Genomic DNA, 55068 nt, shown 5'->3' with positions numbered 1-55068 from the left:
GTTTTTTTAGAAACAGACGACCGGATGGTTGCCTCGTTGCCGAAGGTGCGTGACCGTCCGGCGTGATAGACGAACACGCCTACACCGTTTCGCGCGAACGTCAAAGCCCAATGCGCGGCCGCACGGCAACAAGGCGTGGACGGAACACGGCAACGCGGAAGGACACGCCGTCAACCGCCCCGCCGGTCATGTCGAGGACGCCGCGCCGACAGGACGGCGCGGCGCGCACGGCCTCTTAGGGGCTCCCGGGCTTAGTGGTGACGGCTTCCATCACGCGGTCCAGATTGAAGCTGCCGGGCTTCTGCCGCGGCGGAAATTCACGGAAGCTCTGCAGCCAGTTGCCGACATACGCAGCCGCGGGCGCGATGGCGAACATGTGCTCCAGGTACCAGCGCTGGAAGCCCATGGCGTTTTCCTGGAAGGCCCGCTCGAAGGGATCCATGCGGAGGTTCGTCAGCAGCGGCGAGCGGAGTTCCTCGAACGGATGTATCCACACCCGCACGCCTTCCTCGGGCTGTTCGAGGAAGGTGAGTTTCCAATCGTTGTAGCGAAGCGCGGCCACGCTGCCGTCGTCGGTCCAGTAGATGAACTCCTGGCGGGGCCACTCGCCCTCGCCCTTGAGCGCCGGACCGATGTCGTAGCCGTCGAGATGAACCTTGTAGTCCCGTTCGCCGATCTTCCGGCCCTTGAGCAGGTCGTCCTTGGCCGTCGCGTCGCCCGCCACTGCGGCGAGCGTCGGCAGCATGTCCTCATGCGCGGCCGGTTGGTTGACGATGGTTCCGGGCTTGATCACGCCCGGCCATCTGATGACCGTGGGAACGCGATAGCCGCCCTCCCAATTGGTGTTCTTCTCGCCGCGGAACATGGTGGTGCCGCCGTCGGGCCACGTAAAGGTCTCGGCGCCGTTGTCGGTCGAGTACATGACGATGGTGTTGTCGGCGATGCCGAGCTCGTCCAGCTTGTCGAGCAGCCGGCCGACATGGGCGTCGTGCTCGACCATGCCGTCCGCATAGACGCCGTAGCCGGTCTTGCCTTGGGCCTCGTCGCGCAGATGCGTGAAGATGTGCATGCGCGTGGAATTCCACCACAGGAAGAACGGCTTCCCTTCCTTGTGCGTGCGCTCCATGAACTCCAGCGCGGCGTCCGTGACCTCGTAGTCGACCGTCTCCATGCGCTTCTTGGTGAGCGGACCGGTGTCCTCGATGTTCTGCGTGCCGTCTTCGTTGGCCGAGGACCGGATCACGCCGCGCGGCCCGAACTTCTCCTTGAAGGCGGGATCCTTCGGGTAGTCGGGGTTTTCCGGCTCCTCCTCCGCATTGAGGTGGTAGAGATTTCCGAAGAACTCTTCGAAGCCGTGATTGGTGGGCAACATCTCGTCGCGGTCGCCGAGGTGATTCTTGCCGAACTGCCCCGTCGCGTATCCTTGCGCCTTGAGAAGCGTGGCGATGGTCGGATCGAGTTCCTTCATGCCTTCGGGGGCGCCCGGCAACCCGACCTTGGTCAACCCGGTGCGGATCGGGCGATTGCCCCGTGATGAGGCCGCCCGGCCGGCCGTGCAGCTTTGCTGTCCGTACCAGTCCGTGAACAAGGCGCCTTCCTTGGCGATCCGGTCGATGTTCGGCGTGCGGTAGCCCATCATGCCTTGGTTGTAGGCACTGATATTGAACTGGCCGATATCGTCACCCCAAAGGATGAGGATGTTCGGCTTCGGCGCTTCTTGCGCGGCCGCCTGGCCGGCCGCGACGAAAGCAAAGGCCGCGAGCCCGAGACCCGCGAGCGCCTTCAACGGTGACAGTTTGGACATTGTTCCTCCTTGGCCGGCCTCGTTCGTGCCGAGACGTCGCCGCCTCGGTTCGTGCGGCCGAACGTGCGGCCACGTTCCCCGGATACAGTCGGGCAGCGTACGGTCCCAGCGGCAGGCATTCGGCGTCTTGCGTGACAAGGCGGGGGAGGCATCAAGCCCCATTGCGCCTGAATCGCGCAAACCGTAAAAAGCCGTGTTACTCTCTGCTTGTCATATTGCGTCAGCGCGGCAGCACTTCCGGTGTCAATTTCACCACAGCACTCAGTCGTTCCGATCACGCGGGCATCCGGATTTGGCCCGTTGCCGCAACTCGTTACCGAGTGGGGAAGCGAGCGCGCCCTGCAGAAAGCCTTCGACGCCGAAGGCCTCTCCCTCTCGGCGGTCGAGGATCCGAGCCTATTCGTTCCCCAGCCGGCCATGATCGGCGTATTCGAGCGCGCGGCCAGAAGCGTCGGCTCCAGGGACTTCGGTCTCCGCGTGGGCGAGCGGATGCACTGTCACACCTTCGGTCTGTGGGTTCAGTACTGCATCCAGGCACCGAACCTGAGCGACGGCATGGAGCGGGCTCGCAAGACCCTCCACTTCCATCAAAACTCCGCACGGTTCTCGCTGGAGCGGGAAGGCGCCTATGCCGTCTGGCGCTACCGCCCCAAGCAGTTGGACCTAACAAACATTCAGCATACGGACCATATTGTCTTCCCGATGCTGCAATCGGTTCAGGCGTTCTTGGGCGCCACGTGGCAACCGGACTGGTTCGAACTGACCTATCCCCGTGACAATGACGCCCATATCATCGAGAAGGCGCTTCCCGCGCCGATCCGCTTCGGCCGGGACGCCGTCGGCGTCGCGATGCCCCTTGCGTGCCTGTCGCAAAAGGGGCGCGCCGCGACGCCGAGCCCGATCACGTTCCTCGATGTGGCGGCAACCGAAACCCTCCCCTATCTGCACGATCCGGTGCGGACGATCATGGCGATGGCCATTCTGCGCCTCATGGATGGGAAATCCGATATCGACGGGATCGCCAGCATGGCCGGTATAGGTGTACGCACCCTGCAGCGATATCTCAGTACGGACGGCATGAGCTATCGAGACCTCCTGGCCTACGTGCGCTCGAAACGGGCGATGGAGCTCTTGCGCAACACGGACATGACGATCACGCAGATTGCCCTGGCGCTCGGCTATTCCGAACACGCCAACTTCACACGCGCCTTCACTCGCTGGACCGGCCAGGCGCCCTTGGCATACCGCCGCCACATCAAATGGAACACGCCGTTCACGGCAGAGCCGACCTAACCAACGGGCGACGCCGCGCTCGCGACGGAATCTCCGACATTGAGCCGGGACACTGCGTCGCCGTGGCAAAACTCCGCCCATTGGATTACAAGCAACAGTTCGGCCAGGCGTAGCGCTGCGGGATGCGCAAACGGGGAAACATGGTACGACGCAAACTAGTGCCGGTGACCCGGACGACCGGGCTCGGTCCATTGCCGAAAATGGTCATCGACGCCGTCGGGGAGCTCGTCTTGCAGCGCGCCTTCCAGGCGCATGACATCGGATTTGGCGCTGCCGAGAAGACCAACCTCTTCGTCCCGCACACCGCCATGCTCGGTATCTTCGAACGTACCGCAAGGCATGTAGGCGCCCGGGATTTCGGACTGAGGGTTGGCGAGCGCATGCCTTATCCCAGCTACGGCCCATGGGCCCAGTATTGCGGCTCCGCGCCGACGCTGGGCGAAGCCATCAATCGCATGTGCGACGCGGTGCATTTCCAGCAGGCCGGCGCCGTCGTGACATTGGAGCGCGAGGGCGGCCACGCGGTCCTGCGGCACTACGCCCACACGCTCAACGTTCCTCACCGCCAACACTCGGACCACCTGCTTTTTCCCCTGTTGCACTTCGCTCGGCTCTACCTCGGCACCGAGTGGCGGCCGGCGTGGTTCGAGCTGAACTACCCGCGCGACGCCGACGCCGGCGAGATCGAATCGCGCTTGCCGGCGCCCGTCCGCTTCGGCACCCGCGCCATCGGCATCGCGATGCCGGCAACGGCGCTCACCGCGCCGCGGATCGCGCCCGATCGAGCCGTGACGTTCGCCGAAATCAAATCGGAGGACCCGGTCCAATTCTTCAACGAACCGCTCCGGTCCATCGCCGCGCTCGCGATGCTGCGGCTCATGGAGGGCAAGACCGATATCGACGGAACCGCCCAACTGGCCGGGATCAGCGCCAGAACGCTCCAGCGCAGCCTCAGCGACGAAGGACTCAGCTATCGCGCCTTGCTCGATCACATCCGCACGCGGCGCGCCAAACAGCTTCTCGATCAGCCGGGCCTGACCGTCACGCAAGTCGCGCTCGCGCTCGGCTATTCCGAACACGCCAACTTCACCCGCGCCTTCACCCGCTGGACGGGGCAATCGCCGCTTCATTCCGGCTGCAAAACGCCGCGCCGCGGCCATGGCGGACCGGATACCCGCTAGAGCGAAATTTCGTGCACCTGCGCGGACTTGAGCAAGACGCGACCGATACCCGTTGCTTCGGACGCGCCGCGTGCCTAAAGTTTTTTCGCTTGTCTTTTTACGCCACCGAGTAGGCCAAGTCCGCGGCGCCGCAATTGAAACGACCCCTGACACCGCTCACGCGTCCAACGGGTTTCGGTCCGTTGCGCACGTTGCTGGTCGATTGGGAGGGCGAACGTGCGTTCCAAAAGACATTTCATGCGGAGGGCCTTCCTCTCGTCACGGCGGATCGCGACGACCTGTTCGTTCCCATGGCAGCGCTGGTGCGCGTCTTCGAACGTGCGGCGAAGGCCACGGCCCGGCGCGACTTCGGCTTGCGCGTCGGGGAACGCTTGCAACCTCAGTCCTACGGCCTGTGGATGCAGTATTGCGCGCAAGCCCCGACCTTGGGAGAGGCCCTGCGGCGCATCGGCGACGTGCTCCACTTCCATCAAAGCGGCTCGCGTAGCCGCCTCGTGGCCGAAGGCGCCTTCGTCATTTGGCGATACGAGCGGAGTCAACCGAACAAGACGCACACACAACATTCGGACCACGCGGTTCCCGCCATGCTCAGTCTGATCCGGCTGTACGTGGGAGCGGAGTGGGCACCGTCTTGGATTGAGCTCGACTATCCGCGCGATGCGGATGCGGGCATCGTGGAGCCGCTTATGCCTGGGCCTGTCCGTTTCGGGCAGCCCGCCGTGGGAATCGCCGTTCCCATCGCACTCATCTCCAAGCAGCGTCCGCAACGGATCGGCAAACGGATCACCCCCCTCGATCTCGAGATCCAAGACGTTCTTCCCGTCACCGACGAGCCGCTGCGATCGATCTTTGCGATCAGCGTTCTTCGACTCATGGACGGCAGGACGGACATCGACGGCACCGCGGCCATGGCAGGGATCAGCGTTCGCACGCTTCAACGCCATCTCAATCGCGAGGGCCTCAGCTATCGCAGCCTCTTGGAGCGCGTTCGTCTGACTCGCGCTCGAGCCCTGCTGGAGCATACCGATCTTACGATCACCGAAGTAGCCTTGACGCTCGGCTATTCGGAGCACGCCAACTTCACCCGCGCCTTCAGCCGAGCCGCCGGGCTATCGCCTGTCCAATTCCGGCATCACATGCGCTGGATCAACGGCAACAAGGACCCGTCATAGACACCACGTCCGACCTCACGGAACGGAACACACGCGGGTTCGTGCATGCGCAACCCCGCTGATAGTCTCACGCGTTCACTCGCACCGCCGCTTGGGCGCCGGGCGCCTCTGCGATAGTCTTCAGCATACGGAAGCCACCCCGAGACATGCGATCATGAATGCCACCGACATCACAAAGACACTTGGCGCCACTCTGGTGACCGCAGCCGCGCTACTGCCTCTTCCCGCGTCCGCCGAGATCGAAGGGACCTGCAGCAAGGCCGTCGGCACGTATCTCACCAAGAACGACCTGGACAATAACGGCCGGACCGGCACGAGCCGGAGCCTCCTGGTTCTGACCAATGGCGGCCATGCGCTGCTGTTCGACTCGGACCAGGCAGGCGCCGCAATGGACAGCCGTCCCTTTGGCGACAGCGCCGGCACGTGGCGCTGCGACGGCGTCGACACGGACGGGACCGTGCGCCTGACGGCCGCGACGCTCGACTTCGCCTATCCCGACGCGGAAGGCGACGCAGGCCAGCTTGCGCGGATCGACGCGACCGGAACCTATGATCCGGAGACGGAAACCATGGAACTGACAGGCACGCTCGGCTTCCTGCCCTTGAACGCCGATGCGCAAAGCGCCGATGCGCTGTCGAAGGCACCCAGCACCATCGCCGTGTCATTGACCGGCCGGCGGATCGAGCTGCCCGAAGCACCTCCACCGAAGGCTCCGTGAGCCGAAACGCCCTGGCTCGGCCGACGGCGCAGAGGCCACATGGGGACGATTGCGAACCGGGAAGCCGGAGCAAACATCAGGGCCGCCTGGAGAACGGTTCCTGCTGTGGAATCTCGCCACATCAGGATTTTGTGATCATCGATGACGCCTCTGCCGCGCCCCGCAGCCTTTGCTATAGTGGACCAGCTCAGGCTCAGGCTGCGGAACAACCATGCCGTTACGACTTGCACGCTACGCGGCGTTTGCGCTGCTCGTAGGTCTTGGAAGCCAAACCGTGGCAAGCCGCATGGCGGCGACGGCGGAAGAGGCCGCGGCTCCAAATGCGACGGCCGACGACGAGGCCCGGCCGTACTGCACCGAAGATGCGATGATCGTCTTCGATGCCTCTGGCTCCATGGCGGGCAACACGGTCCAGGGCCTGTTCAGCGACAAGTCCCGCATCGGCGAGGTGCGCGCGGCCCTCGCCGAAGTCCTCCCCGGCGTCACGCGGTTCCGCAAGATCGGTCTCATCACCTACGGCCCAGGGCCCTATCAGCAATGCAATGTGCGGCTGAACTTCCCGCCCGAACCGAACGCAGGACAGCGCATCTTGCGGGTCGTCAACGCCATCAACCCCGCCGGAAAGACGCCGCTCGTCACCGCGGTGGTGGCGGCTGCGAAGGTTCTCGACTACAAATCCACCGCTGGAACGATCGTGCTCTTGACGGACGGCGAGGAAACCTGCGGCGGCGAGCCGTGCAAACTCGGCAAGCTCCTCAAGGAAAAGAGCCGGCAGCTCACCGTTCATGTGATTGGCTATCAGCTCCGGAGCTTCCGCTGGACCGGCGCACAAAGCTTCCTCGACACGAAATGCCTCGCCGAGGAAACCGGCGGTCTCTACATCACGGCCAACAACCGCCAGGACCTCATCGAAGCGTTTCGCAAGACGCTTGGCTGTCCCATGATGTCGGCCGCGCCCGGTAGCGCGTTACGTTAATTCCGTGCCGCGGTCCCGGCGGCCGGTCGCAGCGTCTTCCCGCTGACAAACAACCGAGAGATACTCAGGGATCCCCGCATGAACGAGCCCCCTCTGGCTGAACAAACCGACGCGTAAGCGGAGCGGTGCGTAGGTCGTTTGCTAGCAGTACTTTTTGTCCAGGCTACACGCCTTTGTCCGATCCGCCTTGATTTGGTCGGCGTCTCCGCCCGCCTTCGACCGGGCCAAGGCGCGGTAGTGGTAGACGATACCATCAATATCAGGATTGATTTCAATCGCCTTGCTGAAATCGGCGACGGCACGTTCGTAGTCGCTGCTACGCGCATAGGCAAACCCACGCGAGAAGTACCAGTTCGCCTTCCCGGTTGGGTCCGGCTCGCCGCTTTCCAGCAGTGGAGTCGCCTCTCTGATCAGATTGGTGCAGCCCTCGATGGTCTTGGCGTTGTCCTCCCCGAACTTGGCCCCGGTGCAGTACAGCACCGACTGCCCGGGATCGAGCGCCAAGACGCCGGTTGTCATGGACACGAGCGAGAGCAACACGATTGCCGTGCGCAGAGCCGAACCGGGCATAGCCCCTCCAACAAAGAGAGCGTTTCAACGGCGCTGGTCAAACATACTACCACGACTGACCTCGGACATTGTGACAAGACCCTGGCAGAATCCGTTGCACCGAGGACCTTTCCATATACCTGCCGATCAGACCTCCACGCCGCGCTTGGCGTAGTAGGCCTTGATGGCGGATCCTTCATCACCCGCTGAAAGTGATCGACCAGTTCCGGCGCGACCCGGTCCGGCAGGTCCGTCGGAAGGTGATCCAGAATGCCGGATCGCAACTGCCGGATCAGCATGGCGACCTTCAGATCGGCGATGGTGAGGCGATCGTCCGCGAAATAGCGCCCGCCATGGGCGGTGAGATTCTGGCCGAGCCGTTTGAGGTAGAGGGGGATCATGCCCTCGGCGAGCGCCTCGCGCCGCGCCTTCTTCTCCTCGTCCGGCATGAACATCGTCCGCACGATCTCGTTGGTGACGTCCTCCACCGCATCCATCGCCTCGTCGCACAACGCTGCCTGCCAGAAATCGGACGGATAAAGCCCGGTGAGCTTGGCGACGTAGCGATTGATCGCGTTCGACTGCGCCAAAACCTTTCCATCGGCCACGAGCACCGGCATGGCGCCGAAGGGCATGCTGCCCTTGCGCTCCGGCCAGTCCGCGAACGCGACCCGGTCGTCTTCGAAGGGAACGCCGCCCATGGATAGGGCAAGCCGCGCCGGCTCGCCGCGCCCGCCATGAAAGTCGAAATAGGTCAACTTCAAATCGCTCATCGGTGTTTCCTCGCTGAAGCCCGGCGCCGATCCCGCGCGACTTCCTTTGTGCCCTTCTTATATTTCCACCACCACGCGGCCGCGGACTTTACCCGCCAGAATATCGCGGGCGACCGGAATGATCTCATCACAAGCGATTGTTCGGGTCATCGACGCGAGCTTCTCGCGGTCGAGCTCTTGGGCCAGCCGGGACCAGGCTTCGATGCGTCGTGCTTTCGGTGCGTAGACGGAATCGATGCCGAGCAGCGCGACCGCGCGCAAGATGAACGGCATGACCGAGCCGGGCAGATCCATGCCGCCGGCCAGACCGCAAGCGGCAACGGCGCCCCCATAGGCGGTCATGGACAGGGCGTTGGCCAGCGTGGTCGACCCGACAGTATCGACGGTGGCGGCCCAACGCTCCTTCCCCAGCGGCTTGGCCGGGCCGCTGAGCTCCGAGCGGTCCATGATCTCGTTCGCGCCAAGCGACATGAGGTAGTCGGCCTCCTCGACCCGCCCCGTCGAGGCGATCACCCGCCAGCCCCGGTCCGACAGGAGCGACACGGCCACCGATCCCACGCCGCCCGCGGCGCCGGTCACGAGCGCCGGTCCCCGATCGGGCGTCACCCCGTAACGCTCGAGGGCCATCACGCACAGCATCGCCGTATAGCCGGCCGTCCCGATCGCCATCGCCTGCGCCGGCGAAAGACCTTGCGGCAACGCCACGAGCCAGTCGCCTTTGACGCGCGCCAATTCCGCGTAGCCGCCGAGATGGGTCTCTCCGAGGCCCCAACCGTTCAAGACCACCGGATCGCCCGGTTTGAAGTCCGGATGGTGCGATGTCTCCACCACGCCGGCGAAATCTATCCCGCCGATCATGGGAAAATGGCGCACCACAGGTGCCTTTCCCGTGATCGCAAGGCCGTCTTTGTAGTTGACCGTGGAATGGGTCACCCGGACGGTGACGTCGCCTTCCATGAGATCGTCTTCCGGAAAATCCCCAAGCCGGGCAACGGTTCCGCCCTCGCCCTTTTCGATGATGATCGCGCGCATCTTTGATCCCTTCGAACACGGTTCGATCAGTATACGTGACTTTTCCCGACGCAGAACGGCTGCGCCTGTGCGCCTCCGCTCAAGCCGGCCTCCACGGGAGGCGGATCTCTCCCATGCCCGGTTCGGATACTGTCCTACGGCGGATTTGGAAGTCTTGCCCTTGATAAAGAGTCGGAAGAAGGCCCCCGTTGTAGGGTCGCTGAAAAGTGGCGGTGGAGACGGCCGCCTGCGCTGAGCGACGGCATTAAACGGTAGTCAACAAATACTAGGGAGAAAACGCAATGTCCAAATTTTGGCTTGCTCTCGTTGCGCTTGTTCTGCTTGCGGGAACGCCTGCAGTCGCCGCCAGCTGGTCTGACGGTTTCAAGGCCTGTGACGCTGACGGCAGCGGCACGGTCAGCCGCTCGGAGTGGACCTCGTGCGAGTCCAAGGTTGGCGATCCGACGATGAACCCGACCTTCACGATGATGGACAAGGACACGAACAACAGTATCGACGCGGAAGAATGGGCCGGCGGCGAGCGGCAGAAGACGGCCATCGGCAACAACTGCCAGAAGGCGGAAGGCTCTTGGTGCCCTTGCCAGAACAATCCCGACGATCCGGCGTGTCAGAAGAATTAGCACCCGACTCGGCTCGCTTGGTTTCAAAGGCGCCTGGCGATCAGCCAGGCGCCTTTGTTGCTTAAGGTGCATGCGCGGCGCGAGACGGTCGCGGAAAGACCGCGAAGCCTCGCACGCGCCACCGAGACTATGCGAAGGCCTTTTCCCAATAGGGTAAGCCGTCGGCGTGATGGGCGATCATCTTCCAGGCGCCATTCTCTTTGCGGAACACGCTCGACTCCCGGACATTGGTCTCGTTGATCCGCCCGTCGGGCTGCCGCACCTGGCCGCGCGTGTAATGCTGTGCCGCCGCCAGGTTGCCGCTGACGACGACATGGACCCCCGCGGCCTCGACCTGTCCACCGGTGCTGTTCTCAGCCTGGGCCTTCCAATCCGCACAGGTCGCGTCCCAACCGATCTGGAAGGTGCCTTCGGCGCCCATATAAGTGACGTCGTCCGCGTGGGAATAGAGATCCTCGAGTGGCTTCGGATCGCCGTTCAGCATGGCATTCAAGACCACGACCCACCGATCGACGGCAGCACGCACCGCTACTTCGTCATTCGACATCTCCGTCATCGAAAGACCTCCCATCACATGTGCCGCAGAGACACGTGTTGGCGGCATTGAAACCCCTCCCGGCCGCGCGGCTTCTCATGCAACGCTATCACGGTTTCACACCGTCCGTCGGCACGCTCCACCTGGACTGCGCAAGGAGCAAGGATCGACGGCCCTGCTTCGAGAGCCGACAGTTGACCGAATCGGGACTTCGGACCGAGGATGACGGACGCTGCAACGCTGTGGCCGCTGGACGGGTGCAGAAACGGAGACGCAGGTGTCGGACACGATGAAGGACGCGGCCGGGGTCGTCCCCACGCGCCGGCTCGATGCTTTGACCGATGCGGTGTTCGCCTTCGCCATGACACTGCTCGTGCTCAACATCGAGCTGCCTGAGGACTTCGACCCGAAGACGACCCAAGACTTTCTGCAAGGGCTCGCGAGGCTGTCCGACACCTTCATCGCCTATCTCATCACCTTCCTCGTGCTCGTCGCCTTCTGGTTCGGCCGCGCGAAGCAGACGAACGAACCTGAGATGGCGAGCACGGCTTACGCGCGGGCCACGCTGTTCCATCTGCTCTGGGTCACGGTGCTGCCCTTCTCGATGCTGGCGGTGAGCCGCTACGACGTAGCCGGTGCCGTCTGGCTCTACGGCGCCAACATGATCCTTCTCGCCGTGACGGGGATTCTCATCTCGCGCGCCGCCAAGCGCGACAGCGGCCACGACGACCCGGCCGACGGGCGCGTCGAGTTCGGCCTCCTGATCGCCTCGGCCGTGCTGTCCATGGTCATCAGCCTGGTCTCGCCCGGCTACGCCATGCTGGCCTATCTGCTCAATCTCGCCGCGCCGTTCGTATCCCGGCGCGTGTATGGGGCGTAGCGCGGCAATGGGCGCACGGAAGCGTCCCGGCGTCGACATCTCTCCCCTCATCACCTCGTAGCTTGACCCATCCAGGGTGACCTGATCGCCAAAAAGGCGCTATGGTGAGAGCAAAGAAGACGTGGGTCAGGGCATGGAAGCACCCAGGGCAGTTTCGCTCCCGTACGAGTTCGACGGGGCATCGGTCGGCGCGCTCGCGCATCTGTATCGCGGCGAGGTCTACCGCAGCACGATCTGGCGAACCCGCCTCGACAACACGACGAACTGGGCCGTGGTCACGCTCGGGATCGCGCTCTCGATCACCTTCTCGAGCCGCGAGGCCTCGCCGCTCCCGCTCCTGCTCGCGGGCATTCTCTGCATCGTCTTCCTGATTTTCGAAGCGCGGCGCTACCGTTACTTCAACGTCTGGCGCGCCCGCGCGCGCTGGATGGAGAACAATTTCTATGCGCCCATGTTGGACAGCGACCACATGAAACCGGTCGCCGACTGGCGCGAAGTCCTCGCCCGCGACTATCGCGAGCCGCATCACCACATCTCCTTCGCGCGGGCGATCGGCCGGCGCTTGCGCCGCAACTATATCTGGATCCTCAGCATCCAGACGATCGCCTATTACGGCAAGATCACGATCGACCCCACGCCCGTCACGAGCTTTTCGGAGCTCGTACAGCGCGCGAGCCTCGGACCTATCCCCGGCGAGTTCATCCTGCTCGGCGGCCTGATCTTCAGCGGTGGCTGGATCGCCTTCGCCTTATGGAGCCTCTACATGGACCGCGCCAAACACGGCAAGGCCGCCGTGCGCGTCGCCATGGGGTGACACGGGGCGGCACGCCCTACTTCCGCGCCGCCTCGTGACACTGCACATGGGCCGGCGGGTAGGAGCGCTCCAGCTGGATTTGCGACCAGGCGAGCATATCCGCCTCCTCGCCGATGCCAGCCATGCATTGGCAGTAGGCGCGGACGACCTTTTCCGGCAATTGCTCCGGCGCCAGGTTCCGCGCGCAATGCGCCATCCACTCTTCGCTTGGAGGCCCGTCTTGCGCCTGCGCGGCTGCGCCGAGCGTCACGATCACGAGGCTAATGGCAAGGGCGCCTACGGCTCTCGCAGTATCGAAGGTGTGTAAGCGCATTGAGCCTCACTCCTCCACATCGACCTCGCCGCGCTCCGCCGTGCCTCACGTCATACCGGCGCAAGCCGGTATCCAGGGGGCAAAGCGCCGTGCCTAGCATACCTGGATTCCGGCTTTCGCCGGAATGACACCAAGTGGCAACGCCACCACAAAGCTCTCTCCGTGTCATCGCCCGGCTTGACCGGGCGATCCAGTAACCCCTCTGGATGCCCGCCTGCGCGGGTATGACACCGGAGTGTGCCGCTCCATCCACGCCAAAGCGCCCCGTTGCCGCGTCGGCACGAGGGTATTCGAAGGAAACGCGTCCCGAAAAGGACGTGCGGGGCACCGAAAGCCCGTCCGTTGCGCAAAAAAAGTATGGGCAGCCTCCCGGCGCCCCGCATGGCGTCTCGAAGTGCGAACACCCCTGAACGCTGCAGCGATATTTTAGAGCCTCATGCCGCCGCTTACCTCAGTGGCTCAGGCATGCGCATAGGGATCGCATGCCTCACCCGAAGGCCCACGCGTTCCATCGCAGGCAGGTGGAGTAGAGACCCCCGAAGCTGGTCCGTCAGCCGCGACGCGGTGGTCCGGGCTTATCGGGAATGGTGCGTCCGAGATTGGCCCTTCTGTACCGCGCCACGCCGGGCGCCACGTCCCCCGCCCCGAGAGCAGACGGTCTGCAGCTCGTGTCCTCATGAACGAGGGATGGGTGGAGTATGGGGCCAGTCAGAGGGGGTGGGGATAAGGCGGGACTGGCCGCGGCCGTCACCCTACGTTGTGAGATTCATCTCTTTAGACGATAGGGGCTACCGCTGACTCCGATCCTTACGGAGTCATAGCTGCGACCCACCTGAAGCGGAACGGGGAATGATAGTGGCGGGCTCGAGACATCAAGCCTAAGACGCAGCAACTGCTGCTGGAGGTCTAGGCCACACTAGGGACAAAGCAATAGGCACAAGCGCCATCGCCGCAAAAGGTACAAGTCGCCGGAGATTGTCTGCCGAAATTATCTGATCCATTCCCCCGGCGACACTGTCGGGAGCCATACGCGCGGCACCGATCAGACAGACTGGAAACGCCAGAATTGCGTAGACCATGGTGCTCCATGGAACGCGAACCACTCCGCAGACACGGTCTAACGCCAATAGGCCGAGGATGATTGGCACAGCAATCATGGACCCAGGAAAAACCGCCAGAGCGAACGCGAATCCGAGGCCATTGGAACTCACACGTTTCAATGGCCAGTTAATCTGTAGTGTGAATACTAGCCAAAAGACAAGCAGCATCGTTGCGCCGGCTCCAAGGAAACGCACAATCTCTTTGCCGATGCGAATGTCCACCGCGTCTCGCGCCTTCTGCTGAGCCATGAGGGCCTTCGCCTGCTTCCGCTCCACATCGACCTTGCTGTCCATCTCGCGGAACTTTTCTCTCGTCTCGTCCATGCCATCCTTGGCGAACTCAGCTCACGTCAAGTAAACTGCCGAACAAAGTCGCAATAATCAATGCGGCGTTCCAGAGCCCTAGGCGCCGTGCCTAGCATATCTGGATTCCGGCTTTCGCCGGAATGACCGCCTTACGCGTCCTGCGCGCTCTCACAACACTTTGCTTGTCATTGCCGGACTTGATCCGGCAATCCACGGTTTTCATCGCCTAGCGGCAATACGTGGATGGCCGGGTCGAGCCCGGCCATGACGAAGTAGGAGATTGCTGGATTCCGGCTTTCGCCGGAATGACGGCGCGAAGGTAACCGCGCGGGGCCGGTCTACGATCCGCCCCCCTCCACATAGACCTCACTGCCCATCTCGCGGAACTTCTCGCTCATCTCGTCCATGCCTTCTTTGCGGGCCTGCTCGACCGCTTCGCTGCTTGAGAGCATGCCCGCATCGTTCAGCTTGGCCGCGTAGTCGCGCACCTGCTGGGTGATCTCCATGGAACAGAATTTGGGTCCGCACATGGAGCAGAAATGGGCAAGCTTGTGCGCCTCTTTCGGCAGGGTCGCGTCGTGGAACTGGCGCGCCGTGTCGGGGTCGAGCGACAGGTTGAACTGGTCCTCCCAGCGGAATTCGAAGCGCGCTTTCGAGATGGCGTCGTCGCGGGCTTGCGCCGCCGGATGGCCTTTGGCGAGGTCGGCCGCGTGCGCGGCGATCTTGTAGGCCATCACGCCGTCCTTCACGTCGTTCCGGTCGGGAAGGCCCAGATGTTCCTTGGGCGTCACGTAGCAAAGCATGGCCGTGCCGAACCAGCCGATCATGCCGGCCCCGATGGCGGACGTGATGTGGTCGTAGGCGGGCGCGATATCGGTCACGAGGGGTCCGAGCGTGTAGAACGGCGCCTCGCCGCATTCGCGCAGCTGCTTCTCCACATTGACCTTGATCTTGTGCATGGGCACGTGGCCCGGCCCTTCGATCATCACCTGGCAGCCGCGGTCCCAGGCGATTTTCGTCAGCTCACCGAGCGTTTCCAGCTCGGCGAACTGCGCGCGATCGTTCGCATCCGCGATGGACCCTGGACGAAGCCCATCGCCGAGCGAGAACGACACGTCGTATTTCCGCATGATGTCGCAGATGTCGCCGAAATGCTCGTAGAGGAAGCTCTCCTTGTGGCGGGAGAGGCACCACTTGGCCATGATGGAGCCGCCGCGGCTGACGATGCCGGTCACGCGGTCGGCGGTGAGATGGATATAGCCGAGCCGCACGCCCGCATGGATGGTGAAGTAGTCCACGCCCTGCTCGCATTGCTCGATCAGCGTGTCCTTGTAGACCTCCCAATCGAGCTTCACGGGATCGCCGTCGACCTTCTCCAGCGCCTGATAGATCGGCACCGTCCCGATCGGAACGGGCGCGTTGCGGATGATCCATTCGCGCGTGGTGTGGATGTTGCGGCCCGTGGACAGATCCATGACCGTGTCGGCACCCCAGCGGATCGCCCACACCATCTTCTCCACCTCTTCCTCGACCGAACTCGTCACGGCGGAGTTGCCGATATTGGCGTTGATCTTGGTGAGGAAGTTGCGGCCGATGATCATCGGCTCGCTTTCGGGGTGATTGATGTTGGCCGGGATGATGGCCCGTCCCCGCGCCACCTCCTCGCGCACGAACTCGGGCGTGACGAAGTCCGACACGGCGGCGCCGAAGCTCTCCCCGTCCTGAAGCCGCGCCCCAGCTTCCTCGGCGGCGCGGGCGCGGCCGATATTCTCGCGATGGGCGACATAGACCATCTCGTCGGTGACGATGCCCGCGCGGGCGAGCTCGAGCTGGGTTACGGGGGCACCGGGAAGGCCGCGCAACGGCGCGCGCTTAGCCTCGAAGCTTTGCGCCAGATGCGCTGCGCCCACATTGCCGTTGTCCTCCGGCTTTATGGCGCGGCCTTCATACGTCTCGACCCCGCCGCGGACCGCGATCCAGGGCGCACGCACGGGCGACAGCCCCCGCTTCACGTCGATGTCCACGGCATCATCCGTATACGGTCCAGACGGATCGTACACCCAGAAGGTCTCGTTGTTACTCAGAGCGATCTCGCGCAAAGGCACGGCCAGGTCCTTGCGGCCGGGCGGCGGCGAATAGACCTTGCGGCTGCCGATAAGGGGGCCGGTGGTGACGTCGGGAGCGGCGTGGGTGCTGCCGCGGGGCGGCTTGTCATGAACATTCATGGTCTTGGTCTCACGAAAAATAACCGTAGAAGCACAGCACGGCGGCGATGATCAGCCAAACCACGCCGCCGATGGTCGCGGCGCGCGGCTTGTCCAGCATCTTCTCGCCGATCTTCTTCACCGCGCTGAAACAAAGCATCCGGATCGCCCCGCCGATCACGGCCATCCAGCCGAACAGGGTGATGATGACGCGCCAGTCGGCGGCCCACACATTGTGGTACAGCACGATCGCGAGCCCCGCCGTCATGACCATAACGCCAGACAGATAGATCAACGGCGGGCTCTCCAGGAACGCCCGCGCCATGGCCCGCTGCGCCTCCTGGTTGACCAGGAGGCCGATCGCGGCGGCGAGCATCACGGGCCCGATGAGCTGCGCAAGAAAGACGGATGACTGCATTGCTTTGTCTCCTGTCCCTTCGCCGGTACGAGCCGGATCAGGTTCTAGGGTCTCCGCATGTCGCGAACTCTCAGCCCCTGAAGGGCTCCCCTCGGAAGGGGGCTACCTTACGCCCGCGACACAGGCTTCGAAAGGGGAGAGTTGCCGGGATCGGGCGCGCCGCCGTTGCGCACGCACTGCGCTCGCACCCCCCGTGTGGAGCCGCGTCGAAAACGAGGTGGCCGGAAGATCCCACACCGAAACTTGCAGCCTCAGGCCGGGAGGGTTAAGCCTCGCCATGAATATGCCTTGCTTCCCATCGAATAACGGCCGCAATAGGAGCTGGGTATAACCGGACGCCGCACAGTATGAGGTAGACTAAACCGTGAGTCAGACTGCAAAAAGTTCCGCGAAGGCGCAGGATACTTCCGGTGAGGCGGAAAAAAGCTCGAAGAACGGCAATGCCCGGCTTCGCTGGACCGCGCTTATTGTGCTGTTCGTGCTCACCTTCGGCGGCGTGCTCGCCTATTGGCGCTACGCCGAAATCTATCCGTCGACCGACAATGCCTATACGGGCGCGGATATCGTCCGGATCGCGCCCCTCGTCGCCGGCCAGGTGATCGAAGTCTATGTCGGCGAGGATCAGATGGTTTCCAAGGGCGATCCTCTGTTCGACATCGACCCCTCGCCCTATGACGCGGCCCTCCGCGGGGCGCGGGCCCAGTTCGACGCGGCGGCGGATGCGGCCGGGACCGAAGGCGAGAACCTGAAGGCGGCAGCAGACGACATGGAGACCAAGCGTGTGGCGCTGGTCGAAGCGCTCGGACAGTATCGCGCGGCGGAAAAAGCCGCCAACAGCGAGGCCACCGCGACGGGGCCCGCGCTCGCCGACGCGCTCAAGGCGGTTCGCGACGCGGAAGAGGCCTACAAAGACGCCCATCAGGCGTTCAACGAGGCCCAAGACAAGAGCATGATCGTCACCGTGCCCACGGCGAAATTGCGGGGCGCGGCGGCCCAACTCGACAAGGCGACCGAGGATCGGGTGAAGACCCACGTGATCTCGCCGGGCGATGGCTGGGTCTCCAATGTGCACGTGCGGCCGGGCGCAGTCATGAACGCCGGCACGCCGGCCTTCGCGCTGGTCGAGTCCGGCCCCTGGTGGGTCGATGCGAATTTCAAGGAGACGGACCTTGCGCGCATCCGGCGAGGTCAGCCGGCCACGATCGAGCTGGATATGTATCCGGGCTATGCGATCGAGGGTACGGTCGAGAGCATCAGCCCGGGCTCAGGCGCCCTCTTCTCGGTGCTCCCGCCGGAGAACGCCACGGGCAACTGGGTAAAAGTCACCCAGCGCTTCCCGGTGCGGATCAGGATCGGCGGCAAGGTCGATCCGGAGCGGCCCTTGCGCGTCGGCGCCACCGCCACCGTGACCGTCGACACCACGGGCACCGGCACGAAAGACGCCAAGGCAGACGCAAACGTCGGCGCGAAGGCGGAGCCGGCCACCCAGAACACGGCGAGCACGAGCACGCGATGACCGGCCGGCCGCGCGGGGGAACCGGCGGCGACGGCCTGCCGCCGGCGGTCGCGGCGGCGATGCCGGGCGGCCGGGACAAGGTTCACGTCGCGCTTGTCGTCGCGGTGGTGCTGACCGCGATCCTCGAAGTCCTGGACATCACCATCGTCAACGTGGCCGTGCCCCATATGCTCGGCGCCTTCGCGGCCACGCCGGATCAGATCACCTGGGTCCTGACGTCCTACATCGTCGCGGCCGCCGTGGTGATGCCGCTCACCGGCTTCCTGTCGAACTGGCTCGGCCGTAGACGGCTCCTGCTCGGATCGATCATGGGCTTCGTCGTTTCCTCGGTCCTGTGCGGCCTGTCCTGGAACCTGGAGAGCATGGTCGTCTTCCGGCTAGCACAGGGCGTGTTCGGCGCGCCGCTCGTGCCGCTCAGTCAGGCGATCCTGATGGATTCGTTCCCGCGCGACAAACAGGGCCAAGCGCTTGCCATTTTCGGCCTCGGCATCATGGTCGCGCCGGTGATCGGCCCCGCGCTCGGCGGCTGGCTCACCGAGACCTATTCCTGGCGCACGGTGTTCTTCATCAACGTCCCTGTCGGCGCTTTCGCGCTGCTCCTGGCGGTGGGCTATCTCCCCTATCGCGCGATCAAGGACATCAAGACCGACTGGGTGGGCCTCGGCCTTCTCATCGTGGCGGTCGGGACGCTGCAATTCGTTCTGGACCAGGGCCACATGCGGGACTGGTTCGACTCCAAGCTGATCGTCGCGGGAACAATCGTCTGCGTCTTCGCCACGATCGCCTTCTTCATGCGGGGCTGGAACAAGCCGGACAACATCATCGACTTGTCGCTGCTCAAGGATCGCGGCTTCGTCGCCGGGACGCTTGCGATCACGCTGTTCGGCATTTGCCTGTTCGGCTGGATGGCGATCATGCCGCTCTTCACCCAGCGGCTGCTGGGCTACCCGGCCGACCTCGCCGGCGCCATGTTCATCCCGCGCGGTCTCGTGAGCGCGGCGATGCTGGCGATCACCGGCGGGCTCTTGATGCGCTTCATCGACCCGCGCTGGCTGATCGGCGGGGGGTTGATTCTGACCGCGGCCGGCACGTTGCCCATGGCCTACTTCAACCTCAACGTGGATCCCTGGGCCATCATCGCCCCGACGCTGCTGGCCGGCGCGGGCACCGGACTGTTCTTCGTGCCCCTCACGGCGGTGACGTTCGCCAACGTTCCGAACGCGAAATACGACGAGGCCTCGGGCTTCTACAACCTGATGCGCGGGATCGGCATGTCGGCCGGTATCGCCATCGTCAGTTGGCTCTTCGTGCGGCAGGTGCACATCCACTTCGCCGAACTGACGGCGCATATCACACCCTACAACCGGGATATCCTGCCCTATCTCGCAGAACGCGGGCTGAGCCCCCAGGACCCGCAAGCCGGCGCCGCGGTGATGCACGAGATCGCACGGCAGGCGCAGATGCTCGCGTTCAACGACATTTTCTGGTTTGTCGGGCTGTGCTCGCTGGCGATCCTGCCAGTGGTGTTCTTCATGGCCCGGCCGAAAACGACCGGCGTGGTCGTCGCGCACTAGCGTAAGCCGGCCCGCGAGAACCGCGGGCACCTGCTGCGAACGTGCCAGATAGGGCTACCAGCAGACCTTGGCGCCCGACGTGCAAACCGACGGCGATACGACGCCCCTCCAACACGTCGTGTGTGCGGTCGACGTGATGATATCCGGCTTCTGGTAGAGGTTCGGGGTGACTTCCCCCCGCCAATAGGGATTGGGCTTTGGCTGGGCCGGCGAGATCGTGACCTGGCTCACGCCCCACTTCGCCTTTACAGCCTCAATCTCATTTTGCAGAGCGGTCAGAGACGCTTGGACGGCGAACGACTTGAAGGGGCCGTCATCGGTCGCAAACACAGTCGCACACCGAGCCTGAGCAGCTGCACTCTGTGCCATGACGAAACCAATTGCCGCCATTGTCAGTACAACGGCGCGCCGATACGACGCCATCGAAGCCTCCTTGGGCAGCGTTGATCGCTACCAGCAGATCTTGGCGCCGGACGTGCAGACCGTCGGCGAGACCACGCCCGACCAGCAGATCGTGTGTCCTTGCGACGTGACCACGTCGGGCTTCTGATAGAGGCTTGGAGACACGGAATCGCGCCAGTAGGGCTGCGGCTTCGCGCGCATCGGGGTGATGCTCACGCTGCCGATCCGCTTCGCCGCCTTGTATTCGGCGATCGCATCCCTCAGGGCATTCTGAGAACGGGCCACGGCCGTCTTCTTGTCGACCCCGTCAGCCGTGCCGGACAATCCGACACAACCCGCTTGCGCCGTCGCGCTGTACGCTAGGCAAAAACCAGCCGCCACGAACGCCAGTGCATAGACGCGCCAATACGACCCCATCGAAGCCTCCTTAGGACGTGTAGGATAGGAGAGTTTTACGAGCCGCCCTTTGCCGTGACCAGCGGCATGCGGCCACGACAAACGCGTTCTCCCGTTCCTGTTACCCTTATGCCACAGTCTATGGCCAATTTCGGGCGACGCCTATAGGGGACGCCTATAGGTCATGAGAAAGTTTGACGTCGGATCGCACAGGAGGTCTGCATGACCACAAAATTGGTCCTTGTCACAGGCGCCTCCAGCGGCATCGGCGCGGCCGTCGCCAAGCGCTTCGGGCGCGCAGGCGCGCATGTTCTGCTGCTGGCCCGCAACCCGGAGCGGCTGGACCGCGCCGCGCATGCGGTGCGGGAGGCCGGCGGCACCGCGACGCCCTTCCCCGTCGACCTTCAGAATGCGGAGGATACGCTGGCCACCGCGGCGCGCATCGCCCGCGAGCCGGAACGCCGGACCTGCTCGTCAACACGCGGGCATGGGCCGCTGGCGTCCTCTGGTGGAGACCAGCCCCGACGAGGCGGCCGCCATGATCGGGGTCCCCTATCTCGCGGCCTTCAATCTGACCCGCGCCTTCGCCCCGGCCATGATCGACAGAGGCTCCGGAGGCATCGCCTTCGTGACCTCGCCCGCGTCCTATCTCGCCTGGCCCAATGCGAGCGCCTATATCGCGGCCCGCCGGGCACTGGCCGGCTTCGCCGAGAGCCTGCAAAGCGAGCTGAAACCGGCGGGGCTGTTCGTCACGATCGTGGTCCTTGGGACCGTGGACACGCCCTATTTCGAGAATAATCCCGGCAGCCGGGAGAACATCCCCGACACCGATCCGCGGCTCCTGCCCGTCCTCACGGCAGACCAGGCGGCGGAGGCCGTTTTCGAGGGCACGGAGCGTGAGCAGAGGTTCGTCGTGAAGCCCCCGCTGTACCGGGCTCTGTTCGTCATGAACGCGCTGTTTCCCAAGACCGTCGCCAGCCAGATGCGGCGCGCGGCAAAGAAGGCGAAGAAGGCCGGCCCTTAGCGCCGGAGCATCCCGAGCCGCTTCAGGATCCAGAACACGAGGCCCGAGGCCCCGACCAGCAGCAGCATGGTCACGATGAATCCCGAACGGTCGTGCTCCAACGGCAGGCCGCCGACATTCATGCCGAAGATCGAGGAGATCACCCCGGCGGGCAGGAACACCGTCGTCACGATCGTCAGCAGCTGAAGATTGCGGTTGGTCTGGTCGGTCATCCGCAGCGAGACCTCCTCCTGCAGCAGATGCGCGCGATCCCGCAACGCCACCATTTCGTGATCGAGCCAATCCAGGCGCTGGGAGACATGGCTGGTCTTGAGATCGTGCGCCTTACCCGTCGTGCGCCAGACGTTCTGCTCGAACCGCGCGATCACGGAGCGCTGCGTGGACAAGAGCCGGTGCAGGCGCACCGTAAGCCGCCGAGCCTTGGCCAGCCGTTTGGGGATGTCGTCGGTGAGGTCGACGATCAGGCGCTCTTCGATGATGTCCAGCTCGTCGCTGAGGGCTTCGGACTTCTCCTCGACGCCGGAGGTCACCTGCATGAGGATCGATTCGAGCAGGGCCGTGTGGCTTTTGGGACTCTGACCGGACCGCAGCGACTGCCGCACCGCCTCGATGGAATGCAGCCCGTCGCGCCGGCCTGTCAGCAGAAGCTTCTCCGTAGCGACGAAATGCAGAAGCCCCAGTTCGTCGGTGAGCCCTTCGAGACGGTAGACAAGGTCCGCGAAGACGCCGTAGATGCAGGCATCGTCCGCGTGAAGCTGCTGATGATCGCCAACCGACAGCAGCAGATTCAGCGCCGCGGGCGGAAGGTCCTTGAGATGCTCGCGCATATAAGGCGCGACGCGGCGTCCGCCAAGTTCACGTGCACCCACAGCCAGCCCTCTTCGCTGCCATGACCTTGTGCGGTCGACGGCAGCGAACATTCGGACAGTTCCTCCGACGTGCCGTCGGCGCGAAAATGGAACGCCCAGACGAGCCCCGGGCAGGTTCCGGCACGCATCACGCGAGGCACTTCTCCCGATGCTGCGACGGACTTAGTGGACTGAGCTTCCGGCATGATCTCCTCCCGGCCCCTGAGAAAAGTCTCTCAGGATGACGCTCTTGTGACAGTCGCCGGTGGCCGCGCCGCTTCCCTGCCCGTTACAAAACCGTCAAAATCGAAGCGCAAGATCGGGCGAACAGACGGCCCTGAAGGCCGCGCGCCGGACCGGACTTCGCCTCCGGGTTCGATCTGGGAAGACACCTCGCGATGCGCCACCTGCTGTTGCCGTTTACGCCGCGCTACATCGTGCTGACGCTGGTCGTGGTCGGACTTGCCGTTTCGGCCGCGTTCGCCTGGTCCTATCCCGGCGCACGGTTTTGGCTCTCTTTCCCGATTGTCATCCTGGGGCTTCTTGCGGTCCTCGGACTGCACGATCTGACTCAGACCCGGCACGCGATCTTGCGCAGCTATCCGATCGCGGCGCATTTGCGCTTCATCCTGGAGCACATCCGGCCGGAGCTGCGCCAATATTTCTTCGAGGACGAAAAAAGCGGCACGCCGTTCCCTCGCGACAAGCGCGCCATCGTGTATCAGCGCGCCAAGGATGCGCTCGACACCCGCCCGTTCGGCACCCATTACGACGTCTACAGCGAGCACTATGAGTGGATGCACCACTCCATGGCGCCGAAGAAGCCGAACGGCACCCTCTTCCGCGTGGCGGTGGGCGGCCCCGACTGCGCGGCGCCCTACGAAGCTCGGTCCTCAATATCTCGGGCATGAGTTTCGGCGCGATCTCCCCCAATGCCATCCGGGCCCTGAACAAGGGCGCGCAGATGGGCGGCTTCGCCCACGACACCGGCGAAGGCGGCGTCAGCCGCTACCACAAGCAATTCGGCGGCGATCTCATCTGGCAGATCGGCTCCGGCTATTTCGGCTGCCGGGACGAGGACGGCAATTTCGAACCGAACACGTTCGCCGAGACCGCACGGCTCAATCAGATCAAGATGATCGAGGTGAAGCTCTCGCAAGGGGCGAAGCCCGGCCATGGCGGCATGCTGCCCGCGGCGAAGATTTCCGAGGAGGTGGCCCTGACGCGGCACATCGCCATGGACCACGACTGCATCTCGCCCGCGCAGCACTCGGCCTTCTCGACGCCGCTCGAATTCATGGACTTCATCGCGCGCTTGCGCGATCTGGCCGAAGGAAAGCCCGTGGGCTTCAAGCTCTGTGTCGGCCACCCTTGGGAGTTCCTGGCCCTCGTGAAGGCCATGCTCGAAACCGGGATTACGCCGGACTACATCGTCGTCGACGGCGCCGAGGGCGGCACCGGCGCGGCGCCCCTCGAATTCATGGACCATCTCGGCGTGCCGTTGCGCGACGGCCTGACATTCGTGCACGCCGCGCTCGTGGGCGCGAATTTGCGCGACCGGGTGAAGCTCGCGGGCTCCGGCAAGATCACGTCCGCCTTCGACATGGCCCGCGTCATGGCGCTGGGCGCCGATTGGTGCAACGCCGCGCGCGGCTTCATGTTCGCCCTTGGGTGCATCCAATCCCAGCAATGCCACACCGACCGCTGCCCGACCGGCGTCGCGACTCAGGACAAGGTCCGTCAACGCTCGCTGGTCGTCGAGGACAAGGCGGCGCGGGTCGCCAACTTCCACAAGGAAACGCTGCTGGCGCTGGGCGAATTGATCGGCGCGGCCGGGCTCGAACACCCAAGCGGCTTGCGCCCCCATCATTTCGTGACGCGGGCCGAGGACACCACGCTCACCTTCCGCGATCTGTATGGCGGGCTGGAACCGGGCGAACTGCTGGCGGGCACGGACAATCCGCGTTACCGGGAGGCCTGGCAGTTGGCCAGGGCCGACACGTTCGCGCCGGCGGGCGAACTGCCGGCCGCGCTGCGAGCCTCGCCGCGGAGTAGCCGGCCGCCAAGGAGCACCCCGCCAAGGAGCACCCCGCCAAGGAGCGCGCCGCCACGAGCGGGCCCAGCTAGGGAACGGCCGGAATCGCAAGCAGGGACTGAAGGGCGGAGCGCGGACGCGTCAGGTCCGCCAAGGCGTAGCCGTCGAGGACTTCAAAGAACGCATCGCCCGCGCGGGCCAGCGCCAACCGCAACAGGCAGCATCGGGCAATGGCGCACTCCTCCTCGACCGGCGCGAAACACGGCACCAAGGCCATGTCGCGCTCGGTGTGCCGCACCACCTCGCCCAACGAGATCGCCGTCGGCGCCCGGGCGAGCCGCAAGCCCCCGCCCCGCCCCCGCACGGTTTCCACGTAACCCGCAACGCCCAGCTCGTGAGCCACCTTCGTCAGATGGTTCTTCGAGATACCGTAGGCCTCGGCTACCTCCGCGATGGTCGCCAAGCCGTCCTCCTTGACCGCGAGATACATGAGCAGGCGCAGCGCGTAGTCGCTGTAGACGGTCAGCCGCATGATGGCGTCCTCCGATCCAAAAACATATATTTTCAATATTGCTTTAGAGCAAGCTCCGGGATAAAAGTTATACTTACCATATATCTTTTATCCCGGAGAGAAGGAGTTGGCCATGCTTGAGTGTCCCGGTGCCGATTGTGCCCACGGATCCTCGACTGAATCCCCGCTGACAGAAGACGGCATCCGGCATCTGGTGGACCGCTTCTACGCGAAGGTGCGCCGGGACGGCGACCTCGGCCCGGTGTTCGCGAACGCCATCGCCGAGGAGGCGTGGCCGGCCCATCTCGCCACCATGTGCGACTTCTGGTCGTCGATCATGCTGACGTCCGGCCGCTATCACGGGAACCCCGTGGCCGCGCACCGACGCGTCGAGGGCATCACCCCGGACCTGTTCGAGCGCTGGCTCGCGCTGTTCGACGAAACCTGCCGCGAGCTGTTCGGGACCGCGCTCGCCGACAGCTTCCGGGACAAGGCGAAGCGCATCGCAACGAGCCTTCAACTCGCGCTCTTCTACCGGCCTGAACACGACCAGCCTGAACACGACCGTCAGAGGCGACGCCATGACCTATGTCGTCACCGACAACTGCATCAAGTGCAAATACATGGACTGCGTCGAGGTCTGTCCGGTCGACTGCTTCTATGAAGGCACCAACATGCTCGTCATTCATCCGGACGAGTGCATCGATTGCGGCGTGTGCGAACCCGAATGCCCCGCCGAAGCGATCTCGCCCGACACCGAACCCGAGCTCGACAAATGGCTCGCGCTCAACGCCGACTACGCCGAAGTCTGGCCGAACATCACGGTCAAGCGCGCACCGCCCGGCGACGCCGACGCGTTCAACGGCGTGCCCGGCAAGTTCGAACGATACTTCTCGCCCGACCCGGGACAAGGCGATGCCCCTTTGGAACCCAATGCGCCACCGCAACCCAAGTCCCACCCGGTATCCTGACCGGCACGCGCTGCGCGGCCTAGCGGTGTTCCTCGACACTTGCCGCGATGAGCTCCTTGTTGAAGGCGCGCAGCGCATAGGTTTGGGAGATCCAGCCCACAATGCGGCCGCGGTCGTGCGGGTCCACCACGGGCAGGGCCTCCGCGCCGAGCGTGTCGAAAGTCCGCAACGCCGTCTCGAGCGTTTCGTTGGCGGGAATCGCCCGCTCGCGATCGTGTTCGGGAAGCGCCGCCGGCTCGTCTTCCGCCAAAGGACGCATGATGGCCGACACGCGCAGATCCTTCATGATCGTACGGTGCGGCCCTTCATGGAGAACGATGCCGCGCGATTCCAGCTGGGCCTGGAACAGCGACCGGCCGAGAACCGCCTGGTTGATGCCGTTGGCCACGGCGACCGTGAGCAGGAGCGCAAGGCTCAGTTCGAAGCCGCCGGTGAGCTCGAACACCATGACCGTCGTCGAGATCGGCGCCCCGAGCACGGCCGCCGCCACCGCGCCCATGCCGAGAATGGCGTAGAGCCCTTCGCTGGAACCGACTTCCGGGAACACGTTGGCGGCGATGAGACCGAACGCGCCCCCGGTCATGGCCCCGAGATAGAGGGCCGGCGAGAACACCCCGCCGCCGAAGCGCGAGCTCAGCGTGATCGCCGTCGCCACCGTCTTAAGCACGATCAGGAGCAGCATCATACCGACGGCGAGCTGGTCCTTCAGCGCCGCGTCGGTGGTGTCGTAGCCCACCCCCAACACCTCCGGGTACCAGATGGCCATGATGCCCACGAGCAAGCCGCCGACCACGGGCCGCATGACAAGTGGCATGTTCACGTTCCGCGCCACCCAATCGGTACTCAGGATCGTCAGCTGAAAGATGACCGCCACCAGCGCGGCGGTGATGCCGAGCAGAATGAACGCCGGCACCTCGAGATAGGACGCGATGCTGTAGCTCGGCACAATGAAGGCCGCGACGTCTCCGAACCAGGCCTGCGACAGGATCGTGGCCACCACGGACGAAAGCACCAGCGGCACGAAGGTCCGGATCGAGAAATGGCCGAGAATGACTTCCTGGGCGAACAGCACTCCCGCGATCGGGGCGTTGAACGACGCGGCGACCGCGCCTGCCGCGCCCGAAGCCAGCAACGTCCGCCGTGCGGCGTTGGGGAGGTTCAGGTTCTGCGAGAAGGCCACGGCGATGCTGGCGCCGAGATGGACGATCGGTCCTTCGCGGCCGGCACTGCCGCCGCATCCCAGCGACAACGCACTGGTCACGGCACTGATCATGCCCTGGCCGAGATCGAGGCCGCGTCCCCCGTTGACGCGCGCCTCCATGACGTCGGGCACAGCCACGGTCCGCTTGGCGGTCAGGGCATAGCGCAACAACAGGCCGACCAGCAATCCGCCGGCGGCGGGGGCCAGCATGACGACCCACCAGCTGCAGCCGTGCGGCCGCCGCCACATGCTCGGACATGGTCTGAAGCCAGGGCCATTGAAAGACGCCGATGACGAGACGGAACAGAATGGCCGCGAGGCCGGTGATCAACCCAACCAGCGGCGCCAGGAGCCAGACGGTCGGCTGCCTTGTCTCCTGGAAATGCTTGAGATTGGGGATCGTCCAGCGTCGGGCCGTATCCAGGAGTTGCGCGCGTCTCAGAGCCATAGAATGGGTTTAAGGTTGCAGGCCGCCCCACTCAAGCACTTGTGGCGCGTGCGGTCCCGCCGAGGCCTTGCTCTGCACCACTTTCTCCGCAGACCGGGGCGTCAGGCGGACTGCCCGCGCCCCCTGAATTCCCGAACCGCAAGGCCCCGCCAAGGGACGGTTACGGCCCGTACGAGGGCCCCGGCCGGACGGCATACGAGCTTTTTATTGTGCGGTGCACAATAGGGGTTGAAATCTCTTGTGCGGTGCAATATATGGAGGCCGTGATCAAGCAGCGCACCTGCATAGAAAGGACCTCGGAAATGATGGAATTTGACAAGACGACCTTCGACAAGGCGACCAAGGACTTCCAGAAAATGGGCAAGGACAACTACGAAGCCGTCCTCAAGTCTTATGGCCAGATGAACAAGGGTTTCCAGGAGATCGGCACCAGCTTCACCGATTACACGAAGCAGGCCTTCGCCGATGCCACCGCGACCTTCGAGAAGCTCGTCGGCGCCAAGTCGCTCGAGCACGCCATCGAGATTCAGTCGCAGTATGCCAAGTCGGCCTACGAGAGCTGGATGGCTGAGATGACGAAGATCGGCGAGATGTATGCCTCTGTCGCTCGCGACGCGTATAAGCCGGTTGAGAAGGCCGTGGAGAAGACCACTGCCGCAGTTACCGCGTCTTAATCGGCTTTTTGCCGCTAGCAGCAGAAAAGGCCCGGAGGCTCCTTCTCCGGGCCTTTTTGCGTCTTGGGGGTTGCGGTTTGCGGGGCATGCGCCCCGACCGGCCCGGATGCGCGCAGGACGCGCTAGGATGCGAGCTTCAGCGTCTCGCCCGCCGACTTCGCGTTCTGGCGGCTTTCGCCCATCTTGCGCAAATCGCCGGCCGGCCGCGCGCTGGCGCCGAACTTCTTGAGCAGGCGCTTCATGTAGCGGCGGAAGCGCAGGTGATGGATCTCGAACCGATGCCACGGCGTATCCTGGCGTTTGATGCCATGGCCGATATCGGGTTTGCCGGTCCGCTTCAGCGCGCGGAACCAATCGGCACGCGCCGGATCGTTCTCCTGGGCCGTGATGAAGGCCGCGATCAGGCGCGCCTGATAATCGGCGATCTGCCAGACCCCGCCTTCGGCCGGATCGAACAGCCCGGCCGCGAAAAAGTCGTCCCAATCGCGGTGGAAGGTATGGATGAACAACTTCGACCAGCCCTGCTCGTCGAGCACATAGCTGTCGTCCATGAACGGGAAGTGGACGCTAAAGCCCGTCGCCCAGATGAGGAGATCGACCTCCGCCGACGTATCGTCCGTAAAATAGACGCGGTTCCCTTCCATGCGCGCCACGCCCGGCTTGGCCACGACTCGGCCATGGACGAGGTGGTCCAGATAGGTGTTCGAGGCGGTGGGGTGCGCCTCGAAAAGGTCGTGGTCCGGCTTCGGCAGACCGTAGCGCCCATGGGAGCCGATCAAGACCAGCATGCCGAGCTTGTAGATCCCGTACATGAACTTGCGCGGCAGCGGCGCGCGGCTCAACCGGTCGATGACCGTATCGGTCGGCTTGCCGAACAGGAGCTTGGGGAAGAAGTAATAGGTGCGGCGCATCGAATGGATGGCCGCCTCACCGTCGTGCGCGGCGTCGTCGAGAATGTCCACGGCCGAATTGCCCGCCCCCACGACGAGAACCCGCTTGCCCTTGAGCTGGCCCTTCGACTTCACATCGTGGGAGTGCAGCACCTCGCCCTCGAACGTCCCCGGATAGTCCGGCACGGAAGGATGCCAGTGATGGCCGGTCGCCACGACCACGCCGTCATAGGGCCGGGGCTCGGTCTCCCCTTGAAGCGTGACCAGCCACCCCTCGCCCGTCCGTTCGATCTTCTCGACCCTGGTGTTGAAGGTGATGTGCTCGTAGAGGCCGAACTCCTCCGCATAGGCCCGCAAATAGTCTTGCGCCTGGGCCGCGCTCGCATAGACGGGCCAGTCTTCGGAAAAGTCGAAGTCGAGATACCGCGTGAGCTTCCGGGACGAATTCAGATAGGTCGAGCCGTATACCGCGTGGGGACTGTCGAGGTTCCAAATCCCCCCCACGTCGCCCTCTGCCTCGAAGCAGTCGAAGGCGATCCCGTTCTCCGCGAACCGCTTCACCACGGGTAACCCGCAGGCGCCGGCGCCAATAATGCAGTATCGCCTCACGTCACCTCTCAGACCTTGGGTGCGACACAAGCACCCAAGACTAGCTCCAAATTACGGCAGACCAAAGCACTCCACGCGTCCCTCATCAACCCATAGGAAATTGGCGCCGTCTCATTGATTTGGCTCAAGTCGCCGCCTCCTCAGGAAAGCTCTGTAGGGGCGAGGCGGCATTTCGCTTGTGCCTCGTTTCGATGGAAGTTACCCGTAGGGGCGACTGCCCCACCACGCAGCGCCGAGTTGAGGAAATTTCATGGACAGTCAGCAGGACGTCACCGTCAAGAACTGGGACGGGACCTGGACCTACCACCCGCGCGTGAAGGTCCGGCCGGAAAGCGTCGAGGATCTCGTCGAGATCGTGACCGACCCCGTGCGCTTTCCATCGCCCGTGCGCCCCGCCGGCTCGATGCATTCCACCGCGCGCATGAACGGCGACGACGAGGGCGGCACCATGGTCGACATGACGGCCATGAATCGCATCCTGCACTTCACGGACGACACCGTGACCGTCGAGGCGGGCGCACCCATGGCGACCTCGCCAAGGCGCTGAAGGCCCGCGGGCTCCAGCCCTACATCACCACCGAGATCGGCAACACGACCCTGGCCGCCTTCGCCTGCGCGGCCACCAAGGACAGTTCCTTCCCGGGCGAGTACGGCCAGGTCAGCTCCTACGTGATGGGAATCCGCTATGTCGACGCCAACGGCCAGATCCGGGAGATCACCGAGGCCGACGACCCCCAGGAAATGCAGCTGTTCCGCACCAGCTACGGCCTGTTCGGTCTCATCTTCGAGGTCACGCTGAAGGTGCGTCCCACCCAGGCCCTCGAAGTGCGCCATTACGGGCTCAGCCTCGACGAGTTCCGCAAGTTTCTGCCCGTGTACAAGGCGCGCGGACACGCGGTCATGTACTACATCTACCCTTATGCAAAACGCGTCGTGGTGGAGCTGCGCAAGCAGCATCCCGACAAGAAGCCGACCTCCCGGCTCCGCTGGCAATATCGCAACAAGTTCTGGAAGCAATACGCGCCCGCGGTGGCGACCTGGATCGACACCAACATCAAGAACAAGAAATGGCGTGCCGCCGCCCACGATGCGTTCTTCTACGTCCAGCGCCAGCTGATGGTGCGGCTGATGCGCTACAATCACAGCTGGCCCCACGCGCAGATCATCACCTATCCGCGGCAGCCCAAGGTCTTCTACCTGTTCAGCATGTGGTCGTTCCGGGAGACCGACTTCTTCGACATCCTCGAGCAGTATTGCGACTTCTGCATCGCCTACGAGAAAGGTACCGGCTTCCGCTGCAACCTCCCGTCCGTCGGTTACGTGATCAGCCGGGACTGCGAGGCCTTGTTCTCCTACACGTGGGAAGGCCCCGGCATGAGCATCGATCCCGCCTCCACCGGCGGCCGGGAATGGGAAGAGTTTCTCCACGCCTACAACGATTTCTGCAGCGAGCGCGGCGGAACGCCGCTCTTCAACCAGACGCCGTTCCTCACCCGCGAAATGGCCCGCCGCTCCTTCGGCACGCGTCTGCAGAAATTCGCCGCCGCGCGGGCGGAGCGCGATCCGAAAGACCGGTTCCTGGACCAGCACTTTCGCGATCTGCTGTCCTAGCGCCGGGGCCGCACGCCCGCGAAGACGAGGAGCACGATGGAGCAGACGAGCATTCCGGGCCTACCCTTTCCGGCATCGCGTATCGCGCTCGGCACCTGGGCCATCGGCGGCTGGATGTGGGGCGGCACCGACGAGAAAGATGCCATCGCGACGATCCACCGCGCGCTCGATCTCGGGATCAACCTCGTCGACACGGCGCCGGTCTACGGCTTCGGCCAGTCGGAGGAGATCGTCGGCCGCGCCCTGGAGGGACGCCGGGACGAGGTCCTGATCGCGACGAAGGTGGGGCTGGATTGGAGCGAAGGGCGCCCGCGCCGCAATTCGCGCCCGGAGCGCCTGCGGCACGAACTCGACGATTCGCTTCATCGGCTTCGGACCGACGTGATCGACATCTACCAGGTCCACTGGCCCGACGAGGCGACGGCGTTCGAGGTCACGGCCGAAACGCTCGACGCATTCCGGCGCGATGGAAAGATTCGCGCCATCGGCGTCAGCAATTTCGATGTGGCGCAGATGGACCGCTTCCGGAAAGTTGCGCCGATCGCGACGGTCCAACCGCCCTACAATCTCTTCGAACGCGGCGCCGAGGACGATGTCCTGCCCTACGCAAAGGCCCACGGCATCGTGGCGCTGACCTACGGCGCGCTGTGCCGCGGACTCTTGTCCGGAAAGATCGCCGCCGACACCACCTTCGAGGGCGACGATCTGCGGAACGTCGATCCGAAGTTCCAGCCCGACCGGCGCGGGGCGTACCTCGCCGCCGTGGCCAGGCTCGACGCGCTGGCCCGTGAGAAATTCGGTAAGTCCGTGCTCGCGCTCGCGGTGCGCTGGATCCTCGATCAGGGCGACACGATCGCCCTTTGGGGCGCGCGCCGGCCTTCGCAGCTCGATCCCGTCCCCGACGTCATGGGCTGGCACATCGATGCCGCCACCATGGCGGAGATCGACCGGATTCTCGGCGAGACCATCGCCGAACCCCTCGGGCCCGAGTTCATGGCCCCGCCGCGCACGACTGCGACGTGAGCCTTAAGACCCCGTCGCCTTGATGAACCAGCGCACGAGCGGGAAGGACGCAGCACGCGGCAGGTTGCGCACGGTCTTGAGGAACAATTCGACCTGGGGCGGAAAGGCGATCTCGTAGGGCCGCTTCGGCAGCTTTTCGAGGATCTTCCGGGCACAGCGCTCCTTCGACATCACGAACAGCTTCTTCTTCGGATCGTAGGACGCGTTCAGCGGCGTATCGACAAAGCCCGGATTGATCAGGGTCAGGTCGACCCCCGTGCCCCGCAGCTCGAGTTTCAGGCTCTCGGCCAGGTTGATCACCGCCGCCTTGCTGGCCCCGTAGCCGCCATTGCCCGGCCAGCCCGCATAGCCGAACAGCGAGCCCATGATGGCGAGATGCCCCTCCCCGCGGTTCAGCATCGCCGGCAACACGGCGGCCACGCCGTTCAGCACACCATCCACGTTGAGCGCCATGGTCTTGCCGAAGCCGCCCGCATCGATATTGCGGATGTCGAAGGGCACGTACATGCCGGCCCCCAGCAGCGCGAGTTCGATGGGGCCGAGCGCAGCCTCCACCTTGGCCGCGCACGCCTTGAGGGCCTCGACGTCCAGCACGTCGGCGGGAAACGCCGTGATGTTGGGGCTTGCGGCGGCCAGCGCATCGAGCCGCTCGCTCGGCCGCGCCGTGGCCGCGACCTGCACGCCCGCATCGGCCAGGCGCCGCGCGACCTCGCCGCAGATCGCGCCCGATGCGCCCGTGATCCAAGCGACCTTCCAGGGATATGTGCGCTCGGCCATGTCGTCCCCTACCCCGCGAACGGATCGCGCACGAGGATCGTATCGTCCCGCTCGGGGCTCGTGGACAGGAGCGCTACGGGCACGCCCGTCAACTCCTCGACCTGCGGACATATTTGATGCATTGCGCGGGCAAATCCGCCCAGGAGCGCGCGCCTTGCGTCGATTCGGTCCAGCCCTCCATCTCTTCGTAGACGGGCTGGACGCGCGCCTGCGCCCCTTGGGCCGCGGGCAGGTAGTCGAGCTCCACCCCATCGAGCGTGTACCCGACGCAGATCTTGAGCTTGCCGTCGGGGATATCGTCCAGAACGTCGAGCTTGGTCAGCGCGATTCCGTCGATCCCCGCCACCTTGCAGGTCTGCCGCACGAGGCACGCGTCGAACCAGCCGCAACGGCGCGCACGCCCGGTCACGGTCCCGAATTCCGCCCCGCGCTCGCCAATCAGCCTGCCGGTTTCGTCGTGCAGCTCGGTGGGGAACGGTCCCTCGCCGACGCGGGTCGTGTAGGCCTTGGTGATGCCCAGCACGTAGCTGATCGCGCTCGGCCCGATGCCGGAGCCGGTCGCGGCTTGCGCCGCAACGGTGTTGGAGGACGTGACGAACGGATAGGTGCCGTGATCGATATCGAGCAGCGCTCCTTGCGCGCCCTCGAACAAAATGCGTTTGCGGTCGCGCTTGGCCTGGTCGAGCAGCGACCAGACCGAGTCCATATAGGGCAGGATCTTGTCGGCGATCTGGGTGATCTGGTTGCACAGCTCGTCCGCCGAAATCTCGGGCTCGCCGAGGCCGCGCCGCAGCGGGTTGTGATGGGCGAGAATGCGCTCCACCTTGGGCTTCAGGACCGACAGGTCCGCCAAGTCCATCACGCGCATGGCCCGCCGTCCCACCTTGTCCTCGTAGGCCGGACCGATACCGCGCTTGGTGGTGCCGATCTTGCCCGCACCGGCCGCCGCTTCGCGCAAGGCGTCCAGCTCACGATGCAGCGGCAGGATCAGCGTCGCGTTCTCGGCGATGCGAAGATTGTCCCGTGTGATCGCCACGCCGAGCTCCTCGACACGCGCGATCTCATCCACCAAGGCCCACGGGTCCACCACGACCCCGTTGCCGATCACGGAGAGCTTGTTCTGACGCACGACGCCAGAGGGCAGAAGCGAGAGCTTGTAGGTCTTGCCGTCGACCACCAGCGTGTGACCGGCATTGTGTCCGCCCTGAAAGCGCACCACCACATCGGCGCGCTCGGACAGCCAGTCCACGATCTTGCCCTTGCCCTCGTCACCCCATTGGGAACCGACGACCACGACGTTGGCCACGATGAAAACCCCTAAATCCCGGAAAGAACACACAAACGGCCCCGCGAGAGCAGGGCCGTGTGTCGTTATAGCCTGTGGGGCGCCCCGAAGCGAGCCTTCGAAGACCTTCTCAAGCCGCCCCCGCCAACGCCTCTTTTTCGGCGTGGAAGGCCCAATCGAGCCAGGGCATCAAAGCCTCGACATCCGTGCGCTCGACCGTGGTCCCCGTCCAGATCCGAAGGCCCGGCGGGGCAGCCCGGTAGGCGGCGATATCGTAGGCGACGCCTTCCGCCTCCAACCGCTTGGCCATGCGCTTGGTGAAAGCGGCGAGCGCGTCCGGGGACAACGCCGTCACCGCGGGATCGACCACTTTGAGGCAGACGGACGTGTTGGATCGCGTCTTCGGGTCCGTCGCCAGAAAATCGACCCAGGGCGTTTTCGCGACCCAATCGGCAATGACACCGGCGTTGGCATCGGCCCGCGCGATCGCGCCCTCAAGGCCGCCAATGCCCTCCACGAACGACAGAGCCGCCAGATAGTCCTCGAGGCACAGCATCGACGGGGTGTTGATGGTCTCGCCCTTGAACACGTCCTCCATCAGCTGGCCCTTCTTGGTCAGGCGGACCAGCTTCGGCAACGGCCATGGCGGCTTGTAGGTTTCCAGCCGCTCGACCGCGCGGCGCGACAGGACCAGCATGCCGTGCTGCGCTTCGCCGCCCAGCGCCTTCTGCCACGAATAGGTGGTGACATCGAGCTTGTGCCAATCCATGTCCTGCGCGAACACGGCCGACGTCCCGTCGCAGATCGTCAACCCTTCGCGGTCCTCCGGAATCCAGTCCGCATCCGGCACCCGCACGCCCGAGGTGGTGCCGTTCCAGGCGAACACGACATCGCGGGTGAAGTCCACCTGGGCGAGATCGGGAAGCGCCCCGAAAGGGGCCTCCAGGACGCGCACGTCGGCGAGCTTGAGCTCGTCGACAATGTCCGTAACCCAGTCCGCGCTGAAGGCTTCCCAAGCCAAGACGTCGACGCCCCGCGGTCCGAGCAGGTTCCACAGCGCCATCTCGACCGCACCCGTATCGGACGCCGGCACCAGGCCCACCCGGTAGCCTTCCGGCAATTCGAGCAGCGCCCCCGTCCGCGCGAGGGCCTCGGCAATCCGCCCTTTCGTGTCCGCCTGCCGGTGATTGCGCCCCAGCAGGGCCCCGTTGAGCGCATCGAGCGTCCAGCCCTTGTGCTTGGTGCACGGGCCCGACGAGAAGCGCGGGTTTTCGGGACGGCGTGTGGGTTTGTTCGACGAGGTCACGGGGGAACTCCGGCAGGATCATGATGGCCAAAGCCCGCGGCGCACACGCAGGAGGCTTTGATGGATGCGGTGGACTAGCGCGCGCCCGTTCCGCCCGTCAAGCGGTTGGCGCAAGGGCGCTGCGGGCCTTGCCTCAAAAGGAAAACCGCCCGTCGGAAGGACGGGCGGTTAGGCTGTCAGTCGGATGGACGATGGGCTATTTGAACGCGACCGGCATTGGGGCGGGAACCGGTGCGTGGCCCAATTTCCAGCGCATGCCGAGCATGAGGTCATGCGAGGTGATGTTGCCGAGATCGACCCCCGCGTAAGCGCTGGTGCCGTCGTAGGCCGTCACTTTGCCGCTCTTCGCTTCGCCCAGATCGGTGTAGCGGTACGACAGGTCGAGCGTCACGGATTCGTTCACGTCGTAGGCGACACCGCCATAGACGGCCCAAGCGAAGTTCGTCTGGGTATTGTCGGCACCGTAGGCGACGCCGCCATTCGGGACGTTCACGTCCTTCAGGCCGAGCACGGAGACCGAGGCGATACCGATACCGGCGCCACATAGGGCGTGAAGCAGAAATACGTGCCGAGATCCGCATAGGCATTCCACAGACCGACCCAGCTTTCGATGTCGGCGGTGTATTCATTGGTGCCCGGCAGGAACTGCCCCTGATTGGAATTACTGGCACGGTTGTAGGTTCCGTTGCCGCCCGGATACTTGTCCTGGGCGATGAACAGCGACTTGCCGCGATATTCACCCGTCATGTCGAAGCGCAGCCACTTGTTGAACTGGTAGCCGACACCGACACCGAACAGCGGCGAGCTCTTGATGTCCTCATGGACAACCGTGAAATCGTTGTAGCGGTACAGCTCGGAGCTGATGCCATCGACAACCGGGTTGGCGGCGCCGATGAAGCCCCGCAGGTAAATCGGACCCGTGCAACCAACGCACGGGGCCTCCACGATAGGCGGCGGAGGCGGAAGGCCGAGATCGGCCGCATGAGCAACCGTTACTGGCGCCATGGCCAGCACGGTGGCGAGAAGAGTTTTACGTGTCTGTCCCATCTGAATACCCCTTATGACTGCAGCCCTTGCGATCACGGCGCTCCATGCCGATTCGCGTTGGCTGTCTCGTGTGGGGACTATCGGAGGGTTTGGTTAATGGACCCCTAATGGGCGGCTCAGACTGGCACAGCCAGAGCGTGCGCGCCGTCTGGCGCGGCGAAAACCGCCGAATTCTGGGGTTTTTTCGAGAGTGGAGAAGGACGCCTACGCGGCGGCCGCGTCCGAAAGAGCGTGAACGATGTCCGAGACAACGGTCTTAACCAGCCCCTCGTCGTCGCCTTCTGCCATCACGCGAATCACCGGTTCGGTGCCCGAGGGACGGATGACGAGCCGCCCGGCATTGCCGAGCCTGGACTTGCCGTCGTTGATCGCGCGCTGCACGCCGACATTATCGAGCGGCAGGCCGTTCTTGTAGCGCACGTTCTCCAGGACCTGGGGCAGCGGCTCGAAGCGGTTGCAGACTTCGCTCACCGGCCGGCCGCTTTGGACCACCACGGCCAGGATCTGCAGTGCGGTGACGAGACCGTCGCCCGTGGTCGAGAAGTCGGACAAGACGATGTGGCCGGACTGCTCGCCGCCCACATTGTAGCCGTGCTGGCGCATGTGTTCGGTCACGTAGCGATCGCCCACGGGCGTCCGGGCCAAGCCGAGACCGAGATCCTCCACATAGCGCTCGAGGCCGAGATTGGACATGACCGTGGCGACGATGCCGCCGCCGGCCAGCCGCCCGCGGCGCAGCCAGAACTCGCCGATGACCGCCATGAGCTGGTCGCCGTCGATGATGCGGCCCTTCTCGTCGACGATCACGACCCGGTCCGCATCGCCGTCGAGCGCGATCCCGATATCGGCCCGCACTTCCTGGACCTTGCGGATCAGGTTCTGCGGCGATGTCGACCCGCAATCCTTGTTGATGTTGAGACCGTTGGGATCGACGCCGATCTTGATGACTTCGGTGCCAAGTTCCCACAGCGCTTCGGGCGCGACCTTGTAGGCGGCGCCGTTGGCGCAGTCGATCACCGCACGGATCCCGTCGAAACGCAAATTGCGCGGCAGCGTGCGCTTGGCGAATTCGATATAGCGCTCCCGGGCGCTTTCGATCCGGGTCGCGCGGCCGATGCGTTCGGCGGAGGCCAGCAGACGCGCGGAATCGCCTTCGACCAGCGCTTCGATCTCACCTTCCTGCTCATCGGAGAGCTTGTAGCCTTCCGGCCCGAACAGCTTGATGCCGTTGTCGAGATAGGGATTGTGGGAGGCGGAGATCATCACACCGAGATCCGCCCGCAGCGAGCGCGTGAGCATGGCCACCGCAGGCGTCGGCATCGGGCCGAGCTGGAACACGTCCATGCCGGCCGCCGTGAAGCCGGACACCAGCGCGGACTCGATCATATAGCCCGAAAGCCGGGTGTCCTTGCCGATCACCACGCGATGACGATAGGACCCATTGGTGAAGAGCTTGCCGGCCGCCATGCCGACCTTGAGCGCCACTTCCGAAGTCATCGGATGCGAGTTGGCGCTGCCACGGATTCCGTCCGTGCCAAAGAACTTTCGGGCCATCCCGGTCATTCCCCCGTCGCTGCCACCAAGCGTTCACTATGATGCGGCCTGGCCGATATTTTGGAAACCCTCTTTCGCCCTTTGCGGGAATCCCCTTCGCGATACCCCCGGACGAGAAAGGCGGATTATGCGCCCGCCGACGGCGAAAATGGGTTCAAAAAATGTAAGCAAAAGTTACATTTCCACCCGCCCCGAAAAGCCCATTTTTCCTTAAGTTTCAGAGCCGAACATGGCGGCACGCCAGACACCGAGGGCCTGGCTCGTGCCCGCAACGTCGTGCACCCGGAAGAGCTGGGCCCCTTGGGAGGCCGAGGCGATCGCGGCGGCATGGCTCCCCGGTTCGCGGGCTCTGGGCTCGGCCGCCTGTCCGAAGCGGCGAATGAACTGTTTGCGGGACGCACCGATCAGAAGCGGGACGCCAAGTCCGTGGAACAGGCTGACATTGGCGAACAGCGCGAGATTGTGCTCGAGCGTCTTGCCGAAGCCGAGGCCGGGGTCCGCGGCGATGCGCGACGCAGGAAGGCCGGCCGCGACACACGTTTCAATGCGCGCCTCGAGATAGTCGAACACCTCCAGCACCACGTCGGCATAGGTCGGGTTGTCCTGCATGGTCTTGGGCTCGCCTTGCGCATGCATCAGCACAACGTCGAGCCCGGTCTCCACGGCAACCTGGAGCGAGTCCGGATCGTAGGTGAAGGCCGAGACGTCGTTGAAGATCTTAGCCCCGGCCTTCGCGGCCGCGCGCGCCACCTCGGCCTTGCGGGTGTCGATGGAAATGGCCGCGTGCGTCCCCTTGAGCCCTTCCAGCACGGGCAGGACGCGCGCGAGTTCGTCCTCGGACGCAACCGTTTCGGAGCCGGGCCGCGTGGACTCACCGCCAATATCGACGATGGCGGCGCCGTCCTTGATCAACTCCGCCGCGTGCGCCACCGCGCCCTCGGTTTCGTTGTAGAGCCCGCCATCGGAGAAGGAGTCCGGCGTCACATTCACGATGCCCATGAGCGTGGGCCGCGACAAATCCAGCCCCGCAAAGGGCGGACGGGGCCGCGTCACGAGATCGAGCCGCGACCGCAAGTCCGGATCGCCCGCCTCGCCGAGCGCCGAGGCGGAAAAGATATAGGCCTTCGATTTCCCGGGCGCGCCTTCGATGAGCTCGACGCCCGTAAAGGCGATCGGCCCGCCCGCCAAGGGAAGCGCAAGCCCGTCCTCGATGGCGGCATCGGCCTGGGGCCCGTAAACGAAGCCCAACGGGCGGAGATAGATTTTTCCGTCTGCCATGGGGAGAGCCCTAACACATCGGATCGTGCCGGCACAAAGCAACATGCCCGGCGCGAAGGCCGGGCATGCGTGTTCGTCTGAGCCTTGGAGCAGCCCTTAGGTCGGCTGCGGTTCCATGCCGCCGGTCTCCGGTGCCGGCGGCTTCTTGCCCCGGCCCGAAACGGGCACGGCCGATTGCGGGCCGCCCTGATCGGTATCTTCGGCGGGGAAGTCGCGCACCGGCGGCTTGCCCTTCAACAGATCCTTGATCTCCTGGCCGGACAGCGTCTCGTATTCCAGGAGCCCCCGCGCGATCGTGTGCAGATCGTCCAGGTTCTCGGAGATGATCTTCCGGGCGCCTTCGAAGCCCTCGTCCACGATGCGGTGAATTTCCTCATCGACCATGGACTGGGTCTCGTCGGACAGGTGCTGCTGCCGGGCGATGGAATGTCCGAGGAACACTTCCTCTTCGTTGTCGCCATAGGCCAGCGGCCCGAGCTTATCGGACATGCCGAACTGGGTGACCATGGCGCGGGCCAGTTGGGTCGCCATCTTGATGTCGGACGATGCGCCCGAGGTCACCTTGTCGTAGCCGAACACCACTTCCTCGGCGACACGGCCGCCCATGGCCACCGCCACGTCCGCCTTCAGCTTGGCGCGCGTGTGCGAGAGCATGTCGCGCTCCGGCAGACGCATGACCATACCCAACGCGCGGCCGCGCGGGATGATCGTCGCCTTGTGGACTGGATCGGACGCAGGCTGATGAATTGCCACCAGCGCGTGACCGCCTTCGTGATAGGCCGTCAGCGTCTTCTCCTCCTCGGTCATGGCCATGGACCGGCGCTCCGCGCCCATCATGACCTTGTCCTTGGCGTCCTCGAACTCGTGCTGCGTGACGAGACGCTTGGACCGGCGCGCGGCCAACAGCGCCGCCTCGTTGACGAGGTTGGCGAGATCGGCGCCCGAGAAGCCCGGCGTGCCGCGCGCGATGACCCGCAGGTCCACATCCGGCGCCAGCGGCACCTTGCGCACATGGACTTTCAGGATCTTCTCGCGGCCGATGATGTCGGGACGCGGCACCACGACCTGGCGGTCGAAACGGCCCGGACGGAGAAGCGCGGGGTCGAGCACGTCAGGACGGTTGGTCGCGGCCACCAGGATGATGCCCTCGTTCGCCTCGAAGCCGTCCATCTCGACCAGCAACTGGTTCAGCGTCTGCTCGCGCTCGTCGTTGCCGCCGCCGAGACCGGCGCCGCGATGACGGCCCACCGCGTCGATTTCGTCGATGAAGATGATGCACGGCGCGTTCTTCTTCGCCTGGTCGAACATGTCGCGGACACGGCTCGCGCCGACGCCGACGAACATCTCGACGAAGTCCGAACCGGAGATGGTGAAGAACGGCACATTGGCCTCGCCCGCGATCGCGCGTGCAAGCAGCGTCTTACCGGTGCCCGGAGGACCGACCAGAAGCGCGCCGTGCGGGATGCGCCCGCCGAGCTTCTGGAACTTCTGCGGATCGCGCAGGAACTCCACGATCTCCTGCAAGTCTTCCTTCGCCTCGTTGACGCCGGCGACGTCGTCGAAGGTCACGCGGCCGTGGCGCTCGGTGAGCAGCTTGGCCTTGGACTTGCCGAAGCCCATGGCCCGGCCGCCGCCCGACTGCATCTGGCGCATGAAGAAGATCCACACCGCGATCAGGAGCAGCATGGGGAACCACGAGATCAGCACGCCGAACAGCGAGGGCACGTCCTCCTCGGACGGCTTGGCCGTGATCGTCACGCCCTTCTCGTGCAGCGTCTGCACAAGGCCCGGATCGTTCGGTGCATAGGTCTGGAAGTTGCGGCCGTCGGAGAAATGTCCGGTGATCTTGTTCCCGGCGATGGTCACATCTTGGACGCGGCCGCTATCAACTTCGGAAAGCAGCTGCGAGAAACTGATTTCGTTGCCGCGAACCTGGACGCTGTCGCTTTGGAACAGATTGAAGAGGGCGAGCAGCAGAAGGCCGATAAACACCCAGACGATGAAATTGCGAAAGTTCGAATTCATGCACTGACCTGATGGATGGATCTTCGCGGCATACGGGCCATACGGACGCTTCCAAGTTCTGGACGCTCCCAGATTCCCCGCACGGGACGGCTCATTTAAGCCCAATTAACATAAGAACGGGCACTTCGTTTGCCAAGTAAAGCTAACGTCAAGTCGTGGACGCTTTCTGAACAAGCTTACGCTGAAATCCTTCGGAAAAAGACCGATCCTGACTTTACCCCGCCTTGGCCCGGATTCCAGAACCTAGCCCGGTCCCCAAAGGAATGTCGCCCGGCAGTCAAACCCGCCTTCGTGGCGCGACAATGGCGCAGCGAAGAGGGCGCCGCCTTGACCGAAATCAGGCAGAACCAGCCGTCCGTCACCGCGCCGGCACACAGGCAGCGCGCAGGCCGCCAATCGGGGCACGGCAAGGGCGCGGCCCTCGCCTTGGGTGAACGCCGCGATCCCCTCCTCGCCCAGTGCCTCGACCGTCACGGCCTCTCGCGCCCCCGCGCCGAGTTCGACACGGAAGCGATTGTCCCACAGCATCCGCTCGCCCGGTTGCAGCGCGCCGCGCGGCAGGCCGGGCTTGCGGACTTCCCGGAAGACGGCGAGGCGCCCGCCCGAGGGCACGATCTGGCAACGCCCCAGGGTCTGGACCGTGTCGGGGCTCGCGCGAAGGCCGTCGTAGAGGGCTTCGAGCTTGGCGAGCCGCACCGGCTCGGACATGCCGCCCACGGTCCCGATGAGCCGGCCCAGCGTCCTCAAGGCCACCTCGTCGGGCGCACCGAGCAAGGCTGGCAGGGAAACCGAGGCGTAGCCGGCCGGGCTCCGCTCGCCGTGGCGGTCGAAAAACGCATCGACACTGGCCTCCAGCGCCGAACGGGCCCGCCGCAGCCGCCGGGCCGAACGGGCGATCGCGGCCGGTTCGAGGCCGATTTCCGAGAGCGCGGCCATGGCCTCGCGTAGACGCCCGCGCTCGAACCGCCGGTCCGCATTGCTCGGATCGGTGACGAATGGCAGTCCGGCCGCCGTAGCGGTCGCGATCAGCCGCGCCTTCGGCACGTCGAGCAAGGGCCTCAGAAGCGTCAGTCCGGCCCAGCGCCCCTGTTCGGGAATTGCGGCCAGGCCATCGAGCCCGCTGCCCCGTTTCAGCCGCATGAGAAAGGTCTCGGCCTGATCGTCCAGATGATGGGCGGTCACCAGCGCCGGAATATCGTGGGCCGTGCAATAGGCCGCCATGAGGTCGTAGCGGGCGCCCCGCGCGCGCGCCTGCAACCCCGCGTCGACCTGCCCATGCCGCCATGTCAGGATCGCGTGGCGCAGCCCCATGTCCTCAGCGACGCGCGCGACCGTCTCCGCTTCGGCCCGCGACCCGGCTCTGAGATCGTGATCGACGGTCAGAACCACGGGCGCTGCCCCCCCCTGCCGGCGCGCGAAGCCTGCGCTCATATGCATGAGCGCAAGGCTGTCCGGCCCGCCGGATACGGCGAGCGCATAGAGCCGATGGTCGGCCAAGGGGGCCAAGATCCGATCGGCCTCGGCCTCGGTGAGCGGGGTGGATGTCATAGACCCCAGCATTGGCCCAACAGGCCCGTTACGGCAAGTCGGGGCTGCCGAGGAGCGCTGGCAACAATCAGCGCATCGCGAGCGGCGGCGTCACGACCGTCCGCACCCGGCGGTTTTGCGCCCGGCACGACAGCGCCGGGCAGTTGGCGACCAGGCGCTCCTTCCCGTAGGACACGGTCGGGATCGGGATCGCCCGGAGGCCGTTGGTCTCCAGGTAGATCTTGACGGCGACGGCCCGCTCGGCGCCGAGCATCAGATTGTGCTGCTGGGTGCCCCATTCGTCCGCATGGCCTTCCACGAGGATCCGGTAGCCCGGATGCCGCTTCAGCCATTGGACCTGCCGCTGCAAGGTGGCCTTCGCTTCGGCGGACAGTTCGGAACTGTCGCCCTCGAAATAGACCACGTCGCCCGCCGTGGCCGCGAACGCCGCGGACCCGGACAATGGCGTCGCGCGATCGGCTTTGGCGGGGGCCCGCGCGGCAGGCGCCCCGGTGTGGCCCGAACCGGCGGCACCAAGCGAATATTCCCGCGGCTGCGACTGTGGCGCAGGCGCGAAACAAGCGGACAAAGTTGAGACGAGGAAAAATGCGCCCAACAGGGCGCCGGCGCGGCCGAAGCCACCGCACAGACGCATAACCGGTTACTCCCAAACACACTTGGTTTTGGGAGAGCCTAGAGCCCAAGCCGTTAATGCGATGTTAGCCGGTTAAGCCTCGGGTAAGCACAAGACCGCAGACCCCATCGCGGCGGCGCGGCTTCCGGTCCTGGCCAAGAACCGAACAAGACCCGGATCAGAATCCAGGCCCAAAAAAGGAAAAGGATGCTCCGGGCGCTGAAATCTCGAGCGCCTTGAGCATCCCAAATCCCGTGGTGGAAACTCGAAAGTTTCCGCAAATCCGCGCGCCAAAGGCGCGCAGGATTTGCCAAACCGGTCGTTAGCCGAGCTTCAGCGGCTCAACAACAACGGCCTTCTCGTGGTGGCCGAAGCAACCGCCAAGCGAAACGGCGGCAGCAACCAGCATGACAGCGGCGATAACGCCCTTCAAACCCTGCATGGTCTTCTCTCCTTTGGTTAATACGGCAAGTGCCGTCTTTGCGTGTACCGGTGCAGCGCAATCAGATCAAGATCGGACTGAGGTCCTTCGACGGATTTGCCAGCCCATGATGCGAAAATGCCACGCCGAATCCCGTTGTGCATCCTCACGAAGCTATCCCTCGCTGATACGCCGATCAAGGCGCCGTTAACCACGTTGAGTGGTTCGCGTTAATGAAACGTAACCATCTGTTGCAGCCTCGCCACAGAAAGCGCCCAAACGTCGAAAAACCGGGCAGATCGGCGAAAAAAACCGGGCGACCTTGGACCCGGACTCGCCTAGGACGCGCCGTGCTGCCGCGGACGAGGCCCTAGGCGCCCCGGTCGATCTGGCGGGAGAGGATGGCGGAGAATTCGTCGGCGAAGCCTTCAAGACGCCTCATGTAGCGCTCGGCCTCCACCGCGAATTTGGCCGAGAACACCTTGGCGGGGATGGCGACCAGGAACCCCAACGCCGCCGGCAGCAGGCTCTGGGCGATTCCCGGAGCCATGGTCGCAAGGCCGGCGAGATCGGACCCGGCCGCCGCCTGAAACGCCGACAAAAGGCCCCAGGCCAGCCCGAACAGGCCCAACAGGGGCGCGGACGCGGCGATCGCGGAGAGAAGGCCCAGCCGGCGCCCCAGCCGCTCCACGTCCCGGGAGACCGCCACCGCCATGACCTTCTCGATACGCCCTTGGACGCCGGTCAAGGGCCGGGGCGCCTGCGCCCCGTTCTCGCTCTCCGTCGAGCGCTTCCACTCGCGCATCGCCGCCACGAACAGGGACGCCATGCCCCCGTTCCGCCGCTGCGACAGGGCCTGATAGAGCTCGTCCAGCGCCTGCCCCGACCAGAAGACCTTCTCGAACTTGTCCGCCTCTTTGCGGGCCTTGGCGAACTGAAACAGCTTTTGGAGGATGACGACGAGGCTCCAGACAAAGGCGATCAGAAGCACGGCGATGACCAGTTGCACGGCCAAAGGCGCATCGAACACCAGCCCCAGCACCGAGGGGGCCGCGAACGACGGATCGGCAACGGCGAGCGCGGCATCATCCGGATTCATAGCAAGCCTCTCCTGCACGGCCCAAACCGCCTGACGGTTTTGGGCCCTGAAAATACGCGCCGAAACAGACGGTTCAAACCCCACGCCCGCAACGTCGTCCGTCATGCGCCTATAAAGTCAGCCCGGCGCCTTAACGAAACGTTCAAGCGCGTCGCGGACCAGGCGTCCCAGGCGTTGCGGCTTCCCCGCCTTCGAGACGAGCACCACGGAGACCATGAGACGCGCCAGAACCGCGCCGTCGCGGCGAACCTCCTGGCTCAGGGTCAGCGTGGCACCGCCGATCTCCGCGCAGCGCGTGACGACTTCGAGCACCTCGTCGATATGGGCGGGCCTCAGATAGTCCACCTCGATGCGCCGCACGACGAAGACCGCCGGATCGCCCGCCTCCGGGTTCTCGAGGCTCCGGTGATCGATGCCGAGATTACGGATGAAGTCGGAGCGGCCCCGCTCGCAGAACTTGAGGAAATTGGCGTGATAGACGAGACCGGTGAAGTCGGTGTCCTCGAAATAGACACGCACGGGCAGGATATGCGTATCCCCCTCGATACGGCCGGCAAGGTCGGGCCAATCTCTAGACGATGCGCCGCTCAACGGTCCTCGCCCTCGTTGTCGCCGCCGGTGAACAGCGTCCCTTGGGCGGCCTCCGGCGGCGCGGCGAGCCCTAAATGGGCAAAGGCCTGACCCGTGAGCACACGGCCCCGCGGCGTGCGCGCGATGAAGCCCTGCTGCAGCAGGTAGGGCTCGATGATTTCCTCGATGGCATCGCGTGGCTCGGAGAGCCCCGCCGCGATCGTCTCGATCCCCACGGGCCCGCCCCCGTAGTTCTCGGCGATCAGCCTCAAGTAGCGATGATCCAAGGCATCGAGGCCGCGCGCGTCCACTTCGAGCTGCGACAGGGCGCTGTCGGCCAGTCCCGCGTCCACGGCCCCGTCGCCTTGCACGGCCGCGAAGTCGCGCACCCGGCGCAACAGGCGCGCGGCCACACGCGGCGTCCCCCGCGACCGCTTCGCGACCTCCAAGGCGCCGTCGTCGGTCAAGGGAAGGCCCAGGAGCCGCGCGCCCCGGCGCACGATCTCCTGCAACTCGCTCACCTCGTAGAACATGAGCCGGATGGGAATGCCGAAGCGTTCGCGCAAGGGCGTCGTCAGAAGTCCCGTACGTGTGGTCGCCGCCACCAGCGTGAACCGGGCCAGATCGATCCGCACCGAGCGCGCCGCCGGCCCCTCGCCGATGATGAGGTCGAGCTGGAAGTCCTCCATGGCCGGATAGAGGATCTCCTCCACGGCCGGGCTCAGGCGATGGATCTCGTCGATGAAGAGAACGTCCCGCTCTTCGAGATTGGTGAGAAGCGCGGCAAGATCGCCCGCCTTGGCGATCACCGGTCCCGAGGTCGCCCGGAAATTGACCCCGAGCTCGCGCGCCACGATCTGCGCCAGCGTCGTCTTGCCGAGGCCCGGTGGCCCTGCGAACAGCACATGATCCAGCGCCTCGCCCCGCGACCGCGCCGCATCAATGAAGACCTTGAGGTTCGCGCGCACTTTGGCCTGACCGATGAACTCGGCAAGCGTTTGCGGCCGGAGCGCGGCTTCCGGCTGGTCGTCGTCGCGTTTCACGGAGGCCAGGACCCGCTCGGTCATTGCGACAGCTCCTTCAAGCCCAGCCGGATGAGTTCGGCGGCGCCCGCCTCATTGCCCGCCATGCGAATGGCCGCGCTCACGGCGGCGGCGGCTTCGCCGTGGCCGTAACCGAGGTTGGTGAGCGCGGAGACCGCATCGCGCGCGGCAAGCCCTTCGGGGAGCTCCGCCACCGGAGACGGCGCGGCGCCGGGCACGGAAATCGCGGGCGCAAGCGCGGGCATCTTGTCCTTCAACTCGGCGACGATCCGCGCGGCGACTTTCGGTCCCACGCCTTGGGCGCGGGCCACATGGGCCTTGTCCTGCAGCGCCACCGCGTTGGCAAGGTCCGCGGCGGACAGTGTCCCGAGCACGGCCAGGGCCACTTTGGCGCCCACGCCCTGTACGGTCTGCAGCGCCCGGAACCAGGCGCGTTCGTGCTCGGTCGCGAAGCCATAGAGGCGCACATTGTCCTCGCGCATATGGGTATCGATAGAGAGCGACACGGTCTCGCCCACCGGCGGCAGGCTTGCGAGCTGGCGCGCACCCAGGGTGACCTCGTAGCCGACCCCGCCCACGTCGATGATGGCGGTCGAGAGCGAGACCGAATCCACGAGCCCCGTCAGCTTGCCGATCATGACGCCGTCCTTCGGACGTGGAGATCGGCCCGTGCAACCGCCGCCTCGAGCCTGGACCAGGATCGCGAATGGGCGTGGGTGATGGCGATGGCGAGCGCATCGGCGGCGTCCGCGCTGTCCGGCTCGGCGCGCGGGAGCAGATATTTCACCATGGCGCGGATCTGGTCCTTGTCGCCGTGGCCCGCGCCGACCACGGTCTTCTTGACCGCGTTGGGCGCATATTCGGCGATGGTCAGTCCCGCGAGCGCCGGCACCAGCATGGCGATGCCCCGCGCCTGTCCGAGCTTCAGCGTGGCGGCGCCGTCCCGATTGACGAAGGTCTGCTCGACGGCCGCTTCCGCCGGCGCCGTCCGCTGCAGAACGTTCGAGAGCCCGTCGAAGATCTGCCGCAGCCGCACCCCGAGGTTTTCGGCGGCATCGGACGACACGGATCCACAGGCGATGAAGCCGAGCTTCACCCCGTCCGTCTCGATCACGCCCCAGCCCGTGCGCCGCAGGCCCGGGTCGATGCCGATGATTCGAATCGCGCCCCTCATGGCCGAATCGTAGCACAGCGCAGGGCCTGCGCAGGACGCATGCGCCACCGAAATTCCCGCAAGGCCGGGAACGGACGGCATCCGGCCGCGTTGAAAAGTTGAAGAAACCGGTCCATCGCCTGGCGCACGCCAGTTGTGGCCAGGTCCCTGGCGATCGTCATGGAGGGGGAACCGGCATGGCCGGTGCGACACGCGAAGTCATCGATCCGATCGAGGCGGCCAAGCACGGCATCGGCAGTTCCAGGCGCCTCATCGCCGCGACGCTGGACGACCTCAGCCAGCACCATAGCTGGCTCGAGACCTACCATCGCGACGAACGGCTGCGGGCCGAGCGCCTGCGCCGTCAGAGATTTCTGGAGCGTCTCGCGCTCATCCGGCAACGGGCGGCCGAAAGGACCAACCGGGCGGCACGCACCGCGTACCAGGCAGGCCGTGTCGCCGCGAAACTGTCGAAGCGGCACACGCTGGCGTTCCTGCGCTGGGCGGCACCGCGGGCGCGCACGGCCTCCCGTCACGCCGCAACAACCGCGTCCGAGGCTTGGTCCTGGACACGGCGCCGCACGCCGGAGTTCACACATCGCGGCGCAGAGGCGGCGGCGCGCGGCTTCAACTGGTCGGTCCGGGCCTCGGACGACGCCGGATACGTGTTCCGGCGGCGGATGGCAGCAGTCTATGCGGAAGCCGCCGCCGAACTTGCGCGCCGGACCGCGCCGATGCGCCGCCGGGGCGTTTCCGCATGGGCCCGGGCCCGTCTCCGGGCCCGGCGTGGGCGCGCCCTGGCGGAGCAGCACCTCGTCGCGCCCATCGCCGGATCGCCGTCGCTCGCACGCGCGCAGAAGAGCCTCCATCGCTGGACGATCCGGGGACAGCGCGGCGGCGCGCACGCAGCCATCGAGGCCCGCCAACAGATGTTTCGGCTGGAGTCCGACCTGTCCGCATGGATCGTTCGCATCGTGCCGGAACTGCGCCGGCGCTGGAGGCCCACATGCCGGACACGGTCTTGGCCGCAAGGCCGGCGAGCCGCCCCACCGGCCGTGCCCTGATTGTGCGGCCGACAACGGCGCTTGCGTGCATCGCTCGGGGCGGAAACCGGCTGCCTGTCCTCTATCGCGATTGAACCCGCGCCCGCGCGCCCATGCGTGCGCTACCGGTCGAGGAAACGCGCCTTCAGGTCTTTGGTCCGGGCGGTCGTATGGTCGAGCAGGCAGAAGACTTCGGCGTTGGACCGGCCCGAGCCGCCGTACCATTCGTAGCCGACCGCCTTGCAGTCCTCTTCCTTGAACGCGATCCAGCTCCGCTGTGACGCAAGCAACGTCTCCTTCCAGTCCTTCTGCGCGTCCGCCGGCATGTAATCGTTGCTCGCGAACGTCGCCATGACCTTCGTCCACACGGCGTTCAGCTCCGCATCGGCCGCCTTGTAGGCCTTGCCGACGCATTCACCGATCTCGACCGTCGTCTGCGCATCGGCGCAGACGGCTTGGTCTTCCGCGAAACTCGGACTCGACGGCAAAAGCCCAAAGCCCAGACAGCCCGCCAGCAGCATTGAAACGCGCATCGGAATCCTCCCGCCCACACTCAGTTTGTGTGGCCCACTATCCACCGCGCCCGTGACAGTTCTCAAGCGCCGTCTGTGTCCGGGTCTTCCTGCTCCGGCGCCTCGGGCAGCGAAACCGTCTGCAGCAGGCCGCCGGCCGGCCGGTTGACGATTTGAATGGTGCCCCCCGCACGCGTCACGATCTCATGGGAGATGGTCAGGCCGAGCCCGGCGCCCGGGATGTTTTGACGGCGCGCGGGATCGGCCCGGAAGAACGGCTCGAAGACTTGGCCGAGCACGGCCTCGGGAATGCCCGGGCCGTCGTCTTCGATCGTCACCCGGCCGGTCGTCCCGTCGCCGGTCACGCCCACCCGCGCGCGAACCCCATGGGTTGCCGCGTTGATGATGAGATTGCGCAAGGCACGGTTCAGCTTCAGCCGGCCCGCCACGACCGTCACGGGATGCGAGTCGGCCAAGGTGACGTCGAAGTCCTGCTCCTTCAGGTCCTTGCAGATGCTCTCGACGAGCGTGTCGAGCCGCAGCCGCTCCGGCGCCTCCGCGCCCGTTTCCTCACGCACGAGCAGAATCGCGCTATCGGCGATCCGTTCGAGCTCGTCGATATCGTTGAGCCATTTCTCCCGCTCCTCGTCGTCGGACACGAACTCGGCCCGAAGCCGCATGCGGGTAATGGGCGTGCGCATGTCATGGCCGGCGGCGGCCACGAGCCGCATCCGGCTCTCCATCGCCCGCTTCAACCGCGCCGAGAGCGAGTTGAGCGCGCGCGCCGTCGCGCGGACCTCCGCCGGCCCCTTCTCGGGCAATTCCGGCATCACCCCATCGGGCCCCACGGACGCGACCGCGTTCTCCAGAAACACGAGCGGACGCACCATGCGGCTCGACGCGAAGACGGCCACGGCCGTGGCGCCGACGGTGATGAGGAACAACCAGCGCAGAAGCCCCCACCACGGCACGCCCTGGGGCGGCAGCCGGGTCATGGGCATGCTGAACCAGCCCCGATCTTCAAGCGGAATCCAGGCATAGAGCGAACCCCGGCGCCACCGGTGGCTGCGTGCGACGACCACGTCGATGTCGTGCCCGAGCTCCTCGAGCTTCTCGCGCAACGCCTTTGTCGTTCGGCGATAGGGATGTCCGCGCGGCTCATCGCTAAGCTCGACCGAGTCGGGCACCTTCGCCACCAAGTCCGCCATCAAGGCCACCTGTTTGGCCGCGACGTCGAGCGCGTGGCCCGACCGCGGCGGCGGTCCCAGGAGGAAGAACAGCACGAACGTCATCAGCGCCATGACCGAGACGATGGCGAGTACGAGCAGGACCGCGATCTTCACGCGAAGCGTATTCATACCGGGCCGTCCTCGGCGTCGACCTTCACGGCGAGCTGATAGCCGCCATTGCGTACGGTCTTGATGAGCTGCGTCCCCCGACCGCCGAGCTTGCGCCGCAGCCGGCTGATCAGCACGTCGATGGAACGGTCGAACCCGTCGCCCTCACGCCCGCGGGTGAGGTCGAGCAACTGGTCCCGGGAGAGGACGCGTCCGGGCCGCTCCAGAAACGTGTTGAGGAGATCGAACTCCGCCCCGGTCAGATCCACCTCGCCGTCCGGCCCGGTGACGCGCCGGGTCTGCGGGTCGACCGTGTAGTCCTCGAAGCGATAGACTTTCTCCACCGGCACCTCCGCCGGAACGTCGCCGCGCCGCCGCAACACGGCGCGCACCCGGGCGATCAGCTCGCGCGGATTGAAGGGTTTGCCGAGATAATCGTCGGCCCCGATCTCGAGGCCGATAATGCGGTCCACATCTTCCTTGAGCGCGGTCAGGAGAATGATGGGCACGTTGGAGCGGCTGGCCCTGAGGTCGCGGCAGGCATCGAGCCCCGATCCGTCCGGAAGCATCACGTCGAGCACGACCAGATCCACGTGATGGGTCGCCAATTGCTCATGCAGCTCCCGGCAGCTTTCGGCCAGCAGAACGCGGAAGCCCTGGCTCTCCACATAGCGGGCCAGAAGCTTCCGGATTTCGGGATCGTCATCGACGACGAGAATACGAGGAGGCGTTGTCATGGCAGCGCTTTCTAACCCCACTCTGCGCCGCTCACGAGGGCAATGTTGTAACGAAAACCCATGGAGGGGGCTCCAGCAATGTTTCGACACAAATTTGCCTGGTCGGGAAACGTTCCGATACGCGCGAGACCTAGGCCTGCAACGAATGGGGCTTAGTTCTCGGTACAGCAGCAACAGACAAGGATGTTAGTCACATGAAGCTGACCAAGACATTTGCGACGATCGCCGTCGCCGGCGCTTTGAGCCTTGCCGGACTTACGGCCGTCACCATGGCCGTCGGCCCCGAACGCGCCCTGGCCTATTCCGGATCGCATGGCGATGGCCCCAAGGGCAAGATGTGCGAGCGCGGCAAGCATGGCAAACACGGCAAGTACGGAAGACAGGGCCATGGCCCGCGCGGGCCCGAGCATATGGCCGAGCGCCTGGCCGCCATGGAAACGCAAATCGGCATCCGGGCCGAGCAGCTTGACGACTGGCGCGACTTCACCGACGCGCTGCAGGCGACGATGAAGCGGCCCTTCATGCGGCCGGCAGCGCCCGCCAAGATGGCACCGGGCGAGACGCCCGCACCGTTCTCCCTGGCCGAAGGCCTCGCCGACCGCACGATCGAGCGCGCCGAGGAAGCCGAGAAGCTGAAAGCGGCCGTCGCCAAGCTCCGGACGACGCTGACGCCCGAGCAACTCGAGAAAGTCACCGAGATCGAGAAGCACTTCAGGGCTCGCATGGCACGGCACCATGGCTGGAAGCGCGGTGGCTGGAGCCAGGGCAAGCCTGGCCCCGATGCGCGCCCGCAAGCCGCGCCCGACGCACCGGATGCCCCGGCCGACGACGAGGACGAGGACGACAACACCTAGAGGACGCACAGGCTTCGGCTGCTCTCCTGAACCGAATCTCCTGGCCGCTCTCCCCACACATCCGGCCAGGCGTGCGAAAGGCGGGAACTGCAAGGGTTCCCGCCTTTTTCGCGTCGCCGTCCGCTTGGCGCCACCGGCTTTGCCGGGTCTGCTTGGGGCGCCGACTTTGCCCGGTCTCGCTGGCTCCCCGTGCCCTATTTGGCCACCGGCATCGCCACGGCATTGGCGAACAGCCCCTCGCCCCATTCATGCAGCGCGTTGCCGAAATCCGATTCCGTGTGGATGGCCTTTCCCTTCCGCGCCTCCCATTTGGCGCCATAGGTCTCATAGGGGAAGTGCCGCACATAGTAGTCGCAGGTCTCTTCCCAATGTGCGACCGACAGCGACTTGCCGTAGTGCTGGCAGTAGAGATCGGTCTTGACGGACGTCATGCCCCGGGGCGTGCGCCCGTCGCCCTCGGCGAAACCAATGCCCTCGTGGTTGCGCCAGAACATGAGAATGTCGCGCTGCTCGGGCCCGTAGAACCGGCGGAAATCCATCAGCGGCCGGTCGGACGTGTAGGGATCCTGGTCCTCGGTCGTCATGTAGGCATCGAACAGCCGGACCCGTAGCGCATCGCATTCCGCGTCCACCCCGCGCAGATAGGCGCGTAAATCGCCGGTCACGCGCTCGTCCGGATCGAAACAGAACATCCAGTCATGCGGCAGCCGCGCCCGCGCCATGTCGAGCAACAGCCCGCGATGGCGCCCTTCGGCGAGCTTCCGCGCGTCCACGTCCCGCTCCCACTCCCGATTGGCGACGATCAGCGCGACCTTGGGGTGCGCGCGCAAGAGGTCGACCGTCTCGTCCGTGCTGGCATCGTCATAGGCGACGATCGCGTCCACGTGTCTTGCGAGATAGTCGAGCGTGTCGGGGAGGATCAGCGCCTCGTTGCGCATCCGCGTCATGGCGACGAGCTGATGGGGCCGGTCCAGCAGCGCATCGTTGCCCACGATGACGCTCTCGGTGTCCCGAACCTGCCAAGTTCCTGTACCCGCTGTCGTCATTCAACACCTCCGGATTCGAACGACTGAAGGCGTTCCGCCTTACACGAAGAACCGGTCCACGACGGCCACGATCCAGATCATGGCCGTGACGGCGATCACGCAAAAGACGCCGGCGGATGCCAAATCCTTCGTGACCTTGATGGCTTCGTGCCGTTCCGGATGGACGTGGTTGCAGAGCCGCTCGATGGCCGTGTTGAGGAATTCGGCCGCAAGCAGCATGACGAGGCTCCCCATCAGCGCCGCCCAGATCCACAGACTTTCGGCAACGAAGATCGAGACCGGCAGGGCCACGACCGCCAAGGCCGCCTCCTGCTTGATGGCCGCTTCCGTCGCCAGCCCCTCGCGGAAACCGCCGACCGTATTCCAAAAGGCCCGGCCGATGCGCACGAGTCCGCCTTTTCCAGGCAACGCGGCCTGCCCCTGTATGGGCCGGGAGGCGGCGCCTTCGCGGGGTCCGGACATGTCCATGATCCTTGCCTTTCGCAGCCTTACGCCGCCGTGAGCTTCTGCAGAACCTCTTCGGACAAATCGAAATTCGCGTAGACCTGCTGCACGTCGTCGGAATCTTCCAACGCGTCGATCATGCGCAGGAGCTTTTCGCCGGCCTCTTCGTCGATGGGCACATCGAGCTTGGGCCGCCATAGGATCTGCATCGCCGCCGCCTCGCCGAAGCGCTCCTCGAGCGCCTTGCCGACCTGATGCAGTTCGTCAGGCGTGCAATAGACCGTATGGCCGTCATCGGTCGTCTCCACGTCGTCGGCACCGGCGTCGACGGCCGCCTCCAACATGTCGTCGGCCGACGCCTTGTCGGGGTCGAACTGAATGGCGCCCAGACGGTCGAAATTGAACGACACCGCGCCGGTTTCACCGAGATTTCCGCCATGCTTCGAGAAAATGGAGCGCACTTCGCTCGCGGTGCGATTGCGATTGTCCGTCAGCGCCTCGACAATTGACGCCACGCCCGCGACGCCGAAGCCCTCGTAGCGGACTTCTTCGTAATTGTCGCCGCCCGCTTCCTGGCTCTTCTTGATCGCCCGATCGATATTGTCGTTGGGCATGTTCTGGCCCCGCGCGGCCTGGATCGCGGACCGGAGCCGTGGATTCATCGCCGGGTCGGGCAGCCCCAACTTCGCTGCCGTGGTGATCTCGCGCGCGAGCTTCGAGAAAAGCTTGGCGCGCTTCTTATCCTGAGCCCCTTTGCGGAACTGGATGTTCTTGAATTTGGAATGGCCTGCCATGGCCTGATCCCTAGTCGCTTCGGGGCTTTGCGGTCAAGTCCCAGGGGGGCTGTGCGGGGGGGTATTGGGCGGTTTGGGGCTGGGCGGGGACGCGCGGGAGGGGGTAACGCGGGCAAAAAAGAAGCCGCCCCGAAGGGCGGCTTCCGCAATCTGTCGTCCGG

General features: G+C 65.0%; 54 protein-coding genes, 3 pseudogenes and 1 riboswitch. Of the genes and pseudogenes, 21 read left to right on the top strand and 36 right to left on the bottom strand.

Annotated elements, in window-relative coordinates:
• Positions 1-235: 235 nt before the first annotated feature.
• Positions 236-1804, bottom strand: a complete 1569-nt coding sequence (locus AUC68_RS04705) for an arylsulfatase (RefSeq protein WP_069436588.1) — start codon at positions 1802-1804, stop codon at positions 236-238.
• A gap of 300 nt (positions 1805-2104) precedes the next feature.
• On the opposite strand from AUC68_RS04705, the gene AUC68_RS04700 reads away from it, so the two are divergent.
• The 5 genes from AUC68_RS04700 (at position 2105) to AUC68_RS04680 (ending at position 7144) form a co-directional block, all read left to right on the top strand.
• Positions 2105-3097 carry a helix-turn-helix domain-containing protein gene (locus AUC68_RS04700; protein WP_069436587.1) on the top strand — a complete coding sequence of 331 codons (993 nt, stop codon included), beginning with the start codon at positions 2105-2107 and terminating at the stop codon, positions 3095-3097.
• Positions 3098-3237: 140 nt separating this feature from the next.
• Positions 3238-4278, top strand: a complete 1041-nt coding sequence (locus AUC68_RS04695; protein ID WP_158008231.1) for a helix-turn-helix transcriptional regulator — start codon at positions 3238-3240, stop codon at positions 4276-4278.
• Between the two features lie 134 nt (positions 4279-4412).
• Positions 4413-5450, top strand: coding sequence for an AraC family transcriptional regulator (locus AUC68_RS04690; protein ID WP_083240419.1), 1038 nt, complete (start codon positions 4413-4415; stop codon positions 5448-5450).
• Positions 5451-5604: 154 nt separating this feature from the next.
• On the top strand, positions 5605-6168 hold the full coding sequence (locus AUC68_RS04685; protein ID WP_069436584.1) for a hypothetical protein: 564 nt from the start codon (positions 5605-5607) through the stop codon (positions 6166-6168).
• A 211-nt stretch (positions 6169-6379) separates the two neighbouring features.
• A complete protein-coding gene (locus AUC68_RS04680; RefSeq protein ID WP_083240418.1) occupies positions 6380-7144 on the top strand; it encodes a vWA domain-containing protein in 765 nt (254 codons plus the stop codon).
• A 141-nt stretch (positions 7145-7285) separates the two neighbouring features.
• On the opposite strand, the gene AUC68_RS04675 is transcribed toward AUC68_RS04680, so the two are convergent.
• The 3 genes from AUC68_RS04675 to acuI are packed head-to-tail and all read right to left on the bottom strand — an operon-like array spanning position 7286 to position 9498.
• On the bottom strand, positions 7286-7648 hold the full coding sequence (locus AUC68_RS04675; RefSeq protein ID WP_158008230.1) for a tetratricopeptide repeat protein: 363 nt from the start codon (positions 7646-7648) through the stop codon (positions 7286-7288).
• 11 nt (positions 7649-7659) lie between these two features.
• On the bottom strand, positions 7660-8466 hold the full coding sequence (locus AUC68_RS04670; RefSeq protein WP_141701091.1) for a glutathione S-transferase: 807 nt from the start codon (positions 8464-8466) through the stop codon (positions 7660-7662).
• A 57-nt stretch (positions 8467-8523) separates the two neighbouring features.
• Positions 8524-9498: an acrylyl-CoA reductase (NADPH) gene (gene acuI, locus AUC68_RS04665; protein ID WP_069436582.1), complete on the bottom strand. Its 975-nt coding sequence runs from the start codon at positions 9496-9498 to the stop codon at positions 8524-8526.
• 281 nt (positions 9499-9779) lie between these two features.
• Between acuI and AUC68_RS04660 the strand changes: the two genes are divergently transcribed.
• The gene (locus tag AUC68_RS04660) at positions 9780-10118 is read left to right on the top strand and encodes an EF-hand domain-containing protein (protein WP_069436581.1); all 339 of its coding nucleotides are present in this window, start codon (positions 9780-9782) and stop codon (positions 10116-10118) included.
• 127 nt (positions 10119-10245) lie between these two features.
• Here the strand turns inward: AUC68_RS04660 and AUC68_RS04655 are convergent, their stop codons facing one another.
• The gene (locus tag AUC68_RS04655) at positions 10246-10674 is read right to left on the bottom strand and encodes a YybH family protein (protein WP_158008229.1); all 429 of its coding nucleotides are present in this window, start codon (positions 10672-10674) and stop codon (positions 10246-10248) included.
• Between the two features lie 256 nt (positions 10675-10930).
• On the opposite strand from AUC68_RS04655, the gene AUC68_RS04650 reads away from it, so the two are divergent.
• On the top strand, positions 10931-11533 hold the full coding sequence (locus tag AUC68_RS04650; RefSeq protein WP_141701090.1) for a TMEM175 family protein: 603 nt from the start codon (positions 10931-10933) through the stop codon (positions 11531-11533).
• 133 nt (positions 11534-11666) lie between these two features.
• Positions 11667-12347: a DUF2270 domain-containing protein gene (locus tag AUC68_RS04645; RefSeq protein WP_069436578.1), complete on the top strand. Its 681-nt coding sequence runs from the start codon at positions 11667-11669 to the stop codon at positions 12345-12347.
• 16 nt (positions 12348-12363) lie between these two features.
• On the opposite strand, the gene AUC68_RS04640 is transcribed toward AUC68_RS04645, so the two are convergent.
• From AUC68_RS04640 to AUC68_RS04625, 4 genes are all read right to left on the bottom strand, one after another.
• Positions 12364-12660 carry a hypothetical protein gene (locus tag AUC68_RS04640; protein WP_141701089.1) on the bottom strand — a complete coding sequence of 99 codons (297 nt, stop codon included), beginning with the start codon at positions 12658-12660 and terminating at the stop codon, positions 12364-12366.
• Positions 12661-13538: 878 nt separating this feature from the next.
• Complete coding sequence (locus tag AUC68_RS04635; RefSeq protein ID WP_069436576.1) at positions 13539-14084, bottom strand: hypothetical protein; 546 nt, start codon at positions 14082-14084, stop codon at positions 13539-13541.
• A gap of 320 nt (positions 14085-14404) precedes the next feature.
• A complete protein-coding gene (gene thiC / locus AUC68_RS04630; RefSeq protein WP_069436575.1) occupies positions 14405-16291 on the bottom strand; it encodes a phosphomethylpyrimidine synthase ThiC in 1887 nt (628 codons plus the stop codon).
• Positions 16292-16301: 10 nt separating this feature from the next.
• Entirely contained in the window at positions 16302-16688 is a 387-nt protein-coding gene (locus AUC68_RS04625) for a hypothetical protein (RefSeq protein ID WP_069436574.1), read from the bottom strand.
• A riboswitch (TPP riboswitch) is annotated at positions 16685-16790 on the bottom strand. (Overlaps the previous gene by 4 nt.)
• A gap of 262 nt (positions 16791-17052) precedes the next feature.
• Here AUC68_RS04625 and AUC68_RS04620 point away from each other — a divergent pair.
• Together AUC68_RS04620 and AUC68_RS04615 are read left to right on the top strand one after the other, a co-directional pair.
• Positions 17053-18204: an HlyD family secretion protein gene (locus AUC68_RS04620; protein WP_069436573.1), complete on the top strand. Its 1152-nt coding sequence runs from the start codon at positions 17053-17055 to the stop codon at positions 18202-18204.
• A complete protein-coding gene (locus tag AUC68_RS04615) occupies positions 18201-19778 on the top strand; it encodes a DHA2 family efflux MFS transporter permease subunit (RefSeq protein WP_083240416.1) in 1578 nt (525 codons plus the stop codon). Before AUC68_RS04620 ends, AUC68_RS04615 begins: the two co-directional genes overlap by 4 nt.
• A 54-nt stretch (positions 19779-19832) precedes the next feature.
• Here the strand turns inward: AUC68_RS04615 and AUC68_RS16675 are convergent, their stop codons facing one another.
• Together AUC68_RS16675 and AUC68_RS04605 are read right to left on the bottom strand one after the other, a co-directional pair.
• Positions 19833-20009 carry a hypothetical protein gene (locus AUC68_RS16675; protein WP_158008228.1) on the bottom strand — a complete coding sequence of 59 codons (177 nt, stop codon included), beginning with the start codon at positions 20007-20009 and terminating at the stop codon, positions 19833-19835.
• A 219-nt stretch (positions 20010-20228) separates the two neighbouring features.
• Positions 20229-20597, bottom strand: coding sequence for a hypothetical protein (locus AUC68_RS04605; protein WP_069436571.1), 369 nt, complete (start codon positions 20595-20597; stop codon positions 20229-20231).
• A gap of 201 nt (positions 20598-20798) precedes the next feature.
• On the opposite strand from AUC68_RS04605, the pseudogene AUC68_RS18585 reads away from it, so the two are divergent.
• Both AUC68_RS18585 and AUC68_RS04600 read left to right on the top strand, forming a co-directional pair.
• Positions 20799-21014 (top strand): annotated as a pseudogene (locus tag AUC68_RS18585) (SDR family NAD(P)-dependent oxidoreductase); the annotation flags it as partial.
• Between the two features lie 49 nt (positions 21015-21063).
• Positions 21064-21600, top strand: coding sequence for an SDR family NAD(P)-dependent oxidoreductase (locus tag AUC68_RS04600; RefSeq protein ID WP_069436570.1), 537 nt, complete (start codon positions 21064-21066; stop codon positions 21598-21600).
• Here AUC68_RS04600 and AUC68_RS04595 read toward each other — a convergent pair.
• The gene (locus tag AUC68_RS04595) at positions 21597-22469 is read right to left on the bottom strand and encodes a CorA family divalent cation transporter (protein ID WP_158008227.1); all 873 of its coding nucleotides are present in this window, start codon (positions 22467-22469) and stop codon (positions 21597-21599) included. The two genes, AUC68_RS04600 and AUC68_RS04595, sit on opposite strands and share 4 nt — an antisense overlap.
• Positions 22470-22846: 377 nt before the next feature.
• On the opposite strand from AUC68_RS04595, the pseudogene AUC68_RS15575 reads away from it, so the two are divergent.
• Positions 22847-24462, top strand: a pseudogene (locus tag AUC68_RS15575) (FMN-binding glutamate synthase family protein); the annotation flags it as partial.
• A gap of 109 nt (positions 24463-24571) precedes the next feature.
• On the opposite strand, the gene AUC68_RS04580 reads toward AUC68_RS15575, so the two are convergent.
• The gene (locus AUC68_RS04580; protein ID WP_069436567.1) at positions 24572-25015 is read right to left on the bottom strand and encodes an RrF2 family transcriptional regulator; all 444 of its coding nucleotides are present in this window, start codon (positions 25013-25015) and stop codon (positions 24572-24574) included.
• A 112-nt stretch (positions 25016-25127) separates the two neighbouring features.
• Between AUC68_RS04580 and AUC68_RS15570 the strand changes: the two genes are divergently transcribed.
• A complete protein-coding gene (locus AUC68_RS15570; protein ID WP_342027455.1) occupies positions 25128-25658 on the top strand; it encodes a group III truncated hemoglobin in 531 nt (176 codons plus the stop codon).
• Positions 25576-25965 (top strand): ferredoxin FdxA, encoded by a 390-nt coding sequence (gene fdxA / locus AUC68_RS04570; protein WP_069436565.1) that lies wholly within the window; start codon positions 25576-25578, stop codon positions 25963-25965. Before AUC68_RS15570 ends, fdxA begins: the two co-directional genes overlap by 83 nt.
• Positions 25966-25984: 19 nt before the next feature.
• Here the strand turns inward: fdxA and AUC68_RS04565 are convergent, their stop codons facing one another.
• Complete coding sequence (locus tag AUC68_RS04565; protein WP_342027454.1) at positions 25985-27376, bottom strand: chloride channel protein; 1392 nt, start codon at positions 27374-27376, stop codon at positions 25985-25987.
• 540 nt (positions 27377-27916) lie between these two features.
• Here AUC68_RS04565 and AUC68_RS04560 point away from each other — a divergent pair.
• Positions 27917-28288 carry a phasin family protein gene (locus tag AUC68_RS04560; RefSeq protein WP_280138517.1) on the top strand — a complete coding sequence of 124 codons (372 nt, stop codon included), beginning with the start codon at positions 27917-27919 and terminating at the stop codon, positions 28286-28288.
• Positions 28289-28410: 122 nt separating this feature from the next.
• Here the strand turns inward: AUC68_RS04560 and AUC68_RS04555 are convergent, their stop codons facing one another.
• The gene (locus AUC68_RS04555; protein ID WP_280138516.1) at positions 28411-29787 is read right to left on the bottom strand and encodes a flavin-containing monooxygenase; all 1377 of its coding nucleotides are present in this window, start codon (positions 29785-29787) and stop codon (positions 28411-28413) included.
• Positions 29788-30037: 250 nt separating this feature from the next.
• Between AUC68_RS04555 and AUC68_RS15565 the strand changes: the two genes are divergently transcribed.
• The 3 genes from AUC68_RS15565 (at position 30038) to AUC68_RS04545 (ending at position 32421) form a co-directional block, all read left to right on the top strand.
• Positions 30038-30334 carry an FAD-binding protein gene (locus tag AUC68_RS15565; protein ID WP_083240412.1) on the top strand — a complete coding sequence of 99 codons (297 nt, stop codon included), beginning with the start codon at positions 30038-30040 and terminating at the stop codon, positions 30332-30334.
• 125 nt (positions 30335-30459) lie between these two features.
• On the top strand, positions 30460-31398 hold the full coding sequence (locus AUC68_RS04550; RefSeq protein ID WP_083240411.1) for an FAD-binding oxidoreductase: 939 nt from the start codon (positions 30460-30462) through the stop codon (positions 31396-31398).
• A 36-nt stretch (positions 31399-31434) separates the two neighbouring features.
• Positions 31435-32421 carry an aldo/keto reductase gene (locus tag AUC68_RS04545; protein ID WP_069436563.1) on the top strand — a complete coding sequence of 329 codons (987 nt, stop codon included), beginning with the start codon at positions 31435-31437 and terminating at the stop codon, positions 32419-32421.
• A gap of 3 nt (positions 32422-32424) precedes the next feature.
• Here AUC68_RS04545 and AUC68_RS04540 read toward each other — a convergent pair whose 3' ends face one another.
• The 15 genes and pseudogenes from AUC68_RS04540 to ruvC all read right to left on the bottom strand — a co-directional run bounded on the left by AUC68_RS04540 (position 32425) and on the right by ruvC (position 48161).
• Positions 32425-33198 (bottom strand): SDR family NAD(P)-dependent oxidoreductase, encoded by a 774-nt coding sequence (locus tag AUC68_RS04540; RefSeq protein ID WP_069436562.1) that lies wholly within the window; start codon positions 33196-33198, stop codon positions 32425-32427.
• An 8-nt stretch (positions 33199-33206) separates the two neighbouring features.
• Positions 33207-34504, bottom strand: a pseudogene (locus tag AUC68_RS04535) (adenylosuccinate synthase).
• 109 nt (positions 34505-34613) lie between these two features.
• Positions 34614-35789 (bottom strand): phosphoserine transaminase, encoded by a 1176-nt coding sequence (locus tag AUC68_RS04530; RefSeq protein WP_069436561.1) that lies wholly within the window; start codon positions 35787-35789, stop codon positions 34614-34616.
• A 196-nt stretch (positions 35790-35985) separates the two neighbouring features.
• Entirely contained in the window at positions 35986-36300 is a 315-nt protein-coding gene (locus tag AUC68_RS15560) for an outer membrane protein (protein ID WP_083240410.1), read from the bottom strand.
• Positions 36288-36836, bottom strand: coding sequence for a hypothetical protein (locus tag AUC68_RS16670; protein ID WP_083240409.1), 549 nt, complete (start codon positions 36834-36836; stop codon positions 36288-36290). Before AUC68_RS16670 ends, AUC68_RS15560 begins: the two co-directional genes overlap by 13 nt.
• A gap of 204 nt (positions 36837-37040) precedes the next feature.
• Positions 37041-38390 (bottom strand): phosphoglucosamine mutase, encoded by a 1350-nt coding sequence (glmM, locus tag AUC68_RS04520; protein ID WP_069436612.1) that lies wholly within the window; start codon positions 38388-38390, stop codon positions 37041-37043.
• 210 nt (positions 38391-38600) lie between these two features.
• A complete protein-coding gene (gene folP, locus AUC68_RS04515) occupies positions 38601-39668 on the bottom strand; it encodes a dihydropteroate synthase (RefSeq protein ID WP_069436560.1) in 1068 nt (355 codons plus the stop codon).
• Between the two features lie 96 nt (positions 39669-39764).
• Positions 39765-41693: an ATP-dependent zinc metalloprotease FtsH gene (gene ftsH, locus AUC68_RS04510; protein WP_069436559.1), complete on the bottom strand. Its 1929-nt coding sequence runs from the start codon at positions 41691-41693 to the stop codon at positions 39765-39767.
• Positions 41694-41936: 243 nt separating this feature from the next.
• Entirely contained in the window at positions 41937-43241 is a 1305-nt protein-coding gene (gene tilS / locus AUC68_RS04505) for a tRNA lysidine(34) synthetase TilS (protein WP_069436558.1), read from the bottom strand.
• A 67-nt stretch (positions 43242-43308) separates the two neighbouring features.
• The gene (locus AUC68_RS04500) at positions 43309-43875 is read right to left on the bottom strand and encodes an OmpA family protein (protein ID WP_069436557.1); all 567 of its coding nucleotides are present in this window, start codon (positions 43873-43875) and stop codon (positions 43309-43311) included.
• 770 nt (positions 43876-44645) lie between these two features.
• Positions 44646-45374: a MotA/TolQ/ExbB proton channel family protein gene (locus tag AUC68_RS04495; protein WP_069436556.1), complete on the bottom strand. Its 729-nt coding sequence runs from the start codon at positions 45372-45374 to the stop codon at positions 44646-44648.
• 117 nt (positions 45375-45491) lie between these two features.
• Positions 45492-45965: a YbgC/FadM family acyl-CoA thioesterase gene (locus AUC68_RS04490; protein WP_069436555.1), complete on the bottom strand. Its 474-nt coding sequence runs from the start codon at positions 45963-45965 to the stop codon at positions 45492-45494.
• A complete protein-coding gene (gene ruvB, locus AUC68_RS04485; protein ID WP_069436554.1) occupies positions 45962-47011 on the bottom strand; it encodes a Holliday junction branch migration DNA helicase RuvB in 1050 nt (349 codons plus the stop codon). Before ruvB ends, AUC68_RS04490 begins: the two co-directional genes overlap by 4 nt.
• Positions 47008-47625 (bottom strand): Holliday junction branch migration protein RuvA, encoded by a 618-nt coding sequence (gene ruvA, locus AUC68_RS04480; protein WP_069436553.1) that lies wholly within the window; start codon positions 47623-47625, stop codon positions 47008-47010. Before ruvA ends, ruvB begins: the two co-directional genes overlap by 4 nt.
• A complete protein-coding gene (gene ruvC / locus AUC68_RS04475) occupies positions 47622-48161 on the bottom strand; it encodes a crossover junction endodeoxyribonuclease RuvC (protein ID WP_069436611.1) in 540 nt (179 codons plus the stop codon). The genes ruvA and ruvC overlap by 4 nt, the downstream gene beginning before the upstream one ends.
• 176 nt (positions 48162-48337) lie before the next feature.
• On the opposite strand from ruvC, the gene AUC68_RS04470 reads away from it, so the two are divergent.
• Entirely contained in the window at positions 48338-49204 is an 867-nt protein-coding gene (locus tag AUC68_RS04470) for a hypothetical protein (RefSeq protein WP_069436552.1), read from the top strand.
• Between the two features lie 101 nt (positions 49205-49305).
• On the opposite strand, the gene AUC68_RS04465 is transcribed toward AUC68_RS04470, so the two are convergent.
• The 3 genes from AUC68_RS04465 to AUC68_RS04455 form a co-directional block, all read right to left on the bottom strand.
• Positions 49306-49716: a lysozyme inhibitor LprI family protein gene (locus AUC68_RS04465; protein WP_069436551.1), complete on the bottom strand. Its 411-nt coding sequence runs from the start codon at positions 49714-49716 to the stop codon at positions 49306-49308.
• A 62-nt stretch (positions 49717-49778) separates the two neighbouring features.
• Positions 49779-51053, bottom strand: a complete 1275-nt coding sequence (locus tag AUC68_RS04460; protein WP_069436550.1) for an ATP-binding protein — start codon at positions 51051-51053, stop codon at positions 49779-49781.
• Complete coding sequence (locus AUC68_RS04455) at positions 51050-51769, bottom strand: response regulator (protein WP_069436549.1); 720 nt, start codon at positions 51767-51769, stop codon at positions 51050-51052. The genes AUC68_RS04460 and AUC68_RS04455 overlap by 4 nt, the downstream gene beginning before the upstream one ends.
• 194 nt (positions 51770-51963) lie before the next feature.
• Here AUC68_RS04455 and AUC68_RS04450 point away from each other — a divergent pair, with 194 nt between their 5' ends.
• Positions 51964-52623, top strand: a complete 660-nt coding sequence (locus tag AUC68_RS04450; RefSeq protein ID WP_069436548.1) for a Spy/CpxP family protein refolding chaperone — start codon at positions 51964-51966, stop codon at positions 52621-52623.
• Positions 52624-52817: 194 nt separating this feature from the next.
• Here the strand turns inward: AUC68_RS04450 and AUC68_RS04445 are convergent, their stop codons facing one another.
• The 3 genes from AUC68_RS04445 to AUC68_RS04435 are packed head-to-tail and all read right to left on the bottom strand — an operon-like array spanning position 52818 to position 54907.
• Complete coding sequence (locus tag AUC68_RS04445; RefSeq protein ID WP_069436547.1) at positions 52818-53669, bottom strand: glycosyltransferase family 2 protein; 852 nt, start codon at positions 53667-53669, stop codon at positions 52818-52820.
• Between the two features lie 39 nt (positions 53670-53708).
• On the bottom strand, positions 53709-54131 hold the full coding sequence (locus tag AUC68_RS04440) for a diacylglycerol kinase (RefSeq protein WP_083240407.1): 423 nt from the start codon (positions 54129-54131) through the stop codon (positions 53709-53711).
• Between the two features lie 26 nt (positions 54132-54157).
• Positions 54158-54907, bottom strand: coding sequence for a YebC/PmpR family DNA-binding transcriptional regulator (locus AUC68_RS04435; RefSeq protein ID WP_069436546.1), 750 nt, complete (start codon positions 54905-54907; stop codon positions 54158-54160).
• Between the last annotated feature and the right edge of the window lie 161 nt (positions 54908-55068).

Origin of the sequence: Methyloceanibacter methanicus, assembly GCF_001723285.1 — a bacterium.
Taxonomy (GTDB): Bacteria; Pseudomonadota; Alphaproteobacteria; order Rhizobiales; family Methyloligellaceae; genus Methyloceanibacter; species Methyloceanibacter methanicus.
The sequence above is the reverse complement of the archived record's forward strand: the minus strand, read 5'-3'. Positions and strand labels throughout refer to the sequence as shown.

Excerpts from the sequence above, each read along its gene's own strand:
- AUC68_RS04705 (WP_069436588.1), bottom strand. The coding sequence starts at position 1,804 with ATGTCCAAACTGTCACCGTTGAAGGCGCTCGCGGGTCTCGGGCTCGCG.
- AUC68_RS04695 (WP_158008231.1), top strand. The coding sequence starts at position 3,238 with ATGGTACGACGCAAACTAGTGCCGGTGACCCGGACGACCGGGCTCGGT.
- AUC68_RS04685 (WP_069436584.1), top strand. The coding sequence starts at position 5,605 with ATGAATGCCACCGACATCACAAAGACACTTGGCGCCACTCTGGTGACC.
- AUC68_RS04680 (WP_083240418.1), top strand. The coding sequence starts at position 6,380 with ATGCCGTTACGACTTGCACGCTACGCGGCGTTTGCGCTGCTCGTAGGT.
- AUC68_RS04670 (WP_141701091.1), bottom strand. The coding sequence starts at position 8,466 with ATGAGCGATTTGAAGTTGACCTATTTCGACTTTCATGGCGGGCGCGGC.
- acuI (WP_069436582.1), bottom strand. The coding sequence starts at position 9,498 with ATGCGCGCGATCATCATCGAAAAGGGCGAGGGCGGAACCGTTGCCCGG.
- AUC68_RS04660 (WP_069436581.1), top strand. The coding sequence starts at position 9,780 with ATGTCCAAATTTTGGCTTGCTCTCGTTGCGCTTGTTCTGCTTGCGGGA.
- AUC68_RS04655 (WP_158008229.1), bottom strand. The coding sequence starts at position 10,674 with ATGACGGAGATGTCGAATGACGAAGTAGCGGTGCGTGCTGCCGTCGAT.
- AUC68_RS04645 (WP_069436578.1), top strand. The coding sequence starts at position 11,667 with ATGGAAGCACCCAGGGCAGTTTCGCTCCCGTACGAGTTCGACGGGGCA.
- AUC68_RS04640 (WP_141701089.1), bottom strand. The coding sequence starts at position 12,660 with ATGCGCTTACACACCTTCGATACTGCGAGAGCCGTAGGCGCCCTTGCC.
- AUC68_RS04635 (WP_069436576.1), bottom strand. The coding sequence starts at position 14,084 with ATGGACGAGACGAGAGAAAAGTTCCGCGAGATGGACAGCAAGGTCGAT.
- thiC (WP_069436575.1), bottom strand. The coding sequence starts at position 16,291 with ATGAATGTTCATGACAAGCCGCCCCGCGGCAGCACCCACGCCGCTCCC.
- AUC68_RS04625 (WP_069436574.1), bottom strand. The coding sequence starts at position 16,688 with ATGCAGTCATCCGTCTTTCTTGCGCAGCTCATCGGGCCCGTGATGCTC.
- AUC68_RS04615 (WP_083240416.1), top strand. The coding sequence starts at position 18,201 with ATGACCGGCCGGCCGCGCGGGGGAACCGGCGGCGACGGCCTGCCGCCG.
- AUC68_RS04605 (WP_069436571.1), bottom strand. The coding sequence starts at position 20,597 with ATGGGGTCGTATTGGCGCGTCTATGCACTGGCGTTCGTGGCGGCTGGT.
- AUC68_RS04600 (WP_069436570.1), top strand. The coding sequence starts at position 21,064 with ATGGGCCGCTGGCGTCCTCTGGTGGAGACCAGCCCCGACGAGGCGGCC.
- AUC68_RS04580 (WP_069436567.1), bottom strand. The coding sequence starts at position 25,015 with ATGCGGCTGACCGTCTACAGCGACTACGCGCTGCGCCTGCTCATGTAT.
- AUC68_RS15570 (WP_342027455.1), top strand. The coding sequence starts at position 25,128 with ATGCTTGAGTGTCCCGGTGCCGATTGTGCCCACGGATCCTCGACTGAA.
- fdxA (WP_069436565.1), top strand. The coding sequence starts at position 25,576 with ATGACCTATGTCGTCACCGACAACTGCATCAAGTGCAAATACATGGAC.
- AUC68_RS04565 (WP_342027454.1), bottom strand. The coding sequence starts at position 27,376 with ATGCTGGCCCCCGCCGCCGGCGGATTGCTGGTCGGCCTGTTGTTGCGC.
- AUC68_RS04560 (WP_280138517.1), top strand. The coding sequence starts at position 27,917 with ATGATGGAATTTGACAAGACGACCTTCGACAAGGCGACCAAGGACTTC.
- AUC68_RS15565 (WP_083240412.1), top strand. The coding sequence starts at position 30,038 with ATGGACAGTCAGCAGGACGTCACCGTCAAGAACTGGGACGGGACCTGG.
- AUC68_RS04550 (WP_083240411.1), top strand. The coding sequence starts at position 30,460 with ATGGGAATCCGCTATGTCGACGCCAACGGCCAGATCCGGGAGATCACC.
- AUC68_RS04545 (WP_069436563.1), top strand. The coding sequence starts at position 31,435 with ATGGAGCAGACGAGCATTCCGGGCCTACCCTTTCCGGCATCGCGTATC.
- AUC68_RS04540 (WP_069436562.1), bottom strand. The coding sequence starts at position 33,198 with ATGGCCGAGCGCACATATCCCTGGAAGGTCGCTTGGATCACGGGCGCA.
- AUC68_RS16670 (WP_083240409.1), bottom strand. The coding sequence starts at position 36,836 with ATGGGACAGACACGTAAAACTCTTCTCGCCACCGTGCTGGCCATGGCG.
- glmM (WP_069436612.1), bottom strand. The coding sequence starts at position 38,390 with ATGGCCCGAAAGTTCTTTGGCACGGACGGAATCCGTGGCAGCGCCAAC.
- folP (WP_069436560.1), bottom strand. The coding sequence starts at position 39,668 with ATGGCAGACGGAAAAATCTATCTCCGCCCGTTGGGCTTCGTTTACGGG.
- ftsH (WP_069436559.1), bottom strand. The coding sequence starts at position 41,693 with ATGAATTCGAACTTTCGCAATTTCATCGTCTGGGTGTTTATCGGCCTT.
- tilS (WP_069436558.1), bottom strand. The coding sequence starts at position 43,241 with ATGACATCCACCCCGCTCACCGAGGCCGAGGCCGATCGGATCTTGGCC.
- AUC68_RS04500 (WP_069436557.1), bottom strand. The coding sequence starts at position 43,875 with ATGCGTCTGTGCGGTGGCTTCGGCCGCGCCGGCGCCCTGTTGGGCGCA.
- AUC68_RS04495 (WP_069436556.1), bottom strand. The coding sequence starts at position 45,374 with ATGAATCCGGATGATGCCGCGCTCGCCGTTGCCGATCCGTCGTTCGCG.
- ruvB (WP_069436554.1), bottom strand. The coding sequence starts at position 47,011 with ATGACCGAGCGGGTCCTGGCCTCCGTGAAACGCGACGACGACCAGCCG.
- ruvA (WP_069436553.1), bottom strand. The coding sequence starts at position 47,625 with ATGATCGGCAAGCTGACGGGGCTCGTGGATTCGGTCTCGCTCTCGACC.
- ruvC (WP_069436611.1), bottom strand. The coding sequence starts at position 48,161 with ATGAGGGGCGCGATTCGAATCATCGGCATCGACCCGGGCCTGCGGCGC.
- AUC68_RS04470 (WP_069436552.1), top strand. The coding sequence starts at position 48,338 with ATGGCCGGTGCGACACGCGAAGTCATCGATCCGATCGAGGCGGCCAAG.
- AUC68_RS04465 (WP_069436551.1), bottom strand. The coding sequence starts at position 49,716 with ATGCGCGTTTCAATGCTGCTGGCGGGCTGTCTGGGCTTTGGGCTTTTG.
- AUC68_RS04460 (WP_069436550.1), bottom strand. The coding sequence starts at position 51,053 with ATGAATACGCTTCGCGTGAAGATCGCGGTCCTGCTCGTACTCGCCATC.
- AUC68_RS04455 (WP_069436549.1), bottom strand. The coding sequence starts at position 51,769 with ATGACAACGCCTCCTCGTATTCTCGTCGTCGATGACGATCCCGAAATC.
- AUC68_RS04450 (WP_069436548.1), top strand. The coding sequence starts at position 51,964 with ATGAAGCTGACCAAGACATTTGCGACGATCGCCGTCGCCGGCGCTTTG.
- AUC68_RS04445 (WP_069436547.1), bottom strand. The coding sequence starts at position 53,669 with ATGACGACAGCGGGTACAGGAACTTGGCAGGTTCGGGACACCGAGAGC.
- AUC68_RS04440 (WP_083240407.1), bottom strand. The coding sequence starts at position 54,131 with ATGTCCGGACCCCGCGAAGGCGCCGCCTCCCGGCCCATACAGGGGCAG.
- AUC68_RS04435 (WP_069436546.1), bottom strand. The coding sequence starts at position 54,907 with ATGGCAGGCCATTCCAAATTCAAGAACATCCAGTTCCGCAAAGGGGCT.